This window comes from Paracoccus salipaludis (assembly GCF_002287065.1).
Classification (GTDB): domain Bacteria; phylum Pseudomonadota; class Alphaproteobacteria; order Rhodobacterales; family Rhodobacteraceae; genus Paracoccus; species Paracoccus salipaludis.
The window spans coordinates 277037-333949 of the sequence record NZ_NSJZ01000002.1 but is presented as its reverse complement, the minus strand read 5'-3'; the positions used below and the strand labels follow the sequence as shown (position 1 = coordinate 333949).

Sequence of the window (56913 nt, the reverse complement as noted above, 5' to 3'; positions counted from 1 at the left end):
AGGAACGCCGCCGGGAAGTGGGAAGTCGTGCTGGACGGCCCCATGAACCGCCGCATCACCGCCGACACCCCCATGGAGATCCGCGGCCCCGCCGCAGGCCATGCCCGGATGCAGACGCCCGACGACCCGACGGGCACGAGGGTGCTGGGCACCATCAACAACTGCGCGGGGGGCATCACGCCCTGGGGCACCTACATCATGGCCGAGGAGAATATCTACGGCTACTTCATGGGCGAGCTTCCGGCGGGTCACAAGGAAGCCGCCAACTACGAGCGCCTGGGAATCCCCGGATCCACCTATGCCTGGGGCCGGTTCCACGACCGCTTCGACGTCTCGAAGCAGCCGAACGAGCCCAACCGCTTCGGCTGGATCGTCGAGGTGGATGTCATGGACCCGAACTCGGTCCCGAAGAAGCGCACGGCACTGGGCCGCTTCAAGCACGAGGGCGCGGAAAGCGTCGTGGCGAAGGACGGCCGCGTCGTCTTCTACCTCGGCGACGACGAGCGTTTCGATTATGTCTACAAGTTCGTGACGGCGGGCCGGTTCAATCCTGACGACCGCGCCGCCAACATGGACCTGCTGGACGAGGGCACGCTGTATGTCGCGCGCTTCGACGAGGACGGCTCGATGGAGTGGCTGCCGCTGATCCACGGCCAGGGCCCGCTGACCGCCGCGAACGGCTTTGACTCGCAGGCCGACGTGCTGATCGAAACGCGCCGCGCCGCCGACCTGCTGGAAGCGACGCCCATGGACCGCCCCGAGGACATCCAGCCGAACCCCGCCGCGGGCCGCGCCTATGTGATGCTGACCAACAACACCAAGCGCGAAGAAGCGGACGCCGCCAATCCCCGTGCCAAGAACGCCTTCGGCCATATCATCGAGATCATCGAGGATGGTCAGGACTTCACCGCCACCACCGGCCGGTGGGAGATCCTGCTTCAGTGCGGCGACCCCTCGGTGGCCGAGGTGGGCGCGACCTTCTCGACCGAAACGACCGCTAACGGCTGGTTCGGCATGCCCGACAACGCCGCCGTGGATGCCGAGGGGCGGCTGTGGGTCTCGACCGACGGCAACTCGCCCTCGGACACGGGGCGCACCGACGGGCTGTGGGCCGTGGACACCGAAGGCGAGGCGCGCGGCACCTCGCGCCTGTTCTACCGTGTCCCGGTGGGGGCCGAGCTTTGCGGCCCCTGCCCGACCGCGGACATGACGACCTTCTTCGTCGCGGTCCAGCATCCGGGCGACGGCGGCGAGGACTGGGACGGCCATGGCCGGCCGTCCTTCTACGAGGACCTTTCGACCCGCTGGCCCGACTTCGACGAGGCGATGCCGGTCCGCCCGGCGGTTGTCGCGATCACCCGTCAGGGCGGCGGCCGCATCGGCAGCGCCTGACGACCATGGGGCCGGCTGCTGCCGTCCCTATCCTGTCGGCAGCAGCGCCCGGCCCCTTGACCGGGCCGGGCAGACCTGAGCGCAGCCACAAGCGCCGTCTTGGTCGTGAAGAAGCGGACCGGCGGCAGCGTCTGCGTTCGGACGTCGGGGATGCGCAGGTCCGCCTGAGGGAAGGATCGGGGTTGCGGGGTGCCCCTCCTGCCCGGCATCCCCGGTCCGGCGGAGGTGCCGGGCGTCCGGGATGAAGCCGCCGAGTTCTGCGGACGAAGCTTTGCCTGCTGCCTACCGAGACCTTCGCAGCCAGTCTGAAAGCAGCGGACGCGTTGCTGCGTCCGGCCCGGTCACGGCGATCGCAGCACATGTCGCGTTCAGGATGGCCTCCTCGGTCGCCTCGCAGGCTGCCCGGAAGGCGTCGTCGATGCGATTGTCGGACATGCGTTCGATCAGGGAAACCTCGCTTGTCGGCCGATGCGCGATGCGGTTGCGCGTCGTGAAGCCCAGGACGATGTCGCCGCTGCCGTGACCGTAGAACGCCCCCGTGCGCGCGATCCCGGCCCCTGCCCGGCGGCAGATGCGCGTCAGTTGCCGCTGATCCACCGGAAGGTCGGTGGCCAGGACCACGATGATCGAGCCCTTCTCGGCCTCGGGTGGCAGGCGCGGGTCGGGCCTGCGCCCGTCGGGCAGCACCAGGTCCCCGGCCCGGCCGAAGTTGGCCAGAACCAGCGCGCCCAGGACATGGTCCCTGTCCTGCAACACGATCCTGCGAGAGGCGGTGCCGATCCCGCCCTTGAAGCCGAAGGCGACCATGCCGGTCCCTGCGCCGACCGATCCTTCGGCGACCTCCTCGCCTGCCGCCTCGATAGCCCGCAAGGCGTCGGCTTCCGTGACCGCCATCGCCTGGATGTCCGAAAGGACGCCGTCGTTGCATTCGCAGACAACCGGATTGACCGTCGAGGTCGTGCGCCCGATCTCCGGGTTCTGGCTGAGGGAATGTCGGATCAGGGCGTTGCTGCAGGTGCCGACGGCGAAGGTGTTCGTCAGCAGGATGGGCGTTTCAAGGCTGCCCAGTTCAGCCACCTGGACCAGGCCCGCGCTTTTGCCGAAGCCGTTGATGACATCGACGGCGGCAGTCAGCTTGTCCTGAAAGAGGTTCCCCGGTTGCGGGATGATGGCGGTGACGCCCGTGTTCACGGCCCCCGCCCGGATGGTCGCATGACCTACACGCAGGCCCGGCACATCGGTGATGGCATTGCGCCGGCCCGTGGGCATGATCCCCGGGATGATCCCGAAGTCGCGTATCCTGGTCATGAGATCTCCGGTCGGTATCAGGCTTTCCAGCGGGGTTCCGGCCCAGGCTCTTCCGAGCCGGTTTCACCCTGCGGCAAAGCCATCCCCATCCCCGCCTTCTGAAGGTATTTGGCCCGCCAGCGGAAGGCCAGTGAAGCCGCACCCCTTTGCGCGCGCCATCCGAACCCGCACTTGCTGCTTTCGTCGACACGCCCCGACGCGACGGGTGGGGGGCGATCAGCCGGTCAGAAGCGGACGCATTCGGCGACGGCGCCATGGTCGCCGGGGCTTGACGCGTTCTTGCCCTGCAGCACGTATTCCCCGTCCTGCAGTGCGATCTCGACCGCGTCGGCGATGTCGTCGAACTCGCCCCAGACACGGACCAGGTAGCAGAAGCCCTCGCCCGCCTTCATCCCCAGCGGCAGCGGGTCGTCACCCGCAACCCACGGGGCGGCCGAGTCGACCACCGTGGGCACAATGCGCTGTCTCGCGCCGCAGAGCGCGGGATCTGAGGCCAGACCGAACTGGCCGAACTCGGGCGCGAGGCGGCTGGCCGCAAGGACGGCATAGGCGTTGGGATATCCCGTCGCGGGGTCGGGCGAGACGCCCGAGACGATGCCGACAAGGGTGCCGTTCTCGGTGAACGTCACGCGCCCGCCGCTCATCCCGCTGGTGGTCGCGGCGTCGCTTTCCAGCAGGCCCTTTCCGTCAGGTTCGATCGTGGCCAGGATCCCCTTGCGCTCGGACGGCTGGCCGGTGGCGCTGAGAAGGGGAAAGCCCGAGGCGATCACCTCGGCGCGCTTGTGGCGCGGCTCGACCTGGCAGAACTGCACATGCGGCGCATCGACGAGCCCGGGATATTTCAGCAGCGCCGCGTCATAGGCGGTACTGACCGTCTGGAACGACATCCCGCTTTTCCCCGCAAGCGCATGGCCTAGGCTGCCCGAGCAACTGGTGTCGTCCCTCCTGGTCGGCGATGTCCCCAGCACGACGTGCTTTGCCGTAAGGACCATGCCGTTCTGCGAGATGACGACGCCGGTTCCCTTGCGCGGGGTGCCCCCGGGTTCGGAACATTCGATATGGACGATGGTGGGGTCCAACTCGTCCCCCGCTGCGGCCGAGGGCAACAGCAGGGCCAAGGCTGCGGCGACCGACAGCGGCCTCATGGCGACGCCTCCTCAAGCCAGCCCGCGATGGTCGCGAGGCGCTGGGGGGTGATGCGCGTGCAGGCATTGAACCGGGACCAGTTGCCCGATCCATGCAGCCCGTTGGTATGCACGCAGGTGATGCGGGGATCCTGGCCGGTGACGACGGGCGAGCCGCTTGTCCCGCCGAAGGTGTCGTTCTCGTAGAAGGCCTTCTGCGACTCGATCACGCGGAACCTGTCGAGGCTGACCCATTGCCGCCCCCCCGGTTCCTTGTCGGCGGCATAGCCCTGCACCGTCGAGGGCTGGCCGGAGGCCGTGTCCGGCAGCGGCGCCACCCCGAACCACCCGGTCCGCAGGCCGATGTCGCAGTCCAGCCGGATCGCGCCCAGATCGTAAAGCCGCGAGTCGGCCACGAAAAGGGCCGAGGTCCATCCCCGCAGCGCGTAAAGCCGCGTGGCCTTGCAGTCGCCGAAGGGCTTGGAGCCGGTGTTGCGGCCGGGGAAGATCTCGAAATCGGCATACCAGCTCCCCATCGTGGTGCCGCCATGGACGCAGTGACCGGCCGTCAGCACCATGTCGGGCGCGATCATGGCGCCGGTGCAGAGGTTCTGGCCCAACCCTTCGCGCTTGCGGAACAGGATCTGGACGATGGCGCGGGACGGGAAGGCGGTCGTATCCAGCACGGCCGCGCGGTCGTCGTTCCCGATCACGGTGAAGGGAATGAAGTTGCCCCCCTCGCGCCGCCCCTCGGCCTCCTCGTAGGCGGAATAGGTTCCGCCGGCCGCGGCGAAGGCCGTCGCCTCGTCGACGTCAAGGGCCACGGCCTCGGCCTCGCCGCTGCCGGTGTTCGGGTCAAGCGCCGCGGGGACCGCCGCAGCCCCCGCCAGATCATGCCTCACCCCCTGGTCGGCATCGCCGTCGAAGGGCGCGGCCGCCGCCATCTCGGTGTCCTCGGCGTTGCGCCATTCGGCCGGATCGGTGATGGCGTAGAAGGTGTCGTCGTCCAGCACACCCGTGGGTTCAAGGCCCCGGCTTTCCTGATACTCCCGCAGCGCCTGCGCGGCCGCCTCCTCGCCCCCGGATTCAAGCGCGCCGGATTCGGCGAAGCCTTCCTCGACAAGGATGCGGTCCAGCGCCATCCGGGCGTCCAGTTCGTCCTCGATCTGGGCGGTCTCGATCGCCGCTGCCTCGTTGGGGAAGGGATCGCGGTCGCGGTAGATGCCGGACCAGATGCGGTTGTGCCACAGGATCGCCTGATCCAGCCCCTCCATCCTGGGACCGTTCACCAGCCGCCTGATGCCCCGCCGGTCGTTGAGATCGGCCGGCACGTTGATCCTGCGCGCCGCCCAGTAGGCGGCGGCGGCTTCCAGGCCGGGCCCCGGCTGGCGCGCCAGGTCGGGCTGCCCTTCCAGCGGCAGGCCGATCTCTTCGCCGCGCAGGCGATAGTTGGTCCGGCCGGTCAGCTGGATGTAGCCCGACCCGCGATAGGCCCAGCCGTCGCCGGTTTCGGGACCGCCGTTGCCCAGCCGGTTGCGATATATCCAGTTGGCGATGGCCTCGGGCTGGCCCGCCAGCGCGGCGGCCTTCGCCGGCGTCACCACGCGGCGGCTGAAGACCTGGGTCAGGCGCGTGGCGGAATAGTTCATGTTCTCGTCCAGCCGCCGCAATCCGCCGGTTTCGGTCATGATCTGGGCAAGGAAATGCGACACCCGCAGGCGCGTGTCGATGTCACGCGCCGCCAGCATCGCCTGGTTGTCGACAAGAGCCTGGACCAGCGGCGCCGAGGCGCGGGGCGAGACCCTGAGGATCTCGTCCTCGGCAAAGAAATCCTGCGCTGCCGCCCCGCTTCGGCAAAGGGCGCTCAGGGCGAGGACAGCGACGAATGCGACGGTGCGGAACATCTGAAACCCCCCATCGGGAAAAACCATGTGACGGCACCGCCCGGCCCCCGGGCCACAGCGGTAGCGCGGCGAGGGACGGCGCAGCGGAATGACCTGCGGCAAGAGTCCTTGCGGCAGGCCGCGGGAGCGGGATGGAGAAAGCCGCGGGACAGGCGCACGGCCGAAAGGGCAAAGCCCCGGATGACACGTGAAGGCAACTCGGCACGATATCACCTGCATCGAACATCGGGCGGACCGTATGGCGGTCGCTCAGCAGGGGTCTGGGCGAAGTCGGTTCAGTAGCAATTGCAACCGGTCGGGCGACCGTTCATGTCGGAAGTGGGAGAGCAGCATTGCTGCCCTGACGGCAGAATGCAGCAGACATTTCCATTTGGCTGGAGAATGGGGCAACCGGTCGTGGTCACGGTCGGAAGTCCAAGGAAAACGGTGATCAGGAATGTGATCATGTGAGCCTCCAACCCAGTAGATCATTCCCTATTCAGGGGGCGTCAGAAATACCCCCTCGATGATTGATTTTAGGTCAATTCCGCCCGATTCGATACTGATATCTTCCACCCCCGCCCGGCTGATGGCCGACGCGGTGCGCGGCCCCAGGATGCCATCCGCGGGCCCCACGTCGAAGCCTGCGCCGTTCAGTTCGGACTGGATCAGGCGCAGGGTGTCCCCGCCGAACGGAAGGCTCGCGCTGCCCTCTTCCAAGGCCCCCGGAGAGTGGATCAGGTGGATGCGGTCGAGGTTGTCCGCACCGCGCATGACCAGGGCGGCGAGGGTGCCGTCGGGACTGATCTCGATCTGCCGCAGGCCGGTGCCGGTGCGCAGGATGCCCGTGGGAACGAGGCTGCCGCCCTTCCGCTGGAACCGCAGGATGTTCTCCTGCGCCGGGCCGCCCACGAAGATGACCGACCCGTCGCGGCTTGCGGCGAGAAACGCGAAGGCTCCGGGTGCGCCGCCCTCCAGATCGACCCAGTCGGTGCGCGAAAGCTGCTGCGCCTCGCTGTCCAGTCCCAGGGCGTGAAGGGTGCCGGTGTTCGGCTCGAGCGCGAGCACGGCATCCACGCCACCGGAAGGATCCCGCAGCACGGCATGAACGACGCTGTTCAGCGTGGGCGGCTCTTTCTTATAGCCGAAGACATTCGCCACCCGGAAACATTCCCCGGGGGGTGCCTTGACCGCCCCGGGCTGCACGAGGCCAGCTTCCAGCATGGCCCCGTCCGCCGTGGAAGCGACATAGCCCAGCCGGTCGGCCGGGCCGAACAGGCTGAACTGCGCCGGGACACCGCATCTCAGCCTGAGTTCGAGCGGCGTCTCGCCCTGATCGAACTGCTCGGGATAGGCGGTGACGGTGAACTGCGTCGGGGTGGTCACGAAGATGCGGCTGCCGCCATCATGCGCGGCCTGGTTGTAGCGCGAGAAATCCACGCGGACATTGTCGGGAAAGCTGACAAAGACGGCGGGCCCATTCTCGGGCCGGGCGGGATCGACGGTGATGACCATGCCGCTGCGCGAGGCGCCGCTGGCATAGCCGCCGGGCGGCGCGCTGCGCTGACCTGCCCCGTAGACAAGGCCGTCGGGGCTCAGCTCGATGTCGCTCAGGATGGTCTCGGTCCGCCACAGCGCCGCCCGCCGGAGTGGCAGCATGTGCCATTCCACGATGCTCGATCCCCCGTCGGGCGCCCCGTCGGCGGGCGCCACGGCTGCGAACAGCCGGCCCGCGGGCACGTCCAGCGCGATGCTCTGGACCGGGGGGACGTTGTAGATGATGTCGAAGCCGGGCGTGTCGCCCGAGGACACGGGCACCTCTGCCCGTGCCGCCGTCGCCAAAGCCATCACGGCGCAGAGGAAAGCACGCATTCATCACTCGCGTTGGCTGGATCGAGTTCCAGGCCCGAGACGTCATCGAAGCCGGTGTTGGAAAGATCGGAAGGGGACACGGGGGGCCGCCTCTCGGCCAGGAAGTCGATCACCTCCTGATCGCTGTCGAAGGCCCGGCACTCGACCGGCAGCGCCGTCGCGACGCTGTCGCCGATGTCCGGAAGGCGGATCAGCGCGCGCTGGACCACCGTGCCCCCCTGCAGGTCCGCGCCACCTCCCTGCCCCTGCGCGTCAGCGCCGGGCTTGACCAGCGCGATGAAGATGATCCGGTTCCATTCGTAATCGGGATCGATCCAGTTCCTGCCTTCCGTATATTGCCGGAAATCGTACTCGAAGTCGCTGAGATACAGTTCGGCGCGGTATTCGCCCCATTCCGACGGGCTGTCGCGATCCGGCACGTTGACGATGACCTCCTTGCAGCGCACCAGCCGGCCGGGGTCGGTCCTGACGGCCGCGGCGTAGAAATTGGGCGTGCGGAAATACTGGTCGGACTCGCGGTTGCCCTGGTAGGGCGCGACGACGCGGGTGCAAAGCCGCAGCGTGGGACTGAACGCGCGCCCGGGAAGCTGCATCCGATAGGTGAAGGTCAGCGTCAGCGACCTGTCGGCGATCTTGGCCTTGGTCGTCCAGGTCGGACGCTGCAGGATGGTCGAGATGCTGGTGACGGTCCTGACCAGAGGTTGCGCGGGCTTCAGCTTCTCGCTGAGGGTTTCAAGGATCGGGCCGATGTCCTGCTGGTTCGCCCGCGCCGCGGCCAAGGTCGGAAGAACGTCCGCGACATCGGCCAGGCCGCTTATCACGACGTTCACGGCCCGGCCGGTGTCCTCGATCTGCACGGACTGGGCCTCAAGCCGCTCCTCGACGATCCTGACCCTTTCCAGAAGCTCGTCGGTCGTCTCCAGCAGGTTGGCCAGATCGCGCGTGTTCACCCTGGGGTCGCAGGCGATGGGCGTGTCGCGCGGCAGCAGTTGCGTGATCGCCGCGATGGGCGTGATGGCGACCTGCTGCCCGTCGGCGGTTGCATCCGTCAGCAGGCCCACGACACGACCCTCGCCGTCCAGAGCCGGCGCACCGAGCGCGCGCGCGGCGTCCCAGGTCACCTGCTGCATCAGCCGGAAATGCGTCACCACCCCGCCGCTCAGGACTGGCGCGACCGCGATGTCCGTCCCTGCCAGCAGGCGAAGCTGCGCAGAACCGGTGCCGCAGGCGCTCAGTCGCAGAGGGTTCAGGGCCGGTTGCTGTTCATTCCGCAGCAAGGCGACGGCGGGGGCGGGTCCGGACGACGGAACCGCAGTCGCGGTGAAGCTCTGCGCGCCCCCCGCCCGCTCGGCAAGCGCGATGGAGCGGTCGGGGACGCTGCCCTGGGCGAACTGCACCAGGGGCCTGAACTGGGCCGGGTTGCCGATTGCGGACGCCGAGGTCAGAAGCGTGTCGGAGCCGACCGGAAAGGCGATGCCCTCGAACCTCAGGTCCGCCCTGCCCGCCACCGCTGCGGGACCGCTGGTCGTGACCGAGAAAAGCTGCGGCGGCGCCTGCCCGCCGATCTGCGCAGGCGCCGGTCCCGTGGATGCGAAAATGACCAGGGCAACGTTCAGTGGGCAGATCAGCCGCATCGCCCTTACCGCCTGATTGGTCTGGCGCCGCCAAAGGGAAGCATAATCCTGTGTCCCGAAACGTATCATTCCGCAGCCATTCTGTCGATACGCCACGCTCAGACATATACGGCTTGCCCAAGCGGAAATGGCCGCCCGGGATGTGCGAGCCGGCGCTGCCTTCTTCTTGCAGCCTCTCCGGATGACGGCGATGCTGCGCCTGCGCGGGCGGTTGTTCCGGCCTTGGCTGAGGGCGTCAGCTCTGCGCCTCTTGAGGTCGGCGCAACCCTCGGTCAGCGGATGGGATTCGCATCCGCCTGACAGCCTGCTCCCGCAGGCTCACCTCGGGCCGTCAGACACGCATTGCACGTGGCGGGACCCGAGCGCCTTCGGGTCAGCGGGCGAAACAGCGGTCTGGCGCGAACCGCACCAGGCATTCGATCGGGGCGAAGATGCATGGCGGACGGTGAGGGATTCGAACCCTCGAGACGGTTCCCCGCCTACACACTTTCCAGGCGTGCGCCTTCGACCACTCGGCCAACCGTCCGTGGCGGGGGTTTAGCCCGCCACGACGCGCCCTGCAAGTCAGAGCTTGGAAATGCGCGCCTGCAATTCGGCCAGCTGGCGGCGGATGTCCTCGGCCTCATCGGCCGCGGGCCGCACGGGGCGGGACTTCGCGCGCAAGGGGGTGGGCTCGGGCGGCGGGGCGTTCTCGTCCTCGTCGCGCGCAGGGCCGCTGCTGCCGGCCCAGCCGCCCATCATCGCCTTCAGGAACAGCTGCTGCTGGCGCTGCATTTCCGAGAACCCGGGCATCGAGGCCATGGGGTGCTGCAGCGCGGTCAGCTGCTCCATCATCTTGGACTGGCCGTGGCGCAGCATCTCGAAGCTGGCGGCCAGGAACTGCGGCACCACGGACTGCGCCTGCGCGGTGTAGCTGCGCACCAGGTCGGTCAGGAGGTCCACCGGCAGGACGCTTTCGCCCCGGCTTTCATGCTCGGCGATGATCTGCAGAAGGTACTGGCGCGTCAGGTCGTCGCCCGACCGCAGGTCCACGATCCGCACCTCGCGGCCATCGCGGATCACCTGCGCGATCTCTTCCAGGGTGACGTAGTCGCTGGTCTCGGTGTTGTAGAGCCGCCGGCTGGCATAGCGCTTGATCAGCAGCGGTTCAGGCTTCGACTTGGCGGCTTCGGCGGGCATGGCGGCTTCGCTTTGATGCATCTGCAGCAATGATGGGATGGGGCCGCCGCGATTGCAAAACAAAAACGCGCGCCCGTCGCGGGGCGCGCGTTCCGCATCGTGGTCAGGGACAAGGGGCCGGGACGGACCTGGCCCCCCGGCCTGGATCAGGCCTTGTCCTTGTCCTTGTTGCCCGGGTTCACGGCGTCCTGCGCCTGGCGGGCGACGTTCTGGATGTTGGTGGTCGCGGTCTGGGCCATGCGCTGCGCATCGGCCTGGGCTTCCTTGCCGGCGTTCAGCAGCAGGTCGACGGTGTCCATCTGGACCTTCTTGGCGACCTCGGCATAGGCGGCCATGTGCTCGGCGGCCAGTTCGGCCGCGGCCGACGCGAAGTCCGACATTGCCTTGGCGTAGTCCGTCGGCTGGTCCTTCGAGGTGGTCAGCTCGCCCATGCGGGCCAGCGTGTCCTTGGCCCAGGCGGCCGAGATCTCGGTCGAACGCTCGGCGGCCTGCAGGGCCACGCGGGTCATCTTCTCGCTCAGCTGTGCCTGGCTGCGGAAGGCGTCGGTCATCGACGAGGTGTCGACGGGGAAGTTCGCCATCATGTCCTGGAACGGCTTGGTGAAGTCGGGGGTCTTGGCCATCGGAGCTCTCCTAGGGAACGGTCAGATAGAGGGTGGAAGTGGCAGTAGAGTAGATGCTGCACTGCAGCATATCAAGGGCCTTATGCTGCATTGCAGCATGGACGCGCGGCTTTCCGCGCCTTCCGCCTGCCGGACCCCTGTTCCTGTCGATACGGCAGGCAGAATGAGAAGCGGCGCGACCCGAAGGGCGCGCCGCGAAGATCATGCCGTCTCGTGGACATAGGTGCCGGGCGCAGGCGCGAGCGACAGCTGGGGCTCGCGCGCCGGAACCATGGGTCCCGAATGCTGCGCCAGCCACTCAGCCCAGCGCGGCCACCAGCTTCCCTCGTGATGCCGCGCATGGCCGCGCCAGTCCTCGGGCGCGCCCGTGAAATCGGCATGCGAGACGTAATGCCCGTATTTCACCTTGCCGGGGGGATTGATGATCCCGGCGATATGCCCGGATTCCGACAGGATAAAGGTCCGGTCAGGGGATGCCATCTGGGCCACGCCCTTCCAGCTGTGGTGCCAGGGCGCGATGTGGTCGCTTTCGCAGGCGATGGCGCAGACAGGCAGGGTCACATCGGACAGGTGGACGCGATGACCGAGGATCTCGAAGCCCTCGCGCGCCATTGCATTCGCCTGACAGAGCTTGCGCAGGTATTGCGTGACCATCCGGCCCGGCAGGTTCGTGCCGTCGCCGTTCCAGAACAGCAGGTCGAAGGCGGGCGGCGTTTCGCCCAGCATGTAGCTGCGGATCGCCGGTCCCCAGATCAGGTCGTTGGCCCGCAGGAAGCTGAAGGTCCGCTGCATCAGCTTGGCCGAAAGATAGCCGGTGCGGGCAACCTCGTCCTCGATTCCGCCGACGAAATCGTCCTGCAGGAAGGTCGTGAACTCTCCCTGGTCCGAGAAGTCGGTCAGCGTGGTCAGGAAGGTGGCCGACTTCACCCGGTCCTCGCCGCGCTGCTTCAGCACGCCCAGCGTGGCGGTCAGGGTGGTGCCGCCGATGCAGTATCCGACGGCGTTCAGCTGCCGCTCGCCCGTCAGTTCAAGCGCCCTGTCCATCGCCTCGAGGTATGCGGCGACATAGTCGTCCATCGCCACGTCGGCGAAGCTTTCGTCGGGGTTCTTCCAGGACACGACGAACAGGGTGTGGCCCTGTTCGATCAGCCACCGCAGCAGGCTGTTCTGCGGCTTGAGGTCCATGATGTAGTACTTGTTGATCCAGGGCGGGAAGACGATCAGCGGCGCCTTGTGGACCTGGTCGGTCAGCGGCTTGTACTGGATCAGTTCGAACATGCGGTCGCGATGGACGACCTCGCCCGGCGTCGTGCCGATGTTCTCGCCCACGCGGAAGGCGTTGCGGTCGGCCAGCGAGACGATCATCTCGCCGCCGCTTTCCTCGATGTCGCGGACAAGGTTCTCCAGCCCGCGCACGAGGCTGTCGCCCTCGGTCTCCAGCGCCTTGACCAGCGCGTCGGGGTTCGTCGCCAGGAAGTTGGTCGGCGCCAGCATGTCGATCATCTGGCGGGTGAACCAGTCCACGCGGCGGCGCTCGACCTCGTTGTCGATCTGCAGGTCGGCGGCAGCCTTGCGGATCGCCTCGGCGTTGATCTGGTACTGGCGCATCACGAAGCTGTAGAACGGGTTCGTGTGCCACAAGGGGTTCTTGAAGCGGCGGTCCGAGGTGTCGGCGCCGCTGGGCGCTTGGAAGCCGTGAAGGAACGCGCCCTGCGCCTCGGCCACATGGCGCAGCGTGTCGCCCCAATAGCGGACCTGCTGCTCGATCAGGCGCGCGGGCTGCTCGGTCGCCAGCTTCACCCAGGCCTGCGCGACCGAGCCGTAAAGCTCGGGGCCCGGCCCCTCGATCGAGGCGGCCCGCATCGGCTTGCCCGCGACGGCGCGCAGCAGGCGCTGGCTGAGGGTTTCGATCCGGGCGATGTTCTCGGCCAGCTTCTCGGTCAGGCCCGGCGCGGTCAGGGGGTTCTGGTGCAGGGCGGCGTCGGGCGCCTGCCCCTGGGCCGCCGGGGGGACAGCCTGCGCCCCGGGATCGGCCGCGGGCGCTGCGGCAATTCCCTCGTCGGTCACGGTGACCGGCTCGGCGGAAGCCTCGGTCGCGGCTTCGGCCTCGTTCACTGCATCGGCAAGCTCCTCGGCCGAGATCACCCCCAGGCTTTCAAGCGGGTTCAACTCCTCCTCGGGGACCTCGCCGGGCGGGTCTTCGGCGGAGGCGCCCTCGACGGCAGGGCTCTCACCCTGTTCGTCAGACGCCGCGGCCGGCTGGCTGTCCGCAGAGGAGGCAGGCTCCGGCGCCGGCGGCGATTCGGCGGGAGGCCCGCCCGCATCCGCAAGGACGGGCTTTTCGCCCTCGCCGCTCACCTCGCCAGGGGCGGACACCGCGGCCTCGGCCAGAATCGTGTCGGCCGCGGACAAGGGTGCATCCGAATCCGGGCCCATGATCTCGTCGGCCAGCAGCATCTCTCCGTGGCCCGCGGCCATCACCGCCGGACCAAGAGTTTCTGCGATTGCAGCATCAAGTTGCTGTTCCGGCTGCACAACATCGGAAGCCGCCATTCGCGCGGCTTTTTCAGTCAGGTCACCCTGGCGTTTTTTGGCCATGACATTGGATCCTCGCTACCCCGAACTGCATTAAAGACCAGCTTGACGCTGATCGCAAACCCGCCTTTACGCGACAGGAATATTCCGGGGAGTTCGTTGCAATGGTCTATAAGGGCGCACGGGGCATGCTGTCCTATGACGCAATGGAAACGCTGCGCAACACGAACGAATGGATGGGCGCCTCGGCGCGGGCCATGGCCTCCTATCCGTTGTTCGCGATGATCCCGTCGCCCTTCTTCAAGGTCATGAGCGCCTGGGGCCGGGTGACCGAGCGCAGCTTTGCCCGCATGATCATCAAGCCCGACTGGGAGATCCCGCCGATCCCCAGCACCGACGGCCAGGACCACCTGGTCTATGTCGAGCCGGTGGTCCGCCGCCCCTTCGGCAGCCTGGTCCATTTCCGCGTCGCCCGGCGCGAGCCGATGGCCCGCCGCGTCCTGCTGGTCGCGCCCATGTCCGGCCATTACGCCACCCTGTTGCGTTCAACGGTCACCTCCTTGCTGCCCGATTGCGACGTCTGGGTGACGGACTGGCACAATGCGCGCGACATCCCCGTCAGCGAGGGCAAGTTCGATGTCGAGGATTACACCCGTTATCTTGTCGATTTCATGAAGCACCTCGGCCCCGACCTGCATGTGGTCGCGGTCTGCCAGCCCGCCCCCCTGGCGCTGGTGGCGACCGCCATGCTGGCCGAGGACGAGCCGAGTGCCCAGCCCCGCACCCTGACGCTGATCGGCGGCCCCATCGATCCGGACGCGGCGGCCACCGAGGTGACCGACTTCGGCAACCGCATGACGATGGGAGAGCTTGAGCACCTGTTCATCCAGCAGGTCGGCTTCAAATACCGCGGCGTCGGCCGGATGGTCTATCCGGGGCTGGCGCAGCTGACCTCGTTCATTGCCATGAACGCAGAAACCCATGCCCGCGCCTTCCGCGACAAGATCGTCGCCGAGGCCAAGGGCGAAGGCTCGGAAGGCGACAAGCACAACAAGTTCTACGACGAATATCTCGCGGTCATGGACATGACGGCCGAGTTCTACCTGTCCACGGTCGAGCGCATCTTCAAGAAATGCGAGATCGCGGGCAACCGCTTCACGGTGGACGGCCGTCCCGTGGACATCGGCAGGATCAGGGATGTCGCGGTCATGACCGTCGAGGGCGCCAACGACGACATCTCGGCGCCGGGGCAATGCGTGGCGGCGCTGAAGCTGTGCACGGGCGTCCCCGAGGAAAAGAAGGTCCAGCACCTGGAACCCGGCGCCGGGCATTACGGCATCTTCGCGGGCAAGAGCTGGCGTATCAACATCCGCCCGCTGGTGCTGGACTTCATGGACGAGCATTCGCAGCGCCCCGAGCAGAGCAGCCGGCCCAAGCGTCTGCGCGGCATGGCCGGCCCGGGCGACACCCGCCCCGACCCGGGGGAAGAGGACAGCAAGATCGCGGTCTGACACGACGACCCGCTTCAAAGGCCCCGGCTTCCCGGGGCCTTTTTCATGCGCGGAACCGGCCCGGCGCGGCGGGGGTTGCGCCTGCGACCGTCCGCGCCACGGGGGCGCATAGGAGGACCCATGACCGACAACCGCGACACCTTCTGGAAGCGCCTCGAAGGCATCAACGCCGGGATGCTGGGGGCCGAGCCCGACTGGAGGCTGGTGCCCATGTCGCATTACGCCGAGCCGGAAACCGCCACGCTGTGGTTCATCACCGCCGCCGGCACCGACCTGGTGGAATCCGTGGAAGGCGGCGCGAAGAAGGCCGTGCATGCGGTGGGCGACGGCGACGGCCAGCTTTACGCCCGCATCGAGGGCAAGCTGGAACTGTCGAACGACAAGGCCAAGCTGGACGAGGTGTGGAACGCCGTCGCCTCGAGCTGGTTCGGCAACGACGAGCGCGACCCGGACGTCCGGCTGCTCAAGTTCACCATGTCCGAGGCCGAGGTCTGGACCACCGCCGGCCGCATCGGCTTCTTCTACGAGATCGCCAAGTCCAAGATCACCGGCGCCAAGCCCGACACGGGCGACCATTTCACCGTCAGCTTCTGACGCAGCGCGACGCCCGGCCCCGTTGGCCGGGCGTCGTCGTTCAGCCTGCGATCTCCGCCACGGCCTCGCGGATCATCCGCAACTCGCGCGGCCCGCTGAAGCGGTGGTCGGCATCCTTCACCAGCGCCAGGCGGATGTCCGGTCCCTCGGCATGGGACAGCAGCCGCAGCGCATCGTCCATCGGCACATCGGCGTCCGCCGTTCCCTGCAGGAAGCGGACCGGCATCGGCAGCCGCAGCGGCTGGCCGAAGACGCTGTTCCCGGCCCCCTGATCGAACAAGCGCCGCGAAAAGACGTAATCCTCGCCATAGTCGCTGGGCCGCGCGATCCGCCCGTCGCGCGCCAGCGCCGCCCGGTCCTCGTCCGAGAACTCCGCCTGCATCCGCGCGGTGAAATCCGGCGCGGCGGCGATCGTCACCAGCCCCGCCCAGCGTTCCGGCCGCGCGCGCGCCAGCAGCAGCGCCAGCCACCCGCCCAGCGAGGACCCCACCAGCACCTGGGGTCCCGGCGCGAGTGCGTCGATCACGTCGTGCGCGTCCTCCAGCCAGTCGGCGATGCCGAACTCCTCGACGCGCCCCCCGCTGCCGCCATGCCCCGACAGGTCGAACCGCAGCATCGCCCGCCCCTGCTCGCGGCACCACGCTTCCAGATCGACGGCCTTGGTCCCGCCCATGTCCGACTTGAAGCCGTGCAGGAACACGACGCCCGGTCCCTGCCCTTCCAGCCGCTCAAAAGCCAGTTGCCGCCCAGATGCGGTCCGGTGAAACATCGCGCCCCTCCTTCTCTTTTGCCCGAATATCCTACGCGATCGTCGTATACGATGATGGGGGTGTGAACGCCCCGGTCCGGCCGCGTCCCCAAGCGCCGCATTGACACTGCCGCCCTCCCGCGCCACAGGGTCCCCCACATAACCCGCAACCGGGCGTTCCGTGGGCGCCAAACCGATTGGGAGGACGCGATGTCCCAGATTTTCCTCACCTTCCCCGATGGCAGCGTCCGCGACTATCCCGCCGGGACTACGGCCGCGCAGGTCGCCGCCTCCATCGCGCCCAGCCTCGCCAAGAACGCGATCAGCGCCACGCTCGACGGCCGTCACATCGACCTCGCCTGGCCGCTTACGGAAAACGGCAGCATCGCCATCAACACGATGAAGGACGCGGCCCCCGCGCTTGAACTGATCCGCCACGACCTCGCCCATGTCATGGCCCGCGCCGTGCAGGAGCTGTGGCCCGACGTCAAGGTCACGATTGGCCCGGTGCGCGACTACGGCTGGTTCTACGACTTCGACCGCGAGGAACCCTTCACCCCCGACGACCTCGGCGCCATCGAGGCGCGGATGAAGCAGATCATCGCCGCCCGCGATCCCGTCCGCACCGAGGTCTGGGACCGCGCCCGCGCCATCGCCCATTACGAAGCCGCGGGCGAGCCCTTCAAGGTCGAGCTGATCCACCGCATCCCCGAGGGCGAGGACGTGCGGATGTACTGGCACGGCGACTGGCAGGACCTTTGCCGCGGCCCGCACCTGCAGCACACGGGCCAGCTTCCGGCCGATGCCTTCAAGCTGACGCATGTCGCCGGCGCCTACTGGCTGGGCGACAACACCCGCCCGATGCTGCAGCGCATCTACGGCGTGGCCTTCCGCAACCGCGACGAGCTCAAGGCCCACATGACCATGCTTGAGGAGGCCGCTAAGCGCGACCACCGCAAGCTCGGCCGCGAGATGGACCTGTTCCACATGCAGGAGGAAGCGCCGGGACAGGTGTTCTGGCACCCGAACGGCTGGACCATCTACACGACGCTGCAGGACTACATGCGCCGCCAGCAGAAGCGCGGCGGCTATGTAGAGGTGAACACGCCCCAGGTCGTAAACCGCAAGCTGTGGGAAGCCTCGGGCCACTGGCAGAACTACCAGGAAAACATGTTCATCGTCGAAGTGGACGAGGAACATGCGCGCGAAAAGACGGTCAACGCGCTCAAGCCCATGAACTGCCCCTGCCACGTGCAGATCTTCAACGTGGGCCTGAAGTCCTACCGCGACCTGCCGCTGCGGATGGCCGAGTTCGGGTCCTGCAACCGCTACGAGCCCTCGGGCGCGCTGCACGGCATCATGCGCGTGCGCGGCTTCACCCAGGACGACGCCCACATCTTCTGCACGGAAAGCCAGATCGAGCCGGAAACGAGGAAGTTCATCGAGTTCCTGGCCCGGATCTACGCCGACCTCGGCTTCGACAACTGGACGGTGAAGCTGTCCACCCGTCCCGAAAAGCGCATCGGCTCGGACGAAAGCTGGGACCGGGTCGAGGCCGCGCTGGGCAACGCCTGCCGCGCGGCCGGCTATGACTTCGAGGTGCAGGAGGGCGAGGGCGCCTTCTACGGCCCCAAGCTGGAATTCACCCTGACCGACGCCATCGGCCGCCAGTGGCAATGCGGCACGCTGCAGGTTGACCCGAACCTGCCAGAACGGCTGGATGCCGAATACGTGGGCGAGGACGGGCAGAAGCACCGCCCCGTCATGCTGCACCGCGCCGTGCTGGGCAGCTTCGAGCGCTTCATCGGCATGCTGATCGAGAACTACGCGGGCAAGCTGCCCCTGTGGCTCGCGCCCCGGCAGGTGGTCGTGGCCTCGATCGTGTCGGACGCCGACGACTACGTGCGCGAGGTCGTGGCCGCGCTGACCGCCGCCGGCATCCGGGCCGAGGCGGACATCCGCAACGAGAAGATCAACTACAAGGTCCGCGAGCATTCCTTGCAGAAGGTCCCGGTCATCATGGCCGTGGGCATGAAGGAGGTGGCCGAGCGGACCGTCTCGATCCGCCGGCTCGACCGGCAGGGATCTGAATCGGCGGCGCTGGACACCGCGCTGGAAAGCCTCGTCGCCGAAGGGACGCCGCCCGACCTGCGCGGCTGACCCTTCTCGCAGGCGATCAATTGCCGGAACGTCACAGGGGCGTGAGTCGAAGTTCATTCTTCACTTGCGTTCCCGGACGATTCGGGCATCCTGTTTTTCGCGTGAGCATGACTTTCTACCGCGTCCCTTCAGGGGGCAGCCGGACTGCGAAAGGGCTGCACGGCCCGGATCGGCAATCTCGCCACCGGGAGACTGAAGGAGAGAAGGTCATGGCGACCGGCACGGTTAAATGGTTCAATGCCACCAAGGGTTACGGCTTCATCGCGCCCGATGATGGCGGCAAGGACGTCTTCGTCCATATTTCGGCGGTTGAGCGTGCGGGCCTGACCGGCCTGAACGACAACCAGAAGATCCAGTACGAACTGCAGTCGGGCCGCGACGGCCGCGCCTCGGCTTCGGATCTCAAGCTGCTCTGATCCCGGTGGCGCATCGCGCTCCGTCCGGATGCGCCACTTGGCGGCCTGCGGAAACGCAGGCCGCTTTTCATTGACGCCCGGCCCCATGTGCGCCGGGGACACAGCCGCGGTCCCTTCTGCACAAGAAGCTTGCAGAGACCCGCGACAGGCGGCACTCAGGACGCCATGCAGGATTTCAATCTGGCCGAACATGTGCTCGCGGCGGGGCTGTCCTCGCCCGACAAGCTGGCGCTCGCGGTGGTCTCGCCGACCGGCGCCGACCGCTGGTCCTATGCGCGGCTGCGCGCCGCCGTGCTGGGCGCGGCCACGGGGCTGCGGGACCGGGGCCTCAGGCCCGGAGACCGCGTGCTGCTGCGGATCGGGAACGAGCCGGGCTTCCCGGTCGCTTATCTTGCCTGCATCGCGGCGGGGCTGATCCCCGTCCCGACCTCGGCCATGCTGACGGCGCGCGAGGTCACCAAGATCGCCGCCGAGATCACCCATGCCCTGACCATCGCGGGCGAGGGCATCGCCCTGCCCGAAGACGACCCCGCGCCGGTCATGCCCGTGGCCGAGCTGGCGCAGATGGCCGCCCTGCCCCCGGCCGGGTTCGACCGGGGCGAGGCCGACCGGCTCGCCTATATCGTCTATACCTCGGGCACCTCGGGGCGTCCCCGCGCCGTCATGCACGCGCATCGAGCCATCCTGGCGCGGCAGATGATGTTCGATGGCTGGTACGGGCTGAAGGCCAGCGACCGGCTGCTGCATGCGGGCGCCTTCAACTGGACCTTCACGCTGGGCACCGGGCTGATGGACCCCTGGACCGCCGGCGCGACGGCGCTGATCCCGGCAGACGGCACGGCGATCGAGCAGATCCCCCTGCTGGCCCGCCGCAACGGGGCAACCCTCATCGCCGCCGCGCCCGGCGTCTTCCGCCGGATGCTGCGGGCCGACTGGGCACCGCTGTCGGACCTGCGCCACGGGCTGACGGCGGGCGAACGGCTGGACCCCGAGCTGCGCCGCGCCTGGAAGGACCGCACCGGGACCGAGCTGCACGAGGCGATGGGAATGTCGGAATGCTCGACCTTCCTGTCGGGCTCGCCCGCGCAGCCTGCGCCCGAGGGCTCGGCGGGCTATCCCCAGCCCGGCCGCCGCGTGGCGATCCTGTCGGACGGGGGCGAGCCCCTGCCCCCCGGCCAGCCCGGCGTCCTGGCGGTCCACCGCAGCGATCCGGGGCTGTTCCTCGGCTATCTCGGCCAGCCCGAGGAAACCGCCGCCAAGTTCCAGGGCGAATGGTTCCTGACGGGCGACATGGCGGTGCAGGCCGAGGACGGCGCGATCTCGACGCTCGGCCGCGCGGACGACATGATGAACGCGGGCGGCTTCCGCGTGGCCCCCGCCGAGGTCGAGGACGTGCTGGTGCCCGTTCCCGGCGCGGGCGACGTGGCCGTGACCGAACTGCCGGTTCCGGGCGCATCCATCATCGCCGCCTTCTGGACCGGCCCGGCCGCGTCCGAGGTCCTGCGGGCGGCCGCCGAGGCGGGCCTTGCCCGCTACAAGCAGCCGCGCGAGTTCATCCATGTCGAGGCGCTGCCCCGCACGCCCACCGGCAAGATCAACCGCCGCGCCCTGCGCGAGGCGCATCGCAAGGACGCCTGACGGCGCAGCCCTTTCCGTGACCACTCAGCCGCTTGCCCCAGGCGGTCGGCGGGTGCATGACGTGACACTCACCCCCATGCCAGACAGGTTTCCCGGATGAACCGCTTCGCCGCCCCCATCGCCGAACAGATCTGGGACATGAAATACCGGCTGCGCGCCGCCGACGGCACGCCGCTGGACGCGACCGTCGAGGAGACATGGCGCCGCGTGGCCCGCGACCTCGCCTCGGTCGAGGCCGATCCCGCCAAGTGGGAAGGCCGCTTCCACGCCGCGCTCGAGGATTTCCGCTTCCTGCCTGCGGGCCGGATCATGGCGGGCGCGGGAACGGGGCGCTCGGTCACGCTGTTCAACTGCTTCGTCATGGGCACGATCCCCGACAGCATGGCGGGCATCTTCGAGGCGTTGAAGGAAGCCGCCCTGACCATGCAGCAGGGCGGCGGGATCGGCTACGACTTCTCGACCATCCGCCCCAAGGGGGCCGAGGTGAAGGGCGTCGCCGCCGACGCCTCGGGGCCGCTGAGCTTCATGGACGTCTGGGACGCCATGTGCCGCACGATCATGTCGGCGGGCTCGCGCCGGGGCGCCATGATGGCCACGATGCGCTGCGACCACCCCGACATCGAGGATTTCATCGCCGCCAAGCAGGACGCCGCGCGGCTGCGGATGTTCAACCTGTCGGTGCTTGTGACGGACGCCTTCATGGAGGCGCGAGAGGCCGACGCCGACTGGCCGCTGGTCTTCGGGGGCCGCACCTACAGGACGATCCGCGCCCGCGATCTGTGGGACCGGATCATGCGCGCCACCTATGACTATGCCGAACCCGGCGTGATCTTCATCGACCGCATAAACCGGATGAACAACCTCGGCTATGTCGAGGATATCTCGGCCACCAACCCCTGCGGCGAACAGCCCCTGCCGCCCTATGGCGCCTGCCTTCTGGGCTCGGTCAACCTCGCGCGGCTGGTGCAGGACCCCTTCGGACCCGAAGCCGCGCTGGACCTTGATGCGCTGGACGACCTGGTCACGACCGCCGTGCGGATGATGGACAACGTCGTGGACGCCTCGCGCTTTCCCCTGCCCCAGCAGGCGGCCGAGGCGCAGGCCAAGCGCCGCATCGGGCTCGGCGTGACGGGGCTTGCCGACGCGCTGATGATGGTCGGCCTGCGCTATGGCGCGCCCGAGGCCGCCGAGGCGACGCGCCAATGGATGCACCGCATCGCGCGGGCGGCCTATCTGGCCAGCGTGGGCCTCGCCCGCGAAAAGGGCGCCTTCCCGCTGTTCGACGCCGAGGCCTACCTGTCGTCCGGCTTCATGCTGAAGATGGACGAGGACGTGCGCGAGGCCGTCCGCGCGCATGGCATCCGCAACGCCCTGCTGACCAGCGTGGCCCCCACCGGCACGATCAGCCTTTATGCCGGCAACGTCAGTTCGGGGATCGAGCCGGTCTTCGCCCACAGCTACACCCGCAAGGTCCTGCAGAAGGACGGCACCCGCACCGAGGAGGAGGTCGTCGATTACGCCGCCCGGCTGTGGCGCGACCGCATGGGCGAGGCGCCCTTCCCCGACTGGTTCGTGGACGCCCAGACGCTGTCGCCGCTGGACCACGTCGCCATGCAGGCGGCGGCGCAGGAATGGGTGGACAGCTCGATTTCCAAGACGATCAACTGCCCCGAGGACATTTCCTTCGAAGCCTTCAAGGACGTCTACCTTGCCGCCTGGGACCAGGGCTGCAAGGGCTGCACCACCTATCGCCCGAACGAGGTCACGGGGTCCGTCCTGTCGGTGGACAAGCCCGCCCCCGCGGCCGCGTCGCTGGACAAGCCGATGGACCGTCCGGTGTCGCTGGGGGGCGCGACCTACAAGCTCAAGTTCCCCGGCAGCGAGCACGCGATCTACATCACCGTCAACGACATCGACGATGGCGGCAGGCGGCGTCCCTTCGAGGTCTTCATCAACTCGAAGAACATGGAGCATTACGCCTGGACCGTCGCGCTGACGCGGATGATTTCCGCCGTCTTCCGCCGCGGCGGCGACGTGAGCTTCGTGGTCGAGGAGCTGAAGGCCGTCTTCGATCCCCGCGGCGGAGCGTGGATGGAGGGGCGCTATGTCCCCTCGATCCTGGCCGCGATCGGCGGGGTGATCGAGCGCCACATGATCGCCATCGGCTTCCTGTCGGGCGAGGGCGCGGGCCTCAAGGCCGACCCCCATGCAGGCGGCGGCAGCGCCCCGGTCGGCCCCTCCTGCCCGGCCTGCGGCACGCCGGGGATGCGGATGATCGAGGGCTGCATGACCTGCCCCAGTTGCGGCCATTCGCGCTGCGGCTGAGGCGGGGTGCTTCTGCCCGCTGTTCCGGCAGCACGAACGGGCATCATGGCGCATGTCCATCGGCCATGGCCCGGACCCGCCTGAGGCCCGGTCGCGCCCGCATGGCGGCCCTGTCCGATCGCGCCAAGTCCTCCTCCGCAGGTCTTGGTGCGGAATGCCGCCTGAGGGATAGCCGCTCCTTCCCCGTTGCCGCCCGGATGTGAGGATACGGCCGGTCGCGTCAGGGGCGTGAAGGCTTCCGCAAGGGAAATGCACTGGGGCCATCGGCCGGGATTGGCATGACGCGGGACGCGGGGCTCTCGCCGCAAGCTCCTGTCCTGTCTTCCCGCTCGCCGCGCCCCACGAAGGCGAGGTTCGGAACTGGGGCGCCGCCCAAGGGCAGGAAGAAGGAACACAGGCCGCATCGCGGCCGGGTCCTTTACGCCTGCATTACGCACTGGCCCGCCTTCCATATCGCGGCTTTACGCCATCCCCGCACATATTCCTGCGATCCGAACCAAAGGGGGCATGGAATGCTGTCCGACATTCTTTTCATTCTGGGCGGGCTGGCGGTCTTCCTGCTGGCCGGCCTCGCCGTGCGCGGCGCCGACCGGCTGTGAGGACGCGATGACCATCGAACTCGTCCTGGGCGGCGGCCTCGCGGTCCTGCTGCTGGTCTATTTCCTGTTGGCGCTTCTGGCGCCGGAGCGGTTCTGACATGGCCGCGGATCTGATCTTCTTTGCGCTGTTCCTGGCAGGCCTGACCCTCATGGGGATGGCGCTCGGGCCCTGGATGGCGCGGGTCTTCACCGGCAGGGCCCGCCTGCTCGCGCCGGTCGAGCGGGCGCTTTACCGCGCCGCGGGCGTCACGGGCCGGGGGCAGCGCTGGACGGGCTATGCCGCCGCGGTGCTGGCCTTCAACGCGGCGGGCTTCGTGCTGCTGTACCTGATCCTTCGCCTGCAGGGGGTCTTGCCGTTCAACTCGCAGGGCTTCGGCGCGATGGAATCCAGCCAGGCCTTCAACACCGCCGTCAGCTTCATGACCAACACCAACTGGCAGAGCTACGGCGGCGAGACCACCCTCAGCCATTTCACCCAGATGGCCGGGCTGACCGTGCAGAACTTCGTCTCGGCCGCCACGGGGATCGCGGTGGCGGTCGCCGTGGTGCGGGGCCTTGCCGCGCGCTCGGTGGCGGACCTGGGCAACTTCTGGGTCGATCTGACGCGGGCCACGCTGTATCTGCTGCTGCCCGGCGCGGTGCTGATCACGCTGGTGCTGGTCTGGCAGGGGATGCCGCAGACGCTGGCGGCGGGCGTGACGGCGACCACGCTGGAAGGCGCCCAGCAGGTGATCGCCCAGGGGCCGGTCGCCAGCCAGGCGGCGATCAAGATGCTGGGCACCAACGGCGGCGGCTTCTTCAACGCCAACGCCGCCCATCCTTACGAGAACGCCACCGCCCTGACGAACCTGGTGCAGATCTACGCCATCCTCGTCATCCCCGCGGCCTTTCCGTTCTTCTTCGGCCGCATGGTCGGCGACCGCCGGCAGGGCTGGGCGATCTTCGCCGCGATGAGCGTGATGTTCGTGGCCGTGCTGCTGGCCGCCTATTTCGCCGAGGCCGCGGGCAACCCGCTGCATGCCGGCATCACCGAGCCGGGCGTCAGCATGGAGGGCAAGGAAACCCGCTTCGGCCTGGCGCAGACGGTGCTGTTCGTGGTCGCCACCACCGTCGCCTCCTGCGGGGCCGTGAACGCGATGCACGACAGCCTGATGGCGCTGGGCGGCATGATCCCGCTGTTCAACATGCTTCTGGGCGAGATCATCTATGGCGGCGTCGGCGCGGGCTTCTACGGCATGGTGCTGTATGTCGTCCTGACGGTCTTCATCGCCGGGCTGATGGTCGGGCGCACCCCCGAGTGGCTGGGCAAGAAGATCGAGGCGCGCGAGATGAAGCTGGCCGCCCTGACGCTGCTTGTCATGCCCGTGGGCGTGCTGATCCTGTCGGCGGCGTCTATCCTGACCGGCAATGCGCAGACGGCGGTGCAGGACGCGGGTCCCCACGGGCTGACCGAACTGATCTATGCCTACACCTCGGGGACGGCCAACAACGGCTCGGCCTTCGCGGGCTTCAGCGCCAACACGGTCTGGCACAACACCATGATCGGGCTGGCGATGCTGATCGGCCGCTGGGGCTACATCATCCCGGTCCTGGCCATCGCGGGCGGCCTTGCGGGCAAGACGCGGGCCGAGGCCACGGCGGGCACCTTCCCGACCCATGGCGTCGCCTTCACCGTGCTGCTCGTCGTGACGATCCTGATCGTCGGCGCGCTGACCTTCCTTCCTGTTCTGGCCCTTGGCCCGGTCGCCGAGCATGTCTCGATCGCGGCCGGGCAGGCGTTCTGAGGCCCCATCATGTCCAAGCATCCAAGATCCGAGATCGGGCTGTTCGCGCCCGAAATCGTCCGGCCCGCGATCGGCGGCGCCTTTGCCAAGCTCGACCCGCGCAGGCTCGCGCGCAACCCGGTGATCTTCGCGACCGCGCTGGTGGCGCTGGTCACGACGGCTCTGGTGCTGCTGCGCTGGGGCGAGCCGGGCAGCTTCGTTTCGCTGCAGATTGCGCTGTGGCTCTGGGCCACGGTGCTGTTTGCGAACTTCGCCGAAGCCCTGGCCGAGGGCCGCGGCAAGGCCCGGGCGGACGCCTTCCGCGCCACCCGGTCCCATGCGAAGGCCAGGACCCTGCTGGACCCGTCCCGCCGGGACCTGTTCGAACTGCAGGACGTGGACCAGCTCGAACCGGGCGAGCTGATCCTTGTCGAGGCGGGCGACATCGTGCCCACCGACGGCGAGGTGATCGAGGGCGTGGCCTCGGTCGATGAAAGCGCCATCACCGGGGAATCCGCACCGGTGATCCGGGAATCGGGCGGGGACCGCTCGTCCGTGACCGGGGGCACGCGGCTTGTCAGCGACTGGCTGGTGGTGCGCGTGACCGCGAAACCGGGCGAGACCTTTCTCGACCGCATGATCTCGCTGGTCGAAGGCGCCAGGCGCGCCAAGACCCCCAACGAGATCGCCCTGGACATCCTGCTGGCCGGGCTGTCGCTGGTGTTCCTGCTGGTGGTGGCGACGCTGCCGGTCTTCGCGGGCTGGTCCGGCACGCAGATCCCGGTCGTCTATCTGGCCGCGCTGTTCGTGACGCTGATCCCGACCACCATCGGCGGCCTGCTGTCGGCCATCGGCATCGCCGGCATGGACCGGCTGGTGAAGGCCAACGTGATCGCAAAGTCGGGCCGCGCGGTCGAGGCGGCGGGCGACATCGACGTGCTGCTGCTGGACAAGACCGGCACCATCACCTTCGGCAACCGCATGGCCGACGCCTTCCTGCCCGTTCCCGGCGTGACCGAGCGCGAGGTGGCCGAGGCCGCCTTCATCAGCAGCCTGGCCGACGACACGCCCGAAGGGAAATCCACCGTCGATCTGGCGGTCCGCAGGTTCGGCTTCGCCGAAGGCAACCGGCGCGGCGGAGCACGCTTCGTGCCCTTCACCGCGCAGACCCGGATGTCGGGCGTGGACCTTGCCGATGGAAGGCAGTTCCGCAAGGGCGCCTCGGACGCCATGGCCCGCTGCTTTGCGGGCGAGGGCGCGGCGGCGGCCGAGCCGATCGTGCGCCAGATCGCCATGGGCGGCGGCACGCCCCTGGTCGTCGCGCGTGACGGCAGGGTGCTGGGGGTGATCCACCTCAAGGACGTGGTCAAGCCCGGCATCCGCGAACGGTTCGCCGAATTGCGCCGCATGGGCATCCGCACGGTGATGATCACCGGCGACAACCCCCTGACGGCCGCGGCCATCGCCGCCGAGGCGGGCGTGGACGACTTTCTGGCCGAGGCCACGCCCGAGCGGAAGCTGGACTACATCCGCTCGGAACAGGCGCAGGGCCGGCTGGTCGCGATGTGCGGGGACGGCTCGAACGACGCGCCCGCGCTGGCGCAGGCCGACGTGGGCGTCGCCATGAACTCGGGGACGCCCGCGGCCAAAGAGGCCGGGAACCTCGTGGACTTGGACAGCGACCCGACCAAGCTGATCGAGATCGTCATGGTCGGCAAGCAGCTGCTGATCTCGCGCGGGGCGCTGACGACCTTCTCGATCGCCAACGACGTGGCCAAGTATTTCGCCATCCTGCCGGCGCTGTTCGTGGCCGCCTATCCGGGACTGGCGGTGCTGGACATCATGGGGCTGGGCAGCCCGCAGTCGGCGATCCTGTCGGCGATCATCTTCAACGCGCTGGTGATCGTGGCCCTGATCCCGCTGGCGCTGAAAGGGGTGCGCTACCGCCCCGCCTCGGCCGGTGCGCTCTTGACGCGCAACCTCGTGGTCTACGGGCTGGGCGGCCTTGTCGCCCCGTTCATCGGCATCAAGCTGATCGACATGATCGTCGATCTGGCCCATCTGGCATGAGGTGACGCCATGATCTCGCAACTCCGCCCCGCGCTGGTGATGACCGGTGCCTTCACGGTCCTGCTGGGGCTCGGCTATCCCCTGGCGATGACCGGGGTCGCCCAGGTGGCGATGCCCGGGCAGGCCGACGGCTCGCTGGTCGAGCGCAACGGCACGGTCGTCGGCTCGGCCCTGATCGGGCAGTCCTTCACCCGGCCCGAGTACCTCCACTCGCGGCCCACGGCGACCGACCCCGCCTACAACGCGGGGGCATCGACCGGCTCGAACCTGGGCCCGTCCTCGGCCGCGCTGCTGGCGCAGGTCAGGGACCGCGCGGCGGGCCAGGGCCCCGCGCCGGTGCCCTCGGGAATGGCGACCGCCTCGGGGTCGGGGCTTGACCCGCACATCACCCTGGATGCGGCCCTGCGGCAGGTGGACCGCATCGCCGCCGCGCGGGGCGTTCCCGGCGCGGCCGTCCAGGGCGCGATCCTGGGGGCGGCGACCGGCCCGGCCTTCGGCTTTGTGGGCGAGCCGATCGTGAACGTTCTTGGCGCCAATCTCGCGCTGGACGCCGCGGGAGGCTAAACGGCACCCATGACCGACGACGCGCGCCCCGACCCCGAGCGTTTCCTGGCCGAGGCCAAGGCCGAAGCCGGCGGCGCCGTGCCGGGGCGCGGACGGCTCAAGATCTTCCTGGGCGCCTCGCCGGGTGTCGGCAAGACCTATGCCATGCTGGAGGAGGCCGCCGCCCGCGCCCGCGCCGGGACCGACGTCGTGGTGGCGCTGGCCGAAACCCACGGCCGGCAGGAAACCGCGGCGCTTCTGGCGCATCTCGTCCAGATCCCCCGCCGCATCATCACCTATCGCGGGCGACAGCTGGCCGAGATGGACCTGGACGCGCTGCTCGCCCGCCGCCCGCAGCTCGCGCTGATCGACGAGCTGGCGCATACCAACGTGCCCGGCAGCCGCCACCCCAAACGCTGGCAGGACGTCGAGGAGGTGCTGGCCGCGGGCATCGACGTTTATTCGACGCTGAACATCCAGCATATCGAAAGCCTCAACGACCTCGTCGCGCGGATCACCGGGGTGCGGGTGCAGGAAACGGTGCCCGACACGGTCCTGCAGATGGCCGGCGAGATCAAGCTGATCGACCTTCCGCCCGAGGACCTGATCCAGCGGATGCGCGAGGGCAAGGTCTACATGCCCGCCGAGGCGGGACGCGCGCTCGGCAACTTCTTTTCCCGGCCCAACCTGACCGCGCTGCGGGAATTGGCCCTGCGCACCGCGGCCAGCCGCGTCGATGCCGAGATGCTGGCGCTGCGGCGGGGCACGGGGCAGGCGGCCTCGCAGGACAGGCTGATGGTCTGCCTCGACGATCCGGCGACGGCCAAGGGGCTGGTCCGGGCCGGGCGCCGGATGACCGACCGTGCCCGCATCCCATGGGTCGTGGCGATGGTCGTGACCCCGGCGGTCGAGGCGCGCGGCCCTTCCGCCGCGGGGGCCATGACCGACGCGCTGCAACTGGCCGAGCGTCTGGGCGCCGACACCCGCACCCTGCGGTCCGAAGGCGACGTGGCCGATGCCTTCCTAGAAGCCGCGCGGCAGTTGAACGTCACGCGGCTGATCCTCGGGCGCGCCGCACCCGGCGGATGGAGGACGCGGCTTGCCGCACTGGTCCGCCCGACGCCCTCCCAGCGGCTGCTATCCCGGGCCGAGGGGTTCGAGGTCACCATTCTCGATCCCGCCACCAACGGGCACGCGCCCGCCCCCGTGCCGCCCGCCCGCCGGCCGCGGGCAAGAACCCGTGCCTGGGTCCGCGTCCTTGCCCATTCCGCCCTGGCCACCGCCGTGGCCACGCTGATCGCCTGGCCCTTGTGGCACATCCTGCCGGTCGCCTCGCTGGCGGTGATCTACCTGGTCGGCGTGCTGGCCGTGGCGATGCGCCTGGGGACCGCCGGGGCGATCGCGGCCAGCATCCTCGGTTTTCTCGCCTACAACTATTTCTTCACCGAGCCCTTCTTCTCGCTGCGCGTGGCGGCCGAGGAGTCCTTTGTGGCGCTGATGGTCTTCACCGTCTCGGCGCTGTTCACCGGAAGCCTTGCGGGCCGGCTCAAGCGGCAGGTCGAGTTCATGCGCGCCACCCAGGCACGGACCGAGACGCTTTACGACTTTGCCCGCAAGATCGCCTCGGCCACGGCGACGGACGACGTCCTGTGGGCCGCCGCCGCCCATATCGCGCACACGCTGGAATGCCATTCGCTGATCCTGATGCCGGGCCTGGGCGGCGCGCTCGAGCAGGTGCAGGGCTTTCCCGCCATCGAGGAAAGCCTCGATCCCCATTCGCAGGCCGCCGCGCTCTGGGCCTATCAGAAGAACCGGCCGGCCGGGCGGGACACCGACACGCTGCCCGCGGCGGACTGGATGTTCCTTCCGCTGGCCACGCAGGGCGCGCCGATGGGCGCGGTGGGGCTGCGCTTCCTCGATCCCTCGCGGCGGCTCGACCCCGAGACGCGCCGCCTGCTGGCCGCGGTCGAGGACCAGATCGCCGTCGCGGTGGAACGCATCGCCGTCGAAAGCGACCTGGAACGGGCGCGGCTGGTGTCCGAAACGGAAAAGCTGCGCGCGGCCCTGCTCAACAGCGTCAGCCACGACCTGCGCACGCCGCTTGTGACGGTGATCGGCGCACTATCGGCGGTGGCGGACGGCACGCTGGCGCCGGCGCAGAACCGCGAGCTGGTCGCCGAGGCGCTGGACGAGGCGCGCCGGCTCGACCGCTTCGTGGGCAACCTGCTCAACATGACCCGCCTCGGGCATGGCGCGCTGGTGCCGCGGCGCGGGACGGTCGAGGTGGCCGAGCTGATCGGCCGGGCGCGTGCCGACCTGTCGCGCGTGCTGGCCCCCTTCCGCGTGACGGCCGAGGTCGCACCGGGCACGCCGCCCGTCTTCGCCGACCCGGTGCTGATCGGCCAGGCCCTTGTCAACCTGCTTGAGAATGCCACGAAATACGCCCCCGAGGGCAGCGCCATCCGCGTCATGGCCGAGCCGGTCCCCGCGGGCGTGGCGCTGACCGTGGCCGACGAGGGGCCCGGCATCCCCGAGACGGAGCGCGGCCGGGTGTTCGACATCTTCCACCGTGCCGTGCAGGGGGACGGGCATCCGGCGGGCACCGGGCTTGGCCTTGCCATCGTCAAGGGCATGGTGGAAGCCAACGAAGGCAGCGTCGCCGCCATCGACCCGCCCGGCGGGCGCGGCGCGGCGATCCGCATGATCCTTCCCGCCGCACCCGAGGATGCCGATGCCTGACCCTTCCGCGCCCCTTCGCCTGCTGGTGATCGAGGACGAGGCCCCGATCAGGCGCTTCCTGCGCATCGTGCTGGAAGGCGCGGGCCATGTCATGGACGAGGCGGCGCGCGGGCGCGAGGGGATCGAGCGCGCCGCGACCGGCGCCCCGTCGGCCGTGGTGCTGGACCTCGGCCTTCCCGACATGGACGGCAAGGCGGTGATCGCCGCCATCCGCGAATGGTCCGACGTGCCGATCGTGGTCGTCTCGGTGCGCTCGGCCGAGGCCGAGATCGTCGCCGCGCTGGACGCCGGGGCCGACGACTACGTCACCAAGCCCTTCGCCCCCGCCGAGCTTCTCGCCCGCCTGCGCGCCCTGGCCCGCCGCCGCAGCGCCGAGAAGGTCCCGCTTGTGCTGACCAATGGCGGGCTGAGCATCGACCTGGCCGCCCGCACGGTGACGATGGCCGGGATGCCCGTGCGCCTGACCCGGAAGGAGTTCGACGTGCTGGCGCTTCTGGCGCGCAACGCGGGCCGGCTGCTGACGCACCACGAACTGTTGCGGACCGTCTGGGGCCCCGCGCATCTGGGCGACAGCCATTACCTGCGCATCGCCGTCGGCCACCTGCGCGAAAAGCTCGGCGACGACGCGGCGGCGCCGAGGATGATCTTCACCGAACCGGGCATCGGCTACCGCTTCGCCTCGGCCGAGTGAAACCGCGCGAGGCTGGGGCCGCGTTCATGCGGCGCCTTCACGCGCCGGGGAACAGGCGCCGCGCCGCTGGATGCAGGCGGGCCATTTCTGCGGGGAACGACAGGTCTTCACGCGGCCCCGGCCGCCCGGCCTTGCGGTCGGACCCGGCCCCTATTCCTGATGCGACAGCGGATCGACCGGCTTCACGCCCTCGGTCGTCTCGTGCGGCAGGCGGATATGGGGGGCGGTGGCGCGGACGATGGGGTCCACCGCCTCGCCCGCGCGCAGGGCGGCCAGCAGGTCCATCCGCATCCGGTAGGTCCAGAAGTCGTTGATGTGGCCTGCCACGGCAATCTCGGGCTGGCCCGGCTGGCTGCGGAAGAAGGTGGCGATCTGGTTCGCCATGCGGATCAGCTTCTCATGCGGCGTGTGCTCGGAGACTTCGGACAACGCGTCAGCCCTTCATGCGCTGGGGATGGGTGTAAAGGTCGAAGGCGTCGCCCCGCGCCCGGCCGATCAGGGTGATGCCCGCCGCCTCGGCCCAGGCGATGGCCAGCCGCGTGGGGGTGCTGGCGCCGATCAGCACCGGGGCGCCGATGCGCGCGGTCTTCTGCACAAGGTCGACGGACAGGCGCGAGGACATGACGATGGCCCCTGCCCTTGCGTCAACGCCCCGGTCCGCCAGCGCCCCGGCGAGCTTGTCGAGCGCATTGTGGCGCCCCACGTCCTCGCGCACGGTGGCGCCTTCGGGCGACCAGAAGCCCGCCGCATGGATCGCGGGCGTCTCGCGCCAGCGGCGCTGGCCTTCGGACAGGGCCTGCATCGCGCGGCCGACATCCTGCGGCGAGAAGCGCGCGCCCTCGGCCACCCGCACCACCTGCGGCAGGGCCGCCGCGATGCTGTCCACGCCGCAAAGGCCGCAGCCCACGGGACCGACCATGCTGCGCCGCCGCTCGGCCAGACCCGAGGCGAGGCCGGGGCGCAGCCACAGCCGCGCCTCATAGGCGGGGACGCCCGGCAGTTGCGCGGGCGGACGGACCTGGGCGATCTCGCGGTCGGTCACGTCGGCGGGCGAGGCGATCAGCCCCTCGGTCAGGGCAAAGCCCAGCGCGAAGTCGGCCAGGTCGTGCGGGGTCGCCATCAGGACCGCCTGGCTGGTGCCGTCGATGACGATGGCGACCGCGGCTTCTTCCGGCGCGGCAGGTGCGTCGGCCTGCACCCATCCGCTGCCCGACCAGCGGCGAGGCACGGTGACGGGGTCGGCCGCGCGGGGGATTTCCCCGCGCGGCCCCGCGTCCTCGGATGCAGCCGCCGTGCCGTCCGGGGACGGCGTTGCCTCACCCGGCGGCATCGCATCCGAATCCCGCAAGGGCTTTTGCCCCTGCGTTGCCAAGGCGCCCCTGTTCATTCCGCGGCCGGCAGGATGCGGCGCGAAAGCTCGGAATGGCTGCGGTACTGCTCCTGCCATTCCGAGGGCCCGTTCGAGGGGCTGACCTGCACCGCCGTCACCTTGAACTCGGGGCAGTTGGTGGCCCAGTCCGAATTGTCAGTTGTCACCACATTGGCCTGCGTCGTCGGGTGGTGGAAGGTCGTGTAGACGACACCCGGTGCGACCCGTTCCGTGATCTTCGCGCGGATCGTCGTGTCGCCCGCGCGGCTGGCCACGCGCACATAGTCGCCCTCGCGGATGCCGCGCTGCTCGGCGTCATGGGGATGGATCTCCAGCACGTCCTCGGGATGCCAGACGGTGTTGTCGGTGCGCCGGGTCTGGGCCCCGACGTTGTACTGCGTCAGCGTCCGCCCGGTGGTCAGCAGCAGCGGGAAGCGCCCGCCGGTGCGTTCCTCTGAGGGTACGTATTCGGTGTTGATGAACTTGCCCTTGCCGCGCACGAAGCCGTCGATGTGCATCACGGGCGTGCCCAGCGGAGCCTTTTCGTTGCAGGGCCACTGGACCGACTGCTCGCGGTCCAGAAGGGCGTAGCTGACGCCCGAGAAGCTGGGCGTGGTCAGCGCGATCTCGTCCATGATCTCGGACGGATGGCCATAGTCCCAGCCCGCGCCCAGCGCATTCGCCAGCATCACCGTGATCTCCCAGTCGGCATGGCCGTTCAGGGGGGTCATGGCGCGGCGGACCATGTTGATCCGGCGTTCCGCGTTGGTGAAGGTCCCGTCCTTTTCCAGGAAGCTCGACCCCGGCAGGAAGACATGGGCGTAGTTCGAGGTCTCGTTCAGGAACAGGTCGTGGACGATCAGGATATCGAGGTTCGCCAGCGCCGACTGGACATGGCTGGTGTCGGGGTCGGACTGCAGCACGTCCTCGCCCTGGCAATACAGGCCCTTGAAGCGCCCCTGCGTCGCCGCGTCGAACATGTTGGGGATGCGCAGGCCGGGTTCGTCCGACAGCGGCACGCCCCAGGCCTGCTCGTAGAGCTTGCGCGTCTCGATGTCGGTCACATGGCGATAGCCGGGGAACTCGTGCGGGAAGGACCCCATGTCGCACGATCCCTGCACGTTGTTCTGGCCGCGCAGCGGGTTCACCCCGGTGCCGGGCTTGCCGATGTTGCCTGTCATCATCGCAAGGTTGGCGATCGCCATGACGGTCGTGGACCCCTGCGAATGTTCCGTCACGCCCAGCCCGTAATAGATCGAGGCACGCGGCGCTTTCGCATAGGCGCGGGCCGCCTGCCGGATCAGGTCGGCGGGGACGTGGCTCTGCCGCTCGACCTCCTCGGGCGAATGGCGGGGGTCCAGCAGGAAGTCGCGGTATTCCAGGAACTCGTCCCAGTCGCAGCGCTCGCGGATATAGGCCTCGTCGTAAAGGCCTTCGGCCGCGATCACATGGGCCATCGCGGTCAGCACGGCGACATTGGTGCCGGGCAGCAGCGGCAGGTGGATCGCGTCGTTCCGGTGGACGCTGTCCAGCAGGTCGATGTGGCGCGGGTCGATCACGATCAGCCCCGCCCCTTCCCGCAGACGGCGGCGCAGGCGCGAGCCGAAGACCGGGTGCCCTTCGGTCGGATTCGCCCCGATCACCAGCGCGAGGTCGGTGTGTTCCACCGAGTCGAAGTCATGCGTCCCCGCCGAGGTGCCGAAGGCGGTCTTGAGGCCATAGCCCGTGGGCGAATGGCAGACGCGGGCGCAGGTGTCGGTGTTGTTGTTGCCGAAGACCGCGCGGGCGAGCTTCTGCACCAGATAGGTTTCCTCGTTGGTGCAGCGCGACGAGGTGATGACCCCGACCGAATCCCGCCCGTGCCTTTCCTGCGCCGCGCGCAGGCGGTCGGCGGCGAAGCGGATCGCCTCCTCCCAGGACACCACGCGCCACGGGTCGGTGTAATGCTCGCGGATCATCGGGTTCAGGATGCGCTCGGCATGGGTCGCATAGCCCCAGGCAAAGCGGCCCTTGACGCAGGAATGCCCGCGGTTGGCCTTGCCGTCCTTCGAGGGCACCATCTTCACGACCGTCTCGCCGCGCATATGGGCGTCGAAGGAACAGCCGACGCCGCAATAGGCGCAGGTCGTCTTGACGATGCGCTCGGGCGTGCCGACCTCGATCACCTTGTTCTCGATCAGCGTGGCGGTCGGGCAGACCTGCACGCAGGCGCCGCAGGACACGCAGTCCGAGCTGAGGAAGCTGTCGGACGCCATCCCCGCGCTGACGCGGCTGTCGAAGCCTCGCCCGTCGATGGTCAGCGCGAAGGTGCCCTGCACCTCCTCGCAGGCCCGCACGCAGCGCGAGCAGACGATGCATTTCGCCGGATCGAAGGTGAAGTAAGGGTTGGAATGGTCCTTGGCCCGCCATTCCGGATTCGGCTCGTCATTCTCGCGGCGCTGAAAATGGTTCTTGCCGGGCTCATAGCGGACCTCGCGCAGGCCCACGGCGCCGGCCATGTCCTGCAGCTCGCAGTCGCCGTTGGCCGCGCAGGTCAGGCAGTCGAGCGGGTGGTCCGAGATATACAGTTCCATCACCCCGCGCCGGATGCGCGCGACCTCGTCGGTCTGGGTGCGGACCACCATGCCCTCGGCGACCGGAGTCGTGCAGGAGGCGGGCGTTCCCCGCATCCCGTCGATCTGGACGACACACAGCCGGCAGGAGCCGAAGGCGGTCAGGTGGTCGGTCGCGCAGAGCTTCGGCACCGTGATCCCGGCGATGGCGGCGGCGCGCATGACACTGGTCCCCGCAGGGACCGAGACGGGGATGCCGTCCACCGTCAGCGTGACGGCGATGTCCGAGTGCGACGCGGGCGTGCCGAAGTCTCGGTCGTCAGGAATGATGAAGTCCTTCATTCGGCAGCCTCCACCCGGACACCCGTTCCCGCCGAGGGCCCGGTGAAATCCTCGGGGAAATGCGTCAGCGCGGACATGACCGGATAGGGCGCAAAGCCCCCCAGTGCGCAGAGGCTTCCCCATTTCATCGTGTTGCAAAGATCGGAAAGGACCGGGATCGCTTCAAGATCCCCGCCCGCGATCCGGTTGATTGTTTCCACCCCGCGCGTCGAGCCGATGCGGCAGGGCGTGCATTTCCCGCAGGACTCGATGGCGCAGAACTCCATCGCGAAGCGGGCGAGCGACAGCATGTCGGCCGTGTCGTCGAAGACGACGATGCCGGCGTGGCCGACAAGGCCCTCTTTCCCCGCGAACTCCTCATAGCCGAAGGGCGTGTCGAACAGCGCGCGCGGAAAATAGGCGCCCAGCGGGCCGCCGACCTGCACCGCCTTCACGGGCCGCCCCGAGGCGGTGCCGCCGCCGATCCCGTCCACGATCTCGCCCAGCGAAAGGCCGAAGGCGACCTCGAACAGCCCGCCGTGCTTCACGTTGCCGGCGATCTGCAAGGGCATGGTCCCGCGCGACCGGCCGATGCCGTGGACGGCGTAAGCCGCGGCCCCGTTCGCCAAGATCCACGGCACGGTGGCCAGCGACAGCACGTTGTTGACGACCGTGGGCTTGCCGAGGAAGCCCTCCAGCGCCGGGATCGGGGGCTTGGCGCGCACGATGCCGCGCTTGCCTTCCAGGCTGTTGAGCAGGCTGGTTTCCTCGCCGCAGACATAGGCGCCCGCGCCCACCCGCACCTCCATGTCGAAGGCATGGGCCGAGCCGAGGATCGACGGGCCAAGCACCCCCGCCGCCCGCGCGATGTCGATGGCGGCGCGCATGGCGCGGATCGCATCGGGGTATTCGCTGCGGATATAGACATAGCCCTGCGCGGCGCCCACGGCGATGCCCGCGATCGCCATGCCCTCGATCAGGGTGAAGGGGTCGCCTTCCATCAGCATCCGGTCGGCGAAGGTGCCGCTGTCGCCCTCGTCGGCGTTGCAGACGACATACTTCCGGTCGGCGGCGGCTCGGGCGACGGTCGCCCATTTGATGCCGGTCGGAAAGCCCGCCCCGCCCCGCCCGCGCAGGCCGGATTCCGTGACTTCCGCGACAATCCGGTCGGGCGCGGCCAGCGCGGCCTTCAGCCCCTCAAGGCCCCCATGCGCCTTGTAGTCGTCCAGCGACAGCGGGTCGATCACGCCCACGCGGGCGAAGGTCAGCCGCGTCTGCCGCTTCATCCAGGGCAGGTCATCCACCGGCCCCAACGCCAGCGGGTGGCCCTTAAGCTCGGCAAGGATCGCGGGCACGTCCTCGGGCGCCACCGGCCCGAAGCCATGCCGCACCCCGCCGATCTCGACCTCCACCAGCGGCTCGAGCCAGATCATCCCGCGAGAACCGTTGCGCGTGGGCGCCACCCCCATCTCGCGCCGCACCGCCTCGGCCACCTCGTCCGCGCCCAGCGCCCGGGCGGCGGCATCGACCGGAACCCAGACCCGCATCACCGCGCCCCCTCGGCCAGCGCGACGACACGCTGCACGGTTGCCCGTCCAACCAGCCGGTCATTCATCTGCGCGGCGGGCGCGCAGGCGCAGAGGCCGAGGCAGAACACGGGCTCAAGCGTCAGCCGCCCGTCCGCGCTCGTCTCGTGCCAGTCCAGCCCCAGAGCCCCCCGCACCTGTTCGGCCAGCGCGTCCGCGCCCACCGACTGGCAGGCCTCGGCCCGGCACAGGCGCAGGACGTGGCGCCCCGCAGGGGCCTCGCGGAAATCGTGGTAGAAGCTGACGACGCCGTAAACCTCGGCGCGGCTCATCCCCAGCGCGCTGCCGATGATCGGCTGCGCGGCTTCGGGGATCATGCCCCATTCCGCCTGCACGTCATGCAGGATGGGCAGCAGCGGTCCCTCGGACCCCGCATGGCGCGCGATGATCGCATGCAGCCGCTCAAGCCCCTCGCCATCCAGAACCGCAACCTTCGGCGTGTTCGGAGGATGGGACGCATTGGCGGGTGACTGCATGGGCTTGCTCCGGGATGGCCGCTGGCATCACAGGGTTAAGCCCGGGCGATAGGCTGATCAATCCTGAACTATCGTCCAGCGATAGGGCCTATCTATCGAATGCATGCCCCGTCACCTGCACCATGGCCTCAAGCAAGGGCGGCAGCGGCTCCCGCGCGGCCAGCACCAGCCCGACCATGTTTCCCGGCCCGCCCGACAGCGGCCGGGCCCTGACACCCGGGGGCAAGGGCAGCCCGTCCGCCAGCGCCTGCGGCAGGATCGCGGCCCAGCCGCCGGCTGCCACGTGGGACAGGATCGCCAGCATCGAGTTGGATTCCACCCGCGGCACCGCCGGCGCGTCCGCCTCGGCCAGTCGCGCGGCCACGATCCGGCGGTTCTGCATGTCGGGCGTCAGCAGGCACAGGGGCCGCCGCGCCGCCTCGGCCCAGGACACCGGCCCGCCCTCCTCTGTCCGGTCTACCAGGCACAGCGTTTCCAGGAACAGGGGGATCGTCCGCAGCCGCCCCAGATGCTCGCCGTCCAGGTAGGTCACGCCCGCGTCCAGTTCCAGCGCGGCGATCTGGTCGCGGATTTCGTCCGACGACCGCGACAGGATCGTGACCTCGGCGGCGGGATGGCGCGCCAGGAAGGGCGCCGTCAGTTCCGCGATGCGCGGCATCGCCGTCGGGATCACGCCCAGCCGCAGCCGCCCCGACACGCCGCTGCGCGTCGCCCGCAGTTCCGCCTGCATGGTGCGGACGTCGCCCACGATGCGCCGCGCCCATTCGAGCACCCGCTCGCCTTCGGGCGTCAGCCCGAGGAAACGGGACCCGCGGCGCACAAGCTGCACGCCCAGCTGATCCTCCAGCGACTTCAGCGCCGAGGACAGCGAGGGCTGGGTGACCCCCAGCGCCTCGGCCGCGCGGCCGAAATGCCGCTCGCGCGCCAGCACCATGAAGGCGTGAAGCCGGTCGATCATGGACCCGACCCCAGCTTGTTCTTCTTCGCCCGAATATCCCGGGCTTGCGGGCGCCCGCGAAACCGTCCGGTGGACGGTTCCGGGCGAGCAAGGGGCACGGCCCGAGCGGGGCAGCGCCCCGGCCCGCGCCGGCAGGCGCTCACAGGATCTCGACGCGCCAGCTTTCGATGACCGTGTTGGCCAGCAGCGTTTCGCACATCCGGCCCACCTCGGCCTCGGCCGCGGCGCGATCCTCGGCGGCCAGGTCCAGTTCGATCACCTTGCCCTGCCGGACGCCGTTCACGCCGGAAAAGCCCAGCATGCCCAGCGCGTGGCGGATCGCCTCGCCCTGGGGATCGAGGACGCCGTTCTTCAGCATGATCGTGACTTTCGCTTTCATGCGCGGCGTTCCTTCAGTTGATCAGCGTGGGCTTGACGGGGGCTGCGGCCGGCATCACGCCCAGGCGACGCGCGACCTCGGTATAAGCGTCGGTCAGGCTGCCCAGGTCGCGGCGGAACACGTCCTTGTCCAGCTTCTGCCCGGTCTTGACGTCCCACAGCCGGCAGCTGTCGGGGCTGATCTCGTCGGCCACGACCAGCCGCATGAAATCGCCGTCCCAGATGCGGCCGATCTCGATCTTGAAGTCGATCAGCTTGATGCCGACGCCGTAGAAGACGCCCGACAGGAAGTCGTTGACGCGCAGCGCGAGGCTGACGATGTCGTCCAGGTCCTGCTGGGTCGCCCAGCCGAAGGCGATCACGTATTCCTCGGACACCATGGGGTCGCCCAGCTCGTCGTTCTTGTAGCTGTATTCGACGATGGGACGGGGCAGCTGGGTCCCCTCCTCCATCCCCAGCCGCTTGGCGATGGACCCGGCGGCGAAGTTCCGCACGATCACCTCCAGCGGGATGATCTCGACCTGCCGGATCAGCTGCTCGCGCATGTTGATGCGGCGGATGAAATGGGTCGGCACGCCGATGTTGCCCAGGCCCTGCATGAAGAACTCGGACAGGCGGTTGTTCAGCACGCCCTTTCCCTCGATCACGGCCTTCTTCTGTGCGTTGAAGGCGGTGGCGTCATCCTTGAAATACTGGATCAGGGTGCCGGGCTCGGTGCCTTCGTAAAGGATCTTGGCCTTGCCCTCATAGATCTTCTTGCGCCTGGGGGCCATGATCGCGCCTTTCGTCCGGGAAAGCTGGGGAACTCGCCGCACCCATAACGCCGTTCGCCCTGCGGGGGCAATACGGGCTTGCTTGAGTCAGGCCGCATGGGCATATCAGGCGCAATCTTGCAACGGAGGCCGCGATGACCACCTTCGACGACCGCGAACGGTCCTTTGAAACCAAGTTCGCCCATGACGCCGAACTGCGCTTCAAGGCCGAGGCGCGCCGCAACCGCCTGCTGGGCGAATGGGCGGCGGGCCTGCTGGGGAAGAACGGCGACGAGGCGCGGACCTATGCGCTGACCGTCGTGACCTCGGACTTCGAGGAGCCGGGCGAGGACGACGTGTTCCGCAAGCTCAGCGAGGACCTGGCCGGCCGCACCGACGAGGCGACGATCCGCGCCAAGATGGTCGAACTGCGCGAGGAAGCACGCCGCCAGATCGCCTCGGAAGCCTGAGCGGCCCGCAAACGGCGCAAAGGCCCCCTTCAGGGGGCCTTTTTTCTGGCTCGGGCCGCTCCGGGCAGCTTACCCCTGCGGCATCAGGAAATGCCCGTTGGCCTGGGCGAAGGGACGGTCGCGGCTGTCCTGCCAGGCCTCGACCTGCACGCTGGCATAGCGTCGCCCCAGCCGCACCACGCGGGCCCGCGCGTAAGCGTCCCGTGCCGTGCCGGAGCGCAGGTAGTCCACCGTGAAGTCGATGGTCTTGGGCAGCCGCGGCAGCCCCTCGTCCCCGTCCGGCAGGCCGTGCCTGCCGTCCAGCGTGGCCCAGAGCAGGCCCAGCACTGCCGTTGTCTCAAGAAAGGCCGCCGTGACGCCGCCATGCAGGGCGGGCAGCACCGGGTTGCCGATCAGCTTGTCGGAAAAGGGCAGCACGGCCGTCAGCTCGTCCCCCCGGCGGTCCACCGTGACCCCCAGCCAGCGGACATAGGGCACCCGCGCCAGCAGCCGGTCGATCACCGATTCGCGCGTCATCTCTGTCTCGCCCATCTCAGCCCCCGACCGTGAAGCTGCCCGTGGCCGTGGCCACAAGCGTGTCGCCCTCGTCCCGCGCCACGGCGCGCACAAAGGCGACCGAGCGCGTCATGTGAAAGCACTCGGCCCGCGTCCGCACGCGCTGGCCCGGCGTGGCCGAGCGCAGGTAGTCGATCCTCAGGTCGATGGTCGCCGTCGTGGCGGGCCGCGTGGGGTGGGTCATCACCGCGGCCCCGCAGCAGGTGTCCATCAGGGCCGAGATCACGCCCCCGTGCAGGACGCCTGTGCGGGGGTCGCCGACGAACTCCTCGCTCCAGGGCATCGCGATCTCGACCACGCCGGGGGTGGCCTCGACCAGTTCCATCCCCAGGGCGCGGGCATGGGGGATGACGGTCATGAAGATGCGGGCCATCTCGGCCACGTCCTCGGTCCGGGTGCCGGGCAGAAGTTCCATCCTCGTCCTCGCCATGTCGCCTCGGGGATGACTGCCCTGCCCGCCGCCGCCCCGCAAGGCTGCAGATGCGCCACCCGTTGCGGTTGAGGTCTGCGTCGTGCTGCGTTACGTTGCGGCACGACGCACGGGGACGCAAGGAATGCCGGACGAAAGCTGGATCAGTTTCAAGGACATGTGCGCCCGGTTCGACGTGACTCCACGCACGCTGCGCTATTACGAGTATATCGAGCTGCTCAGCCCGCGCCGCGAGGGCCGCGCGCGCTGGTATGGCCCGCGCGAGATCGCCCGCATGAAGCTGATCATGCGCGGCCGCCGCTTCGGCTTCAGCCTGGAAGATATTCGCCAGTGGCTGCTGATCTACCAGCAGCAGGGCACGCGCGCGCAGTATGAGGTCTGGCTGGACCTGGCCACCCGCCAGCTGGACGTGCTGGCCGCCCAGCGCGAGGAAATCGAGGCCTCCATGGCCGACCTGCGCAAGCTGCGTGCCGAAACGGTGCAGTTGCTGGAAGACATGCCCCCCGACGACAGCCGCCCCGAGGCCCCGGCGAACTGACGTCCCGGCAAGCGCGGCGATGACGCAGCGTCTCCGCTGGCGAAGCGGCGGGCGCGCTGTAACTCTTGTCCCGCAAGGCTGACGAGGGGAGGAGTTCAGCGATGTCCGACGTTCTGCTGTCCGTCCGTCCGCCACGGCAGCCATCCGACGTGATCCCGTGGATGCAGCGCACCCCGAACGCGCCCGCCGCAAGGCCGGGGCGGGCGTCGCCCGCATCCCCGACATCTGCCGTGGAGGCCCCATGACCGCCTACAACGCCCCGATCCGCGACATGCAGTTCCTGCTGCATGACGTCCTTGAGGTATCCGCCTCGGACCTGCCCGGCCGCACCGACCTGGAGCCCTCGTTCACCGAGGCGATCCTGGAGGCCGCCGGCCAGCTGGCCAGCGAGGTGCTGGCGCCCCTGAACGCCGTCGGCGACCAGCAGGGCTGCGTGCTGGAAAACGGCGTCGTCCGCACGCCCGAAGGCTTCAAGGCCGCCTTCGAGGCCGTGAAGGAGGGCGGCTGGACCGGCCTCGACTGCGATCCCGAATACGGCGGCCAGGGAATGGCCTATGTCATGGGCGTGGCCACGGGCGAGATCTTCGTGGCGGCCAACATGGCCTTCAACATGTACCAGGGCCTGACCCATGGCGCCTATTCCGCCATCCATGCCCATGGCACGGACGAGCAGAAGCGCACCTACCTGCCGAAGATGGTTTCCTGCGACTGGACCGGCACCATGAACCTGACCGAGCCCCATTGCGGCACGGACCTGGGGATGCTGCGGACCCGCGCCGAGCCGCAGGAGGATGGCAGCTACCTGATCACCGGCCAGAAGATCTTCATCTCGGCCGGCGACCATGACATGTCGGAGAACGTCATCCACCTGGTGCTGGCCAAGGCGCCGGGCGGCGGCGAGGGCACCAAGGGCATCAGCCTGTTCATCGTGCCGAAGTTCCTGGTGAACGAGGACGGCAGCTTGGGCGAGCGCCAGCCCGTCTCGGTCGGCAAGATCGAGGAGAAGATGGGCATCCACGGCAACTCGACCTGCGTCATGAACTATGACGGGGCGAAGGGCTGGCTCCTGGGCGATCTGCACAAGGGCATGCGCGCCATGTTCACCATGATGAACGAGGCGCGGCTGGGCGTGGGCCTGCAGGGCTATGCGGTGGCCGAGGCCGCCTATCAGAACGCCGTCATCTATGCCCGCGACCGCCTGCAGGGCCGCGCGGTGACAGGCGCGCAGAACCCGTCGGGTCCCGCCGACCCGCTGATCGTCCACCCCGACATCCGCCGCGCGCTGATGGACCAGAAATCCCTCCTGGAAGGCGCCCGCGCGCTGACCTTCTGGGGCGCCGACCTGATCGACCGCGGCCATGCGGGCGACGCGCAGGCCGAGGGCCTCGTTTCGCTGCTGACCCCCGTCATCAAGGGCTTCCTGACCGACAAGGGCTTCGAGGGCACGGTGCAGGCCCAGCAGGTCTATGGCGGCCACGGCTATATCGAGGAATGGGGCATGTCGCAGTTCGTGCGCGACGCCCGCATCGCCATGATCTACGAGGGCGCGAACGGCATCCAGGCGCTGGACCTCGTGGGACGCAAGCTGGCGCTGGACGGCGGCAAGCACGTCATGGGCTTCTTCGAGATGGTCAAGGGCTTCATCCGCGAGAACGAGGGCAACGCGGCGCTGAAGGCCGACTTCCTCGAGCCCCTGAAGGCCGCGTCCAAGGACCTTCAGTCGGCGGCCATGTTCTTCATGGAACGCGGCATGAAGAACCCGAACGACGCGCTGGCGGGTTCCTACGACTTCATGCACCTCTTCGGGCACACGGTGCTGGGCCTGATGTGGGGGCGGATGGCCGTCGCCGCGCAGAAGGCGCTGGACGAAGGCCGTGGGGACGCCGAGTTCTACCGGACCAAGCTGGCGACCGGCCGCTACTACATGAAGCGGCAACTGCCGATGACCGCGACGCACCTGGCCCGCATCCAGTCGGGCTCGGACACGGTGATGGCGCTGGCGGCCGAGCAGTTCTGAGGTGCCCACCCTCCCCGCCGGCGGCACGGCCGGAGCCTCCGGCGGGGATGTTTGGGCGAAGAAGAACGCAGGCCGGACTGCGGCCTCGGCCCGCGCGGCCCTTGGGCATCTCTGGCGGACCGAGGCGTCCTTCTCCTTCGACGGTCATCGGCTTCCCAGCCTGTACCGTGAAAACAATGCTGAAGGCGAAACCTTGAGAAACGGTTAATCTCTCACGAGATTCTTCTTCGCGGAAATATCCCGCGGGGGATCGTCATATATCACGATGGGGGCGCGAAGCCCCCGGTGGCAACGACGGGGGCAGGAATGACGGCGCAACTCTGGTGCTTCGGTGAATCTGGCAACGCCTACAAGGCCGCGCTGACCATGGAACTGGCAGGCTTCCCCTGGGAGCCCGTCAAGGTCGATTTCTTCAACGGCGAGGCGCGCAGCCCCGCCTTCCGCGCCCTGAACCCGATGGGCGAGGTGCCGGTCCTGCGGGACGGCGACCTGACGCTGACCCAGTCCGCCGTGATCCAGCTGCACGTGGCCGGGCGCACCGGCCGCTTCGGCGGCACGGACCGCAGCGAGGTCCTGCGCTGGCTCTTCTGGGACAACCACAAGCTTTCGGGCCTTGCGGGCTCGACGCGCTTCCTGTCGAACTTCCTGCCCCCCGAGAAGCGCCCCGCCGAGGTGATCGCCTTCCAGCAGGGCCGCCTTAAAGCCGCCTACCAGGTGCTGAACGACCATCTCGCATCCCGCGGGTGGGTGGCCGACGCCGAGCCCACGATCGCCGACTTCGCCTGCTGCGGCTATCTGTATTACCCCGAGCCCTTCGGCTTCGACCGCGCCGACTGGCCCCATATCGACGCCTGGCTGGACCGCATCGCGGGTCTGCCGGGCTGGAAGCACCCCTATGATCTGATGCCCGGCAGCCCTGCCGACCGGGCCTGAAGGAGGACGCATGACCGACGCCTACATCTATGACGCGGCCCGCACGCCGCGCGGCAAGGGCCGCAAGGACGGCAGCCTGCACGAGGTCACCTCGGTGGCCCTGTCCGCGCGCCTGCTGAACGCGGTCAAGGAACGCAACGGGCTGGACGGCCAGGCGGTCGAGGACGTGATCTGGGGCAACGTGACCCAGGTCGGCGAACAGGGCGGCTGTCTTGCCCGGTCCGCCGTGCTGCTGTCAAACTTGGACGAAAGCATCCCCGGCCTGTCGATCAACCGCTTCTGCGCCAGCGGCATGGAGGCGGTGAACCTTGCCGCCAACCAGGTCAAGGCGGGCGCGGGCGGCGCCTATATCGCCGGCGGCGTCGAGATGATGGGCCGCGTGGCGATGGGCTCGGACGGGGCGGCGATCGCCGTGGACCCCAGCCTTGCCATGAAGACCTATTTCGTCCCGCAGGGCATTTCCGCCGACATCATCGCCACCGAATACGGCTTCACCCGGGATGAAGCCGACGCGCTGGCCCTTGAATCCCAGCGCCGCGCCGCGAAGGCCTGGGAAGAAGGCCGCTTCGCGAAGTCCATCGTTCCGGTGCGCGACCAGAACGGCGTCCTGATCCTCGACCATGACGAATACATGCGTCCCGGCACGACGATGGAGGATCTGGCCAAGCTGAAGCCCGCCTTCAAGGAGATGGGCGAGGTCATGCCCGGCTTCGACAAGGTCGCGCTGCTGAAATACCCCCATCTCGACCGGATCGAGCATATCCACCACGCCGGCAACTCGTCGGGCATCGTGGACGGGGCCGCGGCGGTCCTGATCGGCAGCAGGGAATGGGGCGAGGCACGCGGCCTCAAGCCCCGGGCGCGCATCCGCGCGACCGCCAAGATCGGCACCGATCCCACGATCATGCTGACCGGACCGGTGCCCGTCACCGACAAGATCCTGCGCGACAGCGGGATGTCGATCTCGGACATCGACCTGTTCGAGGTGAACGAGGCCTTTGCCTCGGTCGTGCTGCGCTTCATGCAGGCCTTCCAGGTCGATCCGGCGCGCGTCAACGTGAACGGCGGGGCGATGGCGATGGGCCATCCGCTGGGCGCGACCGGCGCCATCATCATCGGCACGCTGCTGGACGAACTGGAACGGCAGGACAAGGAAACGGGTCTGGCGACCCTGTGCATCGCGTCCGGCATGGGCGCGGCAACGATCATCGAGCGGGTGTGAGGCAGCCATGACCGATTTCACGATGCAGAAGGGCGACGACGGAGTCGCCGTCATCACCTGGGACGTTCCCGGCAAGTCGATGAACGTGCTGTCCATGGACGGCGCGGCGGAACTGAACAACCTGATCGACGACGCCCTGGCCGACGCGGCCGTGAAAGGCATCGTCATCACCAGCGGCAAGGCGGATTTCGCGGCCGGCATGGACCTGAACGTGCTGGCGCAGATGAAGGAAGGCGGCGCAAAGGCGGTCTTCGACGGGGTGATGAGCCTGCACCACCTGCTGCGCAAGATCGAGCTGGCGGGCATGGACCGCAAGACACAGAAGGGCGGCAAGCCCATCGCCGCCGCCCTGCCCGGCACTGCGCTGGGGATCGGGCTGGAACTGCCGCTGGCGACCCACCGCATCTTCGCCGCGAACAACCCCAAGGCCAAGATCGGTCTGCCCGAGATCATGGTCGGCATCTTCCCCGGCGCGGGCGGCACCACGCGGCTGATCCGCAAGCTGGGCGCGATGGCGGCGGCTCCGCTGCTGCTGGAAGGCAAGATGAACGAACCGGCGAAGGCCAAGGGGGCGGGCATCATCGACGAAGTGGTCGAGGACCCGCTCGCCGCCGCGAAGGCCTGGGTCCTTCAGGCCACCGACGCCGACCTGGTCAAGCCGTGGGAGCAGAAGAGCTACAAGATGCCCGGCGGCTCGCCCTATACCCCGGGCGGCTTCATGACCTTCCTCGGTGCCGCGGCGATGGTCCACGGCAAGACGATGGGCGTCTATCCGGCCGCCAAGGCGCTGCTGTCGGCGGTCTATGAAGGCTCGCTGGTGGACTTCGACAGCGCGCTGCGGATCGAGGCGCGCTGGTTCACCCATGTGCTGATGAACCCGTCCTCGGGCAACATGATCCGCAGCCTCTTCATCAACAAGGAGGCGCTGGAAAAGGGCGCGAACCGTCCCGAGGCGCCCGACCAGCGCGTCCGCAAGGTCGGCGTCCTCGGCGCGGGCATGATGGGCGCGGGCATCGCCTATGTCTCGGCCAACGCGGGCATCGAGGTCGTGCTGATCGATTCCACCCAGGAAGCGGCCGACCGGGGCAAGTCCTATTCGACCGGGCTTCTGGACAAGGGCATCAGCCGCCGGAAGGTCACCGAGGAGAAGAAGGCCGAGGTCCTGGGCCGCATCACCGCCACCACCGACTATGCCGCGCTGGAAGGCTGCGACCTGATCGTCGAGGCGGTGTTCGAGGACCCTGCCGTCAAGGCCGGCGTGACTGCCAAGGCCGAGGCGGTGATCCCTGCCGACGCGATCTTCGCCACCAACACCTCGACCCTGCCGATCAGCGACCTGGCGAAGGCCAGCACGCGGCCCGAGCAGTTCATCGGCATCCACTTCTTCAGCCCCGTGGACAAGATGGCGCTGGTGGAAATCATCCGGGGCCAGCAGACCGGCGACCGCGCGGTGGCCAAGGCGCTCGACTTCGTGCGGCAGATCCGCAAGACGCCGATCGTCGTCAACGACGCGCGCTTCTTCTACGCCAACCGCTGCATCATCCCCTACATCAACGAAGGCATCCGCATGGTCGGCGAAGGGGTGAACCCCACGCTGGTCGAGAACGCGGCCAAGCTGATGGGGATGCCGCTGGGGCCGCTGCAACTGGTGGACGAGACCTCGATCGACCTGGGCGTCAAGATCGCCAAGGCCACCCGGGCCGCCATGGGCGACGCCTATGCCGATCAGGACGTGGACGCGGTCATCTTCAAGCTGGCCGACGAGGGCCGGATGGGCCGCAAGGCCAAGGCCGGCTTCTACGACTATGACGAGGCCGGCAAGCGCCAGGACCTGTGGTCGGGCCTGTCCGGAAACTGGCCGCGCGCCGAGGACCAGCCCGAGCTGACCGAGGTCCAGCACCGCCTGATGTTCGTGCAGGCGCTGGAAGCCGTGCGCGCGCTGGAGCAGGGCGTGCTGACCGACATCCGCGAGGGCGACGTGGGCGCCATTCTGGGCTGGGGCTTCGCGCCGTGGACCGGCGGGCCCTTCGGCTGGCTGGACATGCTGGGCGCCGAGCGCGTGGTGGAACTTGCCGACAAGCTGGCGGCCGAGCATGGCGACCGCTTCGCCCCGCCTGCCCTGGTGCGCGACATGGCGGCCAAGGGCGAAAGCTTCTACGGCCGTTTCGGCGGGCAGAAGCAGGCCGCGTAAGGCAAACCCGAGGCAACAGGACCAGTGGCGGGCGCCGGGGGAAACTCCGGCGCCCGTTGCCTTTTGCAACTCATGGGGGAACCCCCCCGCGAGGGCCTGCGTTCGCAACCCAAGGAAAACGGCGAGGACGCAGACATGGTTGCACTTTATGGTCCGGCCGACCCGAGGCCGATCCACCCGCTGCACGCGATCCTTCTGTCCTTCCCTTTCCCGCTGTTCCTTGGAACCCTTGCCAGCGACCTCGCCTATCGCGCGACCTTCCAGATCCAGTGGCACAACTTCGCGCAATGGCTGAACGCCGGAGGCCTGCTCGTGGGCGCCTTTGCCGGGCTCTGGGCGCTGATCAACCTGTTCCGCCGGGAAACGCGCGGCCAGCGCCGCACGACCCTCTACTTCGTGGCCCTGCTGGCCGCGTGGGTGCTCGGGCTGCTCAACGCCCTTGTCCATGCCAAGGACGCCTGGGCCATCATGCCCGAGGCGATCTGGTTGTCGTCGGCCTCGGCGCTGCTGGCCTTCGTGGCGGCATGGATCGGCTTTTCCGGCATCCAGACCGAAGGGTGACATGATGCGCCTGCTTCATCTGCTTGGCACCGCCGCCGCGATCGGCACCCTGGCGACCGGCGCATCCGCGCAGGACCAGACCCCGCAATACGGCCCCAACCCGACCCTGGTGGAACCGCAGCGGGGCCTGCTGCCCACCATGAAGATCCCCCGCCCCGCGCTGTGGGGGGACGACCGCCCCGTGGTGCCCGAGGGCTTCACGATCCAGCCCATTGCCACCGACCTGATGATCCCGCGCCAGATGCTGATCCTGCCCAACGGCGACATCCTCGTGGCCGAGGGCAAGGGTCAGGGCGCCCCGGCGCTGCGCCCCAAGGATCTTATCGCCGGGATCATCAAGGGCTGGGGGAAAAGCTCGGTTTCCGGCGGCAACCGCCTGACCCTGCTGCGCGACGCGGATGGCGATGGCGCCTACGAAACAAGGGGGATCTTTGCCGAAAACCTGAACTCTCCCTACGGGCTCGCCTTCGTAAACGGCGCCATCTACGTCGCCAACCAGGATGCCGTGGTCCGCTTCGACTATGCCGAAGGCCAGGCCGAGGCGAGCGGCCCGCCCGAGGTGCTGACGAAACTGCCCTCGGTCATCAACCACCACTGGACCAAGGCCATGACGGCCAGCGAGGACGGCCGCTTCCTGTATGTGGGCATCGGGTCGAACAGCAACATCACCGAGCGCGGGATGGAGGCCGAGGAAGACCGCGCCATGATCTGGCAGATCGACGTGGAAACGGGGATGCACCGGCAATATGCGACCGGCCTTCGCAACCCCACGGCGCTGACGATCCAGCCGGGCACCGGACAGCTCTGGGCGGTGGTGAACGAGCGGGACGAGATCGGCGACAACCTCGTGCCCGACTACCTGACCTCGGTGCAGGAGGGAGGCTTCTACGGCTGGCCCTTCAGCTACTGGGGACAGAACGTCGATGTCCGCGCCCAGCCGCAGGACCCCGAAAAGGTCGCCTCGGCCATCGTGCCGGACTATGCGCTGGGCTCGCATGTCGCGGCGCTGGGCGTGGATTTCTCGGTGCCCGAGATGGGCGCCGAGTTCGCCGAGGGCGTCTTCGTGGGCCAGCATGGCAGCTGGAACCGCAACCCGCCGGCCGGGTACAAGGTCGTCTTCATCCCCTTCCGGGACGGCCGGCCCGCCGGAGAGCCGATCGACTTCGTCACGGGCTTCCTGCAGGACGCCGACAACACGCGCGGCCGCCCCGTCGGCGTCACCGTCGATCCGCGCGGCGCGGTGATCGTGGCCGACGACCTGTCCAACACGATCTGGCGGATCACGCCGGACCAGCCCGCAGCGCCCGAGCCTGTCGCGGCCACGGCTGCCCCCGCCCCGGTCACGCCTCCGGCGGCAGCCCCCGCGACGCCCGGGCCGGTGACACCCGCCCCAGCCGCGCCCGCGACGACCGCTGCTGCGCCCGAGGCCGTGGCGCCTGCTGCTGGTGAGCCCGTCCCCCCGGCCGCCCCCGAGCCTGCTGCACCCGGACCGGCACCGGCAGCCGGGCAGTAAGGCTCAGGCCAGCCCTTCGGCCCGGAACAGCGCCATGACGTCCGCCTCGGGGCGGGCGCCGACATGGCCGATCACCTCGGCGGCGGCGATGCATCCCATCCGGCCCGCGACCGCAAGCGGCCTGCCCTGGGCCAGCCCGTAGATCAGGCCGGCCGCGAACTGGTCCCCTGCGCCGGTCGCGTCCACGGGCGTCACCCGGTGGACCGGCGCCGTCACCCGCTCTCCGCCCCGGATCAGGATCGCGTCCTCGCCCGAGCGGGTGCAGATCACCGTGCCGCAATCGGCCGAGGCAAGCCGCAGCGCCTCCTCGAGGTCCTCGACCTGATAAAGCGCCTGCCATTCGTGGATGTTTCCGATGACGTAGTCCATCGGCCCTGCGACAAGGCGGCGGAAATCCTCGCGATGGCGATCGACGCAGAACGGATCGCTCAGCGCGATGCCCGCCTGCCCGCCCGCGGCATGGCAGGCCTCGGCGGCCTTCAGGAAGGCGGCCTTTCCCTTGTCCTTGTCGAACAGGTAGCCTTCCAGGAACAGCCAGCTTCCGCCCGAGAAGAGGCCGGCATCCACGTCCCTTTCGTCCAGTTCGGCCGAGATGCCCAGATAGGTGTTCATCGACCGCTCGCCGTCGGGCGTCACGAAGATGATGGACCGCGAGGTCGGCAGGTCCGCCCCGTCCAGCGGCGCGTTCACGAAATCTGTCCCGTCCGCCCCCATGTCTCGCGCATAGGCCAGGCCAAGGTCGTCCCCGGCCACGCGGCCGATGAAGGCCGTGGACAGCCCCAGCCGCCCCAGCCCCGCCAGCGTGTTGGCGACCGAGCCGCCGGGGATCAGCCGCGCGCCGTTGCTGGCGTGGGTCAGCACCTCGGCGCGGTCACGCTCGATCAGCTGCATGATGCCCTTCTGCACCCCCAGCCGGTCCAGCTGCGCATCCGCTGCCGTCGAGATCACGTCCATGACCGCATTGCCGATGCCGATCACCTGATATGCCATGCGCTGTCCCCCTGGCTGTTTCCGCGTTTAAACCGGGGCGCAGCCGCCGCAGCAAGGGGCCGCCTCAGACGGGATCGGTCGTCTTGGGCTCATAAGGGCAATGCGCGCGGATCGGGCAGATCGGGCAGCGCGGTCGGCGGGCCTGGCAGACATAGCGGCCGTGCAGGATCAGCCAGTGATGGGCGTCCTGCTGGAACGGGGCGGGCACATTGTCCTCGATGGCGCGCTCGACTTCCGCCTCGTCGCGGCCCGGCGCGATGCGGGTGCGGTTGCCGACCCGGAAGATATGGGTGTCCACCGCCTGCGCGGGCACCCGCCAGACCGAGTTCAGCACCACGTTCGCCGTCTTGCGCCCCACCCCCGGCAGCGTCATCAGCGCCGCCCGCGACGAGGGCACCTCGCCCCCGTAGACGTCGATCAGCCGCTGGGACAGGGCGACCACGTTCTTGGCCTTTTGCCGGAAAAGCCCGATGGTCCTGATGTAGTCGGTCACGCCCTCGACCCCCAGCGCGACCATGGCCTGCGGCGTGGGCGCGGCGTCGAACAGCGCGGGCGTGACCTTGTTCACGCCGACATCGGTCGCCTGCGCCGACAGGGCAACCGCGACCAGCAGCGTGAAGGCGTCGCGATACTGCAGCTCCGTCACCGGCCGCGGGTTGCTTGCCCGCAGAATGGTGAAGATCGCCACCTGCTCGGCATATGGCAGGGGTGGCGGCAGCCGCCCCGCCGGGGCCCGCGCAGCTGCGGCGCGCCGGGTGCGGGGTGCCAAGGGGGTGGGCGTCGGGTCCTGGGCCATCAGGTGGTGATGCCCGGCCTTGGACGGCGGCGCAACCCTTTCGGCCGGTCGAGGGAAAGTGACGCGCGATCAGCGGGTTCCGCTGGCCGATCAACGGAACTTCTGCAAGCCTGCCACCGTTCCCCCGGTCGAACGGAGTGCCGCAAGAGCCTCACGGCTCGACCCTTGCCCATGAAAGGACAGCATGATGACACGCCGCGTTCCCGTGATCCTCGCCGTGACCGGCGCCATGGCGCTGAGCGCCTGCGCGACCGATCCCTATGGCCAGCCCACCAACATGAGCCGCACGCAGCAGGGCGTCCTTGCCGGCGCCGCGACGGGCGCGATCCTTGGGGCGGTCCGTGACGACGACAGCAACAACCGCGGCCGCGACATCGCCCGGGGCGCGATCGTGGGCGGCGCGGCCGGCGGCCTGGTCGGCTCGGTCCTCGACGCGCAGGCGCGCGCGCTGCAAAGCCAGATGACCACGCCCGGCGTGCAGGTGGTCAACACCGGGCAGACGCTGAACGTGACCCTGCCCGAAGGCGTGCTGTTCGCCTTCGACAGCGCCGCCGTCTCGGGCCCGGCCCAGAACGACCTTTACGCCCTGGCACGGAACCTGCAGCAGTATCCGAATTCAACGGTGCAGGTGATCGGCCATACCGACTCGACGGGTGCGGCGTCCTACAACATGGACCTGTCGCAGCGCCGGGCGCGCTCGGTCGCGGCCATCCTCACCTCGGGCGGCGTGGCGCCCAACCGGATCGCCACCAGCGGCATGGGGTCAAGCCAGCCGGTCGCCTCGAACGCCAGCGAGGCGGGCCGCGCGCAGAACCGCCGGGTCGAGATCATCATCCGCCCCACCCGCTGAGCCGGGCCGGACATGCAAGAACCCCCGGTGGCGACACCGGGGGTTTCCTGTTCCTGCCGGAAGGCGGCGCTCAGTTCAGGTGGCGGGCCACGTCGTCGATGGCACGGTCGATGCCGGCGCTGCGATCCTGCGGACCCATCTGGCGGCCCAGCACCTCGGTCGCCGCAGCCATGGCGACCTGGATCGCCTGGTTGCGGACGGCGCGCACGGCCTCGGTCTCGGCGGCCGAGATCTGGTCCTGCGCCGTTTGCAGGCGGCGATCGATCGAGGTCTGCAGGTCCACCTTGGCCTTGTCGGCCTGGGCCAGCGCCTCGCGGCGGGCGTTCGCCACGATGGCATCGGCCTGACCCTGCACCTCGCGCTGGCGGCGCTCGTAGTTGGCGTAGATTTCCTGCGCCTCGTCCCGCAGGCGGCGGGCCTCGGCGATATCCGCCTTGATCCCTTCGGCCCGCTTGTCGAGCATCCGCCCGATGGCCGACGGCACCCGGTAGTACAGAAGGATGCCGATGAAGACGAGGAACGCCAGCAGGACGATGAAGTCCGTGTTGCGCAGCGAGAAGAAGGGCCCGGTCGCGGCCAGCGCGGGGCTTGCGGCCAGGGCGGCCGCCACGGCGGTCAGACGGGCGATCATAGCACAACTCCCTTGATGCGGGCGTCAACGGCCTGGTCGATGGCCCCGTCGGGGTTGCCGCCGAAGGCGCGCACCAGATCGGCAGCCACGTCGCGCGCGACGGTGCGGGCGTCCGAGGCAGCCGACTGCCGGATCTCGGCGATGCGCCGTTCGGATTCCTGCGTCCGGGCGGCGATCTCGGCATCGGCGCGGGCGATGGCGCCCTTCAGCTCGGCGTCGATCTCGGCCTTGTTGGCGGCGACGATCTTGTTGGCCTCGGCGCGGGCATCTGCCAGCGCCTTTTCGTAAGCCGCCTCGGCCTCGCGCGCCTTGCGCTTGAAGTCCTCGGCCGCGGCCAGGTCCGCGGTCATCAGCCCCTGCCGGTCGCCCAGGATGCGGCCGATGCGCGGCAGCGCCACGCGCGACAGGATGAAGTAGATCAGCGCCAGCGCAACCAGCAGCCAGAAAATCTGGTTGCCGAAGGTGGCGAAGTCGAGCTGCGGCATCCCGGCGGATTCGGCAGCGCCGTGATCCTCGACGACCGCGTGGGTGTCGTCGGTGCCCGGAACGGCGGCGCCCACGTGCTCGGTGGTGCCGTCGGCATGCTCGATGACGGCCGAGGTCGGCAGGTGGCCTTCCCCGTCCTCGGCGGTGGCGGGCGCGTGCTCGGCGCCGCTGGCGTTCGGCACGATGATCGAGTCGGTCGCGTGCGTCTGGGCCGCGGTCGATTCCGCAGCGGCAGGCGTGCCCTGCTCGACATGCGCGTCATGCCCGGCAGGCGCGGCGGGAGCCGCACCGGAGGACGCGGCCTCGCCGTTCAGCGGCACGGTGATCGTCGTCACCGTGGAACCCTGATCGGCGGGGGCCGTGGTGGGGGTGGTCGTTTCGACCGCGGTCGGGGCGGTCTGCTGCAAGAGGCTGAACATATCCTATCCCTGGCCTGCGGTTGGCAATCGGGCGGGCGCGTCAGGCACCCGCCCAAAAGCAAGGAGTGGCGCCGGGATCAGGCTGCGAACAGCAGCAGCAGGGCGACCAGGAACGAGAAGATGCCCAGGGCTTCGGCGAAGGCCATGCCGATGAACAGCGTGGCGGTCTGCGACGCGGCGGCCGAAGGGTTGCGCAGGGCGCCCGCCAGGTAGTTGCCGGCGACGTTCCCCACGCCCATGGCGGCGCCCGCCATGCCGATGCAGGCCAGGCCAGCACCCAGGTATTTGCCCAGTTCGGCGTAGGTCGCGACGTTTTCCATGATATGCTCCTTGAGGCTTGGAAACGGTTGGAAAGTGAGATCCCGCTCGGGCGTCAGTGGCCCGGGTGCAGCGCGTCCTTGAGGTACACGCAGGTCAGGATGGTGAAGACATAGGCCTGGATCACGGACACCATGACCTCGAAGGCATACATGCCGACGATGGCGAGGATCGAGACCGGCGCCACGACCGCGATGGCGGCAAAGGCGGCAAAGACCTTGATCACGGCGTGGCCGGCCAGCAGGTTGCCCGCAAGTCGGATCGAGTGGCTGACGGGGCGCACGAAGTACGAGATCAGTTCGATCACGGCCAGCACCGGGCGCAGCGCCAGCGGCGCAGACTTGACCCAGAAGAGGCCGAGGAAATGGGTGCCGTTCAGCACGAAGCCCAGGATGGTGACGCCCAGGAACACCAGCACCGCCAGCACGCCCGTGACGGCGATGTGCGAGGTCGTGGTGAAGGACTTGGGCAGCAGGCCCAGCAGGTTCGAGAAGAGGATGAAGCAGAACAGCGTGAAGATGTAGGGGAAGTAGCGCAGGCCTTCCTTGCCCGACACTTCCTCGATCATCTTGTGGACCATGCCGTACGACAGTTCCGCCATCGACTGCACGCGCGAGGGGATCAGCGACCGGCCCGAGGTGCCCGCGACGAACAGCAGCCACACCACCAGCACCGCCAGCATCAGCCACAGCGTCACGTTGGTGGGCGTGTACCAGTGGATCGGGCCGTCGCCGAACAGCGGACGGACGATGAACTGGTCCATCGGATGGAACACCAGGCCCGTGCTTTCTTCAGTCGCCACGCTCAGTCCCTTTCGTCCTTCGCCGGGTCACCCGCCGGCCTGTCGTCCGCCGGCTTGGCCGGCCCTGTTCCCGTTGCGGCCCTGCCCATCTCGGCGGCGGTCCGCAGCATTGTCTTCACGCCGGCCGCGAAGCCGAGGAAGATGAAGATCACCAGCAGGATCGGCGTCGTGCCGAGCAGCCGGTCCAGCCCGAAGCCCACGCCGAACCCCACGGCGAGGCCGGCCACAAGCTCGATGACCATCCGCCACGCCTGGTTGGCATGGGCGAACTTGTCCATTCCCGGAGGCGTCAGCCGGTCGTCGCGGCGGGCCTGCGCCAGCCGTTCTTCCAGCGCCTTCAGCCGTTCGGCGTCCCGCGCCTGGTGGACGCCGTCGTCGCCGTCGTCAGACACGCCTGCCCCCTTCGAGTTGCGGTGCTGATAGGCAGTCCCCTGCCCCGAGTCAACCATCGCGCCGCCTGTTTCATCCTGTTGATCTTCAACGGCTTAGCCGCGCGCCCGCTGGCGGGTTGCGGCCATGGCACCGGCGGGCCATCATTCAACCGCACAGTTGAACGTGAGTCATGAGCCGCGATCCCGACCTCGACGCCATCTTCGCGGCGCTTGCCGACCCGACGCGGCGCGCGATCCTGTCGATGCTGCTGGAGGACGACATGGCGGTGACGGACGTGGCGGCGCCCTTCGGCATCAGCCTGGCCGCGATCTCGAAACACCTCGGGACGCTCGCCTCGGCCGGGCTGATCCAGCAGGAGCGCCGGGGGCGGATCACCTGGTGCAAGCTCGACCCCGAGGGGATGCGCCCGGCGGCCGTCTGGATGCGCGCCTTCGGGCTGGTCGATCCGCTCGACCTCGACGACTTCGAGCGCTTCCTTGCGGCCGAGTTGCACATGCCCCCCGACGAGCAGGCATGAAAAAAGGGCCGGTTGTCCGGCCCCGTTTCAAGTGCGACGGTCGCGGATCAGGCCGCGTGGTCGTAGGCGGATTCCACCTGCCCCGCGGGCGCCTGGATGTCGTGGTAAGCGTACATCTGGTTCAGGACGTCCAGGGCACGGGTGTTCGGCAGGCGGCGCACGGGACGGGCGCGGTTCTCAAGATCGGCCATCAGGCCCTGCGGGCGTTCGGCATTGTCGGTGCGGTCCATATCGGTGTCTCACTTCGCTAGAGGACAGTCCTCCCTTGCCCTCGATATAGTGCTGCAGTGCAGCATTCGCCATGCGCGTGACGCGCGGTCACGTCCGCCCCAGCGCATAGCCGCAATGCAAAAGGCCGCCCCAAGGGGCGGCCTTCCGGACAAATGCGCTGCGATCAGATCGCGCGCTCGACCATCATGTGCTTGATCTCGGCGATGGCCTTCGCCGGGTTCAGGCCCTTCGGGCAGGTGTTGGTGCAGTTCATGATCGTGTGGCAGCGGTAGACCTTGAAGGGGTCCTCCAGCTCGTCCAGCCGCTCGCCC

At 68.9% G+C, this 56913-nt stretch carries 52 protein-coding genes and 1 tRNA gene (2 of these 53 only partly in view); 24 read left to right on the top strand and 29 right to left on the bottom strand.

Translation table 11 applies throughout. From position 1 onward, the window contains the following. On the top strand, positions 1-1392 hold the 3' portion of the coding sequence (locus CK240_RS04255) for a PhoX family protein (protein WP_095639077.1). It extends 594 nt beyond the left edge of the window; 1392 of the gene's 1986 nt are visible here — the last part of the coding sequence; its start codon lies beyond the left edge, outside the window; its stop codon occupies positions 1390-1392. A gap of 282 nt (positions 1393-1674) precedes the next feature. Here the strand turns inward: CK240_RS04255 and CK240_RS04250 are convergent, their stop codons facing one another. From CK240_RS04250 to phaC, 9 genes are all read right to left on the bottom strand, one after another. Then, positions 1675-2700, bottom strand: a complete 1026-nt coding sequence (locus CK240_RS04250) for a DmpA family aminopeptidase (RefSeq protein WP_095639076.1) — start codon at positions 2698-2700, stop codon at positions 1675-1677. Positions 2701-2924: 224 nt separating this feature from the next. Then, on the bottom strand, positions 2925-3845 hold the full coding sequence (locus CK240_RS04245; protein ID WP_095639075.1) for a S1 family peptidase: 921 nt from the start codon (positions 3843-3845) through the stop codon (positions 2925-2927). After that, the gene (locus tag CK240_RS04240) at positions 3842-5728 is read right to left on the bottom strand and encodes a trypsin-like serine protease (protein WP_095639074.1); all 1887 of its coding nucleotides are present in this window, start codon (positions 5726-5728) and stop codon (positions 3842-3844) included. Before CK240_RS04240 ends, CK240_RS04245 begins: the two co-directional genes overlap by 4 nt. Before the next feature lie 474 nt (positions 5729-6202). Then, positions 6203-7555, bottom strand: coding sequence for a peptidoglycan-binding domain-containing protein (locus tag CK240_RS04235; RefSeq protein WP_095639073.1), 1353 nt, complete (start codon positions 7553-7555; stop codon positions 6203-6205). Next, positions 7555-9213 carry a hypothetical protein gene (locus CK240_RS04230; RefSeq protein WP_095639072.1) on the bottom strand — a complete coding sequence of 553 codons (1659 nt, stop codon included), beginning with the start codon at positions 9211-9213 and terminating at the stop codon, positions 7555-7557. Before CK240_RS04230 ends, CK240_RS04235 begins: the two co-directional genes overlap by 1 nt. 436 nt (positions 9214-9649) lie before the next feature. Beyond that, a tRNA-Ser gene (locus CK240_RS04225) sits at positions 9650-9739 on the bottom strand. A 38-nt stretch (positions 9740-9777) separates the two neighbouring features. Further along, positions 9778-10413: a polyhydroxyalkanoate synthesis repressor PhaR gene (phaR, locus tag CK240_RS04220; protein ID WP_240517275.1), complete on the bottom strand. Its 636-nt coding sequence runs from the start codon at positions 10411-10413 to the stop codon at positions 9778-9780. Positions 10414-10538: 125 nt separating this feature from the next. Beyond that, positions 10539-11015 (bottom strand): Phasin, encoded by a 477-nt coding sequence (locus CK240_RS04215; protein WP_095639070.1) that lies wholly within the window; start codon positions 11013-11015, stop codon positions 10539-10541. 201 nt (positions 11016-11216) lie between these two features. After that, positions 11217-13493, bottom strand: a complete 2277-nt coding sequence (gene phaC / locus CK240_RS04210) for a class I poly(R)-hydroxyalkanoic acid synthase (protein WP_338048845.1) — start codon at positions 13491-13493, stop codon at positions 11217-11219. A gap of 221 nt (positions 13494-13714) precedes the next feature. Between phaC and phaZ the strand changes: the two genes are divergently transcribed. Together phaZ and CK240_RS04200 are read left to right on the top strand one after the other, a co-directional pair. Beyond that, positions 13715-15061, top strand: a complete 1347-nt coding sequence (gene phaZ / locus CK240_RS04205; RefSeq protein ID WP_095639069.1) for a polyhydroxyalkanoate depolymerase — start codon at positions 13715-13717, stop codon at positions 15059-15061. A gap of 120 nt (positions 15062-15181) precedes the next feature. Further along, a complete protein-coding gene (locus CK240_RS04200; protein ID WP_095639068.1) occupies positions 15182-15655 on the top strand; it encodes a pyridoxamine 5'-phosphate oxidase family protein in 474 nt (157 codons plus the stop codon). A gap of 40 nt (positions 15656-15695) precedes the next feature. On the opposite strand, the gene CK240_RS04195 is transcribed toward CK240_RS04200, so the two are convergent. Then, a complete protein-coding gene (locus CK240_RS04195; protein WP_095639067.1) occupies positions 15696-16424 on the bottom strand; it encodes an alpha/beta fold hydrolase in 729 nt (242 codons plus the stop codon). Between the two features lie 189 nt (positions 16425-16613). Here CK240_RS04195 and thrS point away from each other — a divergent pair, with 189 nt between their 5' ends. The 11 genes from thrS to CK240_RS04150 all read left to right on the top strand — a co-directional run bounded on the left by thrS (position 16614) and on the right by CK240_RS04150 (position 31347). Next, entirely contained in the window at positions 16614-18563 is a 1950-nt protein-coding gene (gene thrS / locus CK240_RS04190) for a threonine--tRNA ligase (protein WP_095639066.1), read from the top strand. Positions 18564-18772: 209 nt separating this feature from the next. Further along, positions 18773-18979 carry a cold-shock protein gene (locus tag CK240_RS04185; RefSeq protein ID WP_090754070.1) on the top strand — a complete coding sequence of 69 codons (207 nt, stop codon included), beginning with the start codon at positions 18773-18775 and terminating at the stop codon, positions 18977-18979. Positions 18980-19144: 165 nt separating this feature from the next. Then, the gene (locus CK240_RS04180; RefSeq protein WP_095639065.1) at positions 19145-20617 is read left to right on the top strand and encodes a class I adenylate-forming enzyme family protein; all 1473 of its coding nucleotides are present in this window, start codon (positions 19145-19147) and stop codon (positions 20615-20617) included. Between the two features lie 96 nt (positions 20618-20713). Continuing rightward, positions 20714-22942, top strand: a complete 2229-nt coding sequence (locus tag CK240_RS04175; protein WP_095639064.1) for an adenosylcobalamin-dependent ribonucleoside-diphosphate reductase — start codon at positions 20714-20716, stop codon at positions 22940-22942. A gap of 278 nt (positions 22943-23220) precedes the next feature. After that, on the top strand, positions 23221-23541 hold the full coding sequence (locus CK240_RS18175; protein WP_135058790.1) for a hypothetical protein: 321 nt from the start codon (positions 23221-23223) through the stop codon (positions 23539-23541). Between the two features lie 7 nt (positions 23542-23548). Continuing rightward, on the top strand, positions 23549-23638 hold the full coding sequence (locus CK240_RS18170) for a potassium-transporting ATPase subunit F (protein ID WP_135058789.1): 90 nt from the start codon (positions 23549-23551) through the stop codon (positions 23636-23638). Position 23639: 1 nt separating this feature from the next. Continuing rightward, complete coding sequence (kdpA, locus tag CK240_RS04170) at positions 23640-25325, top strand: potassium-transporting ATPase subunit KdpA (RefSeq protein WP_095639063.1); 1686 nt, start codon at positions 23640-23642, stop codon at positions 25323-25325. A 9-nt stretch (positions 25326-25334) separates the two neighbouring features. Beyond that, positions 25335-27374: a potassium-transporting ATPase subunit KdpB gene (kdpB, locus tag CK240_RS04165; RefSeq protein ID WP_095639062.1), complete on the top strand. Its 2040-nt coding sequence runs from the start codon at positions 25335-25337 to the stop codon at positions 27372-27374. A gap of 9 nt (positions 27375-27383) precedes the next feature. Further along, complete coding sequence (gene kdpC / locus CK240_RS04160) at positions 27384-27938, top strand: potassium-transporting ATPase subunit KdpC (RefSeq protein ID WP_095639061.1); 555 nt, start codon at positions 27384-27386, stop codon at positions 27936-27938. Positions 27939-27947: 9 nt separating this feature from the next. Beyond that, positions 27948-30656, top strand: a complete 2709-nt coding sequence (locus CK240_RS04155) for a sensor histidine kinase (protein ID WP_095639060.1) — start codon at positions 27948-27950, stop codon at positions 30654-30656. Further along, a complete protein-coding gene (locus tag CK240_RS04150) occupies positions 30649-31347 on the top strand; it encodes a response regulator (protein ID WP_095639059.1) in 699 nt (232 codons plus the stop codon). The genes CK240_RS04155 and CK240_RS04150 overlap by 8 nt, the downstream gene beginning before the upstream one ends. A 150-nt stretch (positions 31348-31497) precedes the next feature. Here CK240_RS04150 and CK240_RS04145 read toward each other — a convergent pair whose 3' ends face one another. The 8 genes from CK240_RS04145 to purC form a co-directional block, all read right to left on the bottom strand. After that, a complete protein-coding gene (locus CK240_RS04145) occupies positions 31498-31776 on the bottom strand; it encodes a formate dehydrogenase subunit delta (protein ID WP_338048844.1) in 279 nt (92 codons plus the stop codon). A 4-nt stretch (positions 31777-31780) separates the two neighbouring features. Continuing rightward, a complete protein-coding gene (fdhD, locus tag CK240_RS04140) occupies positions 31781-32677 on the bottom strand; it encodes a formate dehydrogenase accessory sulfurtransferase FdhD (RefSeq protein ID WP_095639058.1) in 897 nt (298 codons plus the stop codon). Between the two features lie 53 nt (positions 32678-32730). After that, positions 32731-35610 (bottom strand): formate dehydrogenase subunit alpha, encoded by a 2880-nt coding sequence (fdhF, locus tag CK240_RS04135; RefSeq protein WP_095639057.1) that lies wholly within the window; start codon positions 35608-35610, stop codon positions 32731-32733. Continuing rightward, positions 35607-37136: a formate dehydrogenase beta subunit gene (locus tag CK240_RS04130; RefSeq protein WP_095639056.1), complete on the bottom strand. Its 1530-nt coding sequence runs from the start codon at positions 37134-37136 to the stop codon at positions 35607-35609. Before CK240_RS04130 ends, fdhF begins: the two co-directional genes overlap by 4 nt. Further along, positions 37136-37651 (bottom strand): formate dehydrogenase subunit gamma, encoded by a 516-nt coding sequence (locus CK240_RS04125; protein ID WP_095639055.1) that lies wholly within the window; start codon positions 37649-37651, stop codon positions 37136-37138. The genes CK240_RS04130 and CK240_RS04125 overlap by 1 nt, the downstream gene beginning before the upstream one ends. An 88-nt stretch (positions 37652-37739) precedes the next feature. After that, positions 37740-38609, bottom strand: coding sequence for a LysR family transcriptional regulator (locus CK240_RS04120; RefSeq protein ID WP_095639054.1), 870 nt, complete (start codon positions 38607-38609; stop codon positions 37740-37742). 139 nt (positions 38610-38748) lie between these two features. Then, positions 38749-38988, bottom strand: a complete 240-nt coding sequence (purS, locus tag CK240_RS04115; protein ID WP_095639053.1) for a phosphoribosylformylglycinamidine synthase subunit PurS — start codon at positions 38986-38988, stop codon at positions 38749-38751. Between the two features lie 13 nt (positions 38989-39001). Beyond that, complete coding sequence (purC, locus tag CK240_RS04110) at positions 39002-39760, bottom strand: phosphoribosylaminoimidazolesuccinocarboxamide synthase (RefSeq protein ID WP_095639052.1); 759 nt, start codon at positions 39758-39760, stop codon at positions 39002-39004. A 134-nt stretch (positions 39761-39894) separates the two neighbouring features. Between purC and CK240_RS04105 the strand changes: the two genes are divergently transcribed. Then, positions 39895-40209: a DUF1476 domain-containing protein gene (locus tag CK240_RS04105; protein WP_095639051.1), complete on the top strand. Its 315-nt coding sequence runs from the start codon at positions 39895-39897 to the stop codon at positions 40207-40209. A 69-nt stretch (positions 40210-40278) separates the two neighbouring features. Here the strand turns inward: CK240_RS04105 and CK240_RS04100 are convergent, their stop codons facing one another. Further along, a complete protein-coding gene (locus CK240_RS04100) occupies positions 40279-40740 on the bottom strand; it encodes a PaaI family thioesterase (RefSeq protein ID WP_095639050.1) in 462 nt (153 codons plus the stop codon). A 1-nt stretch (position 40741) separates the two neighbouring features. Continuing rightward, a complete protein-coding gene (locus CK240_RS04095; protein WP_095639049.1) occupies positions 40742-41179 on the bottom strand; it encodes a PaaI family thioesterase in 438 nt (145 codons plus the stop codon). A 139-nt stretch (positions 41180-41318) separates the two neighbouring features. Between CK240_RS04095 and CK240_RS04090 the strand changes: the two genes are divergently transcribed. From CK240_RS04090 to CK240_RS04060, 7 genes are all read left to right on the top strand, one after another. Next, positions 41319-41732 carry a MerR family transcriptional regulator gene (locus CK240_RS04090; RefSeq protein ID WP_095639048.1) on the top strand — a complete coding sequence of 138 codons (414 nt, stop codon included), beginning with the start codon at positions 41319-41321 and terminating at the stop codon, positions 41730-41732. A 241-nt stretch (positions 41733-41973) separates the two neighbouring features. After that, positions 41974-43749 carry an acyl-CoA dehydrogenase C-terminal domain-containing protein gene (locus CK240_RS04085; RefSeq protein ID WP_095639248.1) on the top strand — a complete coding sequence of 592 codons (1776 nt, stop codon included), beginning with the start codon at positions 41974-41976 and terminating at the stop codon, positions 43747-43749. A 306-nt stretch (positions 43750-44055) separates the two neighbouring features. Further along, positions 44056-44682 carry a glutathione S-transferase family protein gene (locus CK240_RS04080; protein WP_095639047.1) on the top strand — a complete coding sequence of 209 codons (627 nt, stop codon included), beginning with the start codon at positions 44056-44058 and terminating at the stop codon, positions 44680-44682. A 10-nt stretch (positions 44683-44692) separates the two neighbouring features. Next, the gene (locus CK240_RS04075; protein WP_095639046.1) at positions 44693-45904 is read left to right on the top strand and encodes an acetyl-CoA C-acetyltransferase; all 1212 of its coding nucleotides are present in this window, start codon (positions 44693-44695) and stop codon (positions 45902-45904) included. A gap of 7 nt (positions 45905-45911) precedes the next feature. Further along, complete coding sequence (locus CK240_RS04070) at positions 45912-48095, top strand: 3-hydroxyacyl-CoA dehydrogenase NAD-binding domain-containing protein (protein WP_095639045.1); 2184 nt, start codon at positions 45912-45914, stop codon at positions 48093-48095. Between the two features lie 135 nt (positions 48096-48230). Further along, positions 48231-48656, top strand: coding sequence for a DUF2231 domain-containing protein (locus CK240_RS04065; RefSeq protein ID WP_095639044.1), 426 nt, complete (start codon positions 48231-48233; stop codon positions 48654-48656). A 4-nt stretch (positions 48657-48660) separates the two neighbouring features. After that, positions 48661-50169, top strand: coding sequence for a PQQ-dependent sugar dehydrogenase (locus CK240_RS04060; protein WP_205957748.1), 1509 nt, complete (start codon positions 48661-48663; stop codon positions 50167-50169). A gap of 3 nt (positions 50170-50172) precedes the next feature. On the opposite strand, the gene CK240_RS04055 is transcribed toward CK240_RS04060, so the two are convergent. Next, positions 50173-51159: an adenosine kinase gene (locus CK240_RS04055; protein WP_095639042.1), complete on the bottom strand. Its 987-nt coding sequence runs from the start codon at positions 51157-51159 to the stop codon at positions 50173-50175. Between the two features lie 64 nt (positions 51160-51223). Next, on the bottom strand, positions 51224-51877 hold the full coding sequence (gene nth / locus CK240_RS04050; protein WP_420818608.1) for an endonuclease III: 654 nt from the start codon (positions 51875-51877) through the stop codon (positions 51224-51226). A gap of 265 nt (positions 51878-52142) precedes the next feature. Between nth and CK240_RS04045 the strand changes: the two genes are divergently transcribed. Then, entirely contained in the window at positions 52143-52805 is a 663-nt protein-coding gene (locus CK240_RS04045; RefSeq protein ID WP_095639247.1) for a YiaD family glycine zipper/OmpA-like lipoprotein, read from the top strand. A 70-nt stretch (positions 52806-52875) separates the two neighbouring features. On the opposite strand, the gene CK240_RS04040 is transcribed toward CK240_RS04045, so the two are convergent. The 5 genes from CK240_RS04040 to CK240_RS04020 form a co-directional block, all read right to left on the bottom strand. Further along, positions 52876-53436 carry a F0F1 ATP synthase subunit B gene (locus CK240_RS04040; RefSeq protein WP_095639040.1) on the bottom strand — a complete coding sequence of 187 codons (561 nt, stop codon included), beginning with the start codon at positions 53434-53436 and terminating at the stop codon, positions 52876-52878. Further along, positions 53433-53996: a F0F1 ATP synthase subunit B' gene (locus CK240_RS19150; RefSeq protein WP_276303735.1), complete on the bottom strand. Its 564-nt coding sequence runs from the start codon at positions 53994-53996 to the stop codon at positions 53433-53435. The genes CK240_RS04040 and CK240_RS19150 overlap by 4 nt, the downstream gene beginning before the upstream one ends. A gap of 422 nt (positions 53997-54418) precedes the next feature. Next, positions 54419-54661: a F0F1 ATP synthase subunit C gene (locus tag CK240_RS04030; RefSeq protein WP_090754114.1), complete on the bottom strand. Its 243-nt coding sequence runs from the start codon at positions 54659-54661 to the stop codon at positions 54419-54421. Positions 54662-54714: 53 nt separating this feature from the next. Then, positions 54715-55461, bottom strand: coding sequence for a F0F1 ATP synthase subunit A (locus CK240_RS04025; protein ID WP_240517274.1), 747 nt, complete (start codon positions 55459-55461; stop codon positions 54715-54717). 2 nt (positions 55462-55463) lie between these two features. Next, positions 55464-55853 carry an AtpZ/AtpI family protein gene (locus CK240_RS04020; protein WP_095639245.1) on the bottom strand — a complete coding sequence of 130 codons (390 nt, stop codon included), beginning with the start codon at positions 55851-55853 and terminating at the stop codon, positions 55464-55466. 170 nt (positions 55854-56023) lie between these two features. Between CK240_RS04020 and CK240_RS04015 the strand changes: the two genes are divergently transcribed. After that, the gene (locus CK240_RS04015; protein ID WP_095639038.1) at positions 56024-56371 is read left to right on the top strand and encodes an ArsR/SmtB family transcription factor; all 348 of its coding nucleotides are present in this window, start codon (positions 56024-56026) and stop codon (positions 56369-56371) included. Between the two features lie 47 nt (positions 56372-56418). Here CK240_RS04015 and CK240_RS04010 read toward each other — a convergent pair whose 3' ends face one another. Both CK240_RS04010 and CK240_RS04005 read right to left on the bottom strand, forming a co-directional pair. Beyond that, complete coding sequence (locus CK240_RS04010; RefSeq protein WP_095639037.1) at positions 56419-56601, bottom strand: hypothetical protein; 183 nt, start codon at positions 56599-56601, stop codon at positions 56419-56421. Positions 56602-56765: 164 nt separating this feature from the next. Continuing rightward, positions 56766-56913, bottom strand: the end of a protein-coding gene (locus CK240_RS04005; RefSeq protein WP_095639036.1) for a succinate dehydrogenase iron-sulfur subunit. 632 nt of this gene lie beyond the right edge of the window; the window shows 148 of its 780 coding nt (coding positions 633-780); its start codon lies beyond the right edge, outside the window; its stop codon occupies positions 56766-56768.

Excerpts from the sequence above, each read along its gene's own strand:
- CK240_RS04250 (WP_095639076.1), bottom strand. The coding sequence starts at position 2,700 with ATGACCAGGATACGCGACTTCGGGATCATCCCGGGGATCATGCCCACG.
- CK240_RS04245 (WP_095639075.1), bottom strand. The coding sequence starts at position 3,845 with ATGAGGCCGCTGTCGGTCGCCGCAGCCTTGGCCCTGCTGTTGCCCTCG.
- CK240_RS04240 (WP_095639074.1), bottom strand. The coding sequence starts at position 5,728 with ATGTTCCGCACCGTCGCATTCGTCGCTGTCCTCGCCCTGAGCGCCCTT.
- CK240_RS04235 (WP_095639073.1), bottom strand. The coding sequence starts at position 7,555 with ATGGCTTTGGCGACGGCGGCACGGGCAGAGGTGCCCGTGTCCTCGGGC.
- CK240_RS04230 (WP_095639072.1), bottom strand. The coding sequence starts at position 9,213 with ATGCGGCTGATCTGCCCACTGAACGTTGCCCTGGTCATTTTCGCATCC.
- phaR (WP_240517275.1), bottom strand. The coding sequence starts at position 10,413 with ATGCATCAAAGCGAAGCCGCCATGCCCGCCGAAGCCGCCAAGTCGAAG.
- CK240_RS04215 (WP_095639070.1), bottom strand. The coding sequence starts at position 11,015 with ATGGCCAAGACCCCCGACTTCACCAAGCCGTTCCAGGACATGATGGCG.
- phaC (WP_338048845.1), bottom strand. The coding sequence starts at position 13,493 with ATGGCCGCGGGCCACGGAGAGATGCTGCTGGCCGACGAGATCATGGGC.
- phaZ (WP_095639069.1), top strand. The coding sequence starts at position 13,715 with ATGGTCTATAAGGGCGCACGGGGCATGCTGTCCTATGACGCAATGGAA.
- CK240_RS04200 (WP_095639068.1), top strand. The coding sequence starts at position 15,182 with ATGACCGACAACCGCGACACCTTCTGGAAGCGCCTCGAAGGCATCAAC.
- CK240_RS04195 (WP_095639067.1), bottom strand. The coding sequence starts at position 16,424 with ATGTTTCACCGGACCGCATCTGGGCGGCAACTGGCTTTTGAGCGGCTG.
- thrS (WP_095639066.1), top strand. The coding sequence starts at position 16,614 with ATGTCCCAGATTTTCCTCACCTTCCCCGATGGCAGCGTCCGCGACTAT.
- CK240_RS04185 (WP_090754070.1), top strand. The coding sequence starts at position 18,773 with ATGGCGACCGGCACGGTTAAATGGTTCAATGCCACCAAGGGTTACGGC.
- CK240_RS04180 (WP_095639065.1), top strand. The coding sequence starts at position 19,145 with ATGCAGGATTTCAATCTGGCCGAACATGTGCTCGCGGCGGGGCTGTCC.
- CK240_RS04175 (WP_095639064.1), top strand. The coding sequence starts at position 20,714 with ATGAACCGCTTCGCCGCCCCCATCGCCGAACAGATCTGGGACATGAAA.
- CK240_RS18175 (WP_135058790.1), top strand. The coding sequence starts at position 23,221 with ATGACGCGGGACGCGGGGCTCTCGCCGCAAGCTCCTGTCCTGTCTTCC.
- CK240_RS18170 (WP_135058789.1), top strand. The coding sequence starts at position 23,549 with ATGACCATCGAACTCGTCCTGGGCGGCGGCCTCGCGGTCCTGCTGCTG.
- kdpA (WP_095639063.1), top strand. The coding sequence starts at position 23,640 with ATGGCCGCGGATCTGATCTTCTTTGCGCTGTTCCTGGCAGGCCTGACC.
- kdpB (WP_095639062.1), top strand. The coding sequence starts at position 25,335 with ATGTCCAAGCATCCAAGATCCGAGATCGGGCTGTTCGCGCCCGAAATC.
- kdpC (WP_095639061.1), top strand. The coding sequence starts at position 27,384 with ATGATCTCGCAACTCCGCCCCGCGCTGGTGATGACCGGTGCCTTCACG.
- CK240_RS04155 (WP_095639060.1), top strand. The coding sequence starts at position 27,948 with ATGACCGACGACGCGCGCCCCGACCCCGAGCGTTTCCTGGCCGAGGCC.
- CK240_RS04150 (WP_095639059.1), top strand. The coding sequence starts at position 30,649 with ATGCCTGACCCTTCCGCGCCCCTTCGCCTGCTGGTGATCGAGGACGAG.
- fdhD (WP_095639058.1), bottom strand. The coding sequence starts at position 32,677 with ATGCCGCCGGGTGAGGCAACGCCGTCCCCGGACGGCACGGCGGCTGCA.
- fdhF (WP_095639057.1), bottom strand. The coding sequence starts at position 35,610 with ATGAAGGACTTCATCATTCCTGACGACCGAGACTTCGGCACGCCCGCG.
- CK240_RS04130 (WP_095639056.1), bottom strand. The coding sequence starts at position 37,136 with ATGCGGGTCTGGGTTCCGGTCGATGCCGCCGCCCGGGCGCTGGGCGCG.
- CK240_RS04125 (WP_095639055.1), bottom strand. The coding sequence starts at position 37,651 with ATGCAGTCACCCGCCAATGCGTCCCATCCTCCGAACACGCCGAAGGTT.
- CK240_RS04120 (WP_095639054.1), bottom strand. The coding sequence starts at position 38,609 with ATGATCGACCGGCTTCACGCCTTCATGGTGCTGGCGCGCGAGCGGCAT.
- purS (WP_095639053.1), bottom strand. The coding sequence starts at position 38,988 with ATGAAAGCGAAAGTCACGATCATGCTGAAGAACGGCGTCCTCGATCCC.
- purC (WP_095639052.1), bottom strand. The coding sequence starts at position 39,760 with ATGGCCCCCAGGCGCAAGAAGATCTATGAGGGCAAGGCCAAGATCCTT.
- CK240_RS04105 (WP_095639051.1), top strand. The coding sequence starts at position 39,895 with ATGACCACCTTCGACGACCGCGAACGGTCCTTTGAAACCAAGTTCGCC.
- CK240_RS04100 (WP_095639050.1), bottom strand. The coding sequence starts at position 40,740 with ATGGGCGAGACAGAGATGACGCGCGAATCGGTGATCGACCGGCTGCTG.
- CK240_RS04095 (WP_095639049.1), bottom strand. The coding sequence starts at position 41,179 with ATGGAACTTCTGCCCGGCACCCGGACCGAGGACGTGGCCGAGATGGCC.
- CK240_RS04090 (WP_095639048.1), top strand. The coding sequence starts at position 41,319 with ATGCCGGACGAAAGCTGGATCAGTTTCAAGGACATGTGCGCCCGGTTC.
- CK240_RS04085 (WP_095639248.1), top strand. The coding sequence starts at position 41,974 with ATGACCGCCTACAACGCCCCGATCCGCGACATGCAGTTCCTGCTGCAT.
- CK240_RS04080 (WP_095639047.1), top strand. The coding sequence starts at position 44,056 with ATGACGGCGCAACTCTGGTGCTTCGGTGAATCTGGCAACGCCTACAAG.
- CK240_RS04075 (WP_095639046.1), top strand. The coding sequence starts at position 44,693 with ATGACCGACGCCTACATCTATGACGCGGCCCGCACGCCGCGCGGCAAG.
- CK240_RS04070 (WP_095639045.1), top strand. The coding sequence starts at position 45,912 with ATGACCGATTTCACGATGCAGAAGGGCGACGACGGAGTCGCCGTCATC.
- CK240_RS04065 (WP_095639044.1), top strand. The coding sequence starts at position 48,231 with ATGGTTGCACTTTATGGTCCGGCCGACCCGAGGCCGATCCACCCGCTG.
- CK240_RS04060 (WP_205957748.1), top strand. The coding sequence starts at position 48,661 with ATGCGCCTGCTTCATCTGCTTGGCACCGCCGCCGCGATCGGCACCCTG.
- CK240_RS04055 (WP_095639042.1), bottom strand. The coding sequence starts at position 51,159 with ATGGCATATCAGGTGATCGGCATCGGCAATGCGGTCATGGACGTGATC.
- CK240_RS04045 (WP_095639247.1), top strand. The coding sequence starts at position 52,143 with ATGACACGCCGCGTTCCCGTGATCCTCGCCGTGACCGGCGCCATGGCG.
- CK240_RS04040 (WP_095639040.1), bottom strand. The coding sequence starts at position 53,436 with ATGATCGCCCGTCTGACCGCCGTGGCGGCCGCCCTGGCCGCAAGCCCC.
- CK240_RS04030 (WP_090754114.1), bottom strand. The coding sequence starts at position 54,661 with ATGGAAAACGTCGCGACCTACGCCGAACTGGGCAAATACCTGGGTGCT.
- CK240_RS04015 (WP_095639038.1), top strand. The coding sequence starts at position 56,024 with ATGAGCCGCGATCCCGACCTCGACGCCATCTTCGCGGCGCTTGCCGAC.
- CK240_RS04010 (WP_095639037.1), bottom strand. The coding sequence starts at position 56,601 with ATGGACCGCACCGACAATGCCGAACGCCCGCAGGGCCTGATGGCCGAT.